Origin of the sequence: Shewanella yunxiaonensis (assembly GCF_018223345.1) — a bacterium.
Lineage (GTDB): Bacteria > Pseudomonadota > Gammaproteobacteria > Enterobacterales > Shewanellaceae > Shewanella > Shewanella yunxiaonensis.
On record NZ_CP073587.1, the window covers coordinates 3,426,712 to 3,484,382 of the forward strand.

General features: G+C 49.3%; 59 protein-coding genes (1 of these 59 running past the window's edge). 35 read left to right on the top strand and 24 right to left on the bottom strand.

Annotated elements, in window-relative coordinates; all coding sequences use genetic code 11:
* Positions 1-213, bottom strand: coding sequence for a 50S ribosomal protein L31 (rpmE, locus tag KDN34_RS15615; protein WP_212594622.1), 213 nt, complete (start codon positions 211-213; stop codon positions 1-3).
* Between the two features lie 119 nt (positions 214-332).
* The gene (locus tag KDN34_RS15620; protein ID WP_212594623.1) at positions 333-1,112 is read right to left on the bottom strand and encodes a hypothetical protein; all 780 of its coding nucleotides are present in this window, start codon (positions 1,110-1,112) and stop codon (positions 333-335) included.
* Between the two features lie 125 nt (positions 1,113-1,237).
* Here KDN34_RS15620 and priA point away from each other — a divergent pair, with 125 nt between their 5' ends.
* From priA to hslU, 5 genes are all read left to right on the top strand, one after another.
* Positions 1,238-3,433 (top strand): primosomal protein N', encoded by a 2,196-nt coding sequence (gene priA, locus KDN34_RS15625; protein ID WP_212594624.1) that lies wholly within the window; start codon positions 1,238-1,240, stop codon positions 3,431-3,433.
* A 141-nt stretch (positions 3,434-3,574) separates the two neighbouring features.
* Positions 3,575-5,320, top strand: a complete 1,746-nt coding sequence (gene argS / locus KDN34_RS15630; RefSeq protein ID WP_212594625.1) for an arginine--tRNA ligase — start codon at positions 3,575-3,577, stop codon at positions 5,318-5,320.
* Positions 5,321-5,324: 4 nt separating this feature from the next.
* The gene (locus tag KDN34_RS15635) at positions 5,325-5,891 is read left to right on the top strand and encodes an SPOR domain-containing protein (RefSeq protein ID WP_212594626.1); all 567 of its coding nucleotides are present in this window, start codon (positions 5,325-5,327) and stop codon (positions 5,889-5,891) included.
* Between the two features lie 172 nt (positions 5,892-6,063).
* On the top strand, positions 6,064-6,588 hold the full coding sequence (gene hslV, locus KDN34_RS15640; RefSeq protein ID WP_212594627.1) for an ATP-dependent protease subunit HslV: 525 nt from the start codon (positions 6,064-6,066) through the stop codon (positions 6,586-6,588).
* Positions 6,589-6,608: 20 nt separating this feature from the next.
* Positions 6,609-7,934, top strand: a complete 1,326-nt coding sequence (hslU, locus tag KDN34_RS15645; protein ID WP_212594628.1) for an ATP-dependent protease ATPase subunit HslU — start codon at positions 6,609-6,611, stop codon at positions 7,932-7,934.
* A gap of 277 nt (positions 7,935-8,211) precedes the next feature.
* On the opposite strand, the gene KDN34_RS15650 is transcribed toward hslU, so the two are convergent.
* Entirely contained in the window at positions 8,212-8,544 is a 333-nt protein-coding gene (locus KDN34_RS15650; protein WP_212594629.1) for a hypothetical protein, read from the bottom strand.
* Positions 8,545-8,749: 205 nt separating this feature from the next.
* On the opposite strand from KDN34_RS15650, the gene KDN34_RS15655 reads away from it, so the two are divergent.
* On the top strand, positions 8,750-9,310 hold the full coding sequence (locus KDN34_RS15655; protein WP_212594630.1) for a YbhB/YbcL family Raf kinase inhibitor-like protein: 561 nt from the start codon (positions 8,750-8,752) through the stop codon (positions 9,308-9,310).
* An 84-nt stretch (positions 9,311-9,394) separates the two neighbouring features.
* Here KDN34_RS15655 and KDN34_RS15660 read toward each other — a convergent pair whose 3' ends face one another.
* The gene (locus tag KDN34_RS15660; protein WP_212594631.1) at positions 9,395-9,949 is read right to left on the bottom strand and encodes an NADPH-dependent FMN reductase; all 555 of its coding nucleotides are present in this window, start codon (positions 9,947-9,949) and stop codon (positions 9,395-9,397) included.
* 312 nt (positions 9,950-10,261) lie between these two features.
* Between KDN34_RS15660 and KDN34_RS15665 the strand changes: the two genes are divergently transcribed.
* A complete protein-coding gene (locus tag KDN34_RS15665; protein WP_212594632.1) occupies positions 10,262-11,545 on the top strand; it encodes an MFS transporter in 1,284 nt (427 codons plus the stop codon).
* Here KDN34_RS15665 and KDN34_RS15670 read toward each other — a convergent pair.
* Entirely contained in the window at positions 11,542-12,009 is a 468-nt protein-coding gene (locus KDN34_RS15670) for a YhbP family protein (RefSeq protein ID WP_212594633.1), read from the bottom strand. The two genes, KDN34_RS15665 and KDN34_RS15670, sit on opposite strands and share 4 nt — an antisense overlap.
* A 51-nt stretch (positions 12,010-12,060) precedes the next feature.
* Positions 12,061-13,194, bottom strand: a complete 1,134-nt coding sequence (locus KDN34_RS15675) for a 5-methyltetrahydropteroyltriglutamate--homocysteine S-methyltransferase (protein WP_212594634.1) — start codon at positions 13,192-13,194, stop codon at positions 12,061-12,063.
* A gap of 251 nt (positions 13,195-13,445) precedes the next feature.
* On the opposite strand from KDN34_RS15675, the gene KDN34_RS15680 reads away from it, so the two are divergent.
* Positions 13,446-14,072, top strand: a complete 627-nt coding sequence (locus tag KDN34_RS15680; protein WP_212594635.1) for a histidine phosphatase family protein — start codon at positions 13,446-13,448, stop codon at positions 14,070-14,072.
* Positions 14,073-14,177: 105 nt separating this feature from the next.
* On the top strand, positions 14,178-14,558 hold the full coding sequence (locus KDN34_RS15685) for a gamma-butyrobetaine hydroxylase-like domain-containing protein (RefSeq protein WP_212594636.1): 381 nt from the start codon (positions 14,178-14,180) through the stop codon (positions 14,556-14,558).
* Between the two features lie 4 nt (positions 14,559-14,562).
* On the opposite strand, the gene KDN34_RS15690 is transcribed toward KDN34_RS15685, so the two are convergent.
* The 3 genes from KDN34_RS15690 to KDN34_RS15700 all read right to left on the bottom strand — a co-directional run bounded on the left by KDN34_RS15690 (position 14,563) and on the right by KDN34_RS15700 (position 16,517).
* A complete protein-coding gene (locus tag KDN34_RS15690; RefSeq protein WP_212594637.1) occupies positions 14,563-15,657 on the bottom strand; it encodes an MJ1255/VC2487 family glycosyltransferase in 1,095 nt (364 codons plus the stop codon).
* A gap of 3 nt (positions 15,658-15,660) precedes the next feature.
* A complete protein-coding gene (locus KDN34_RS15695; protein WP_212594638.1) occupies positions 15,661-16,182 on the bottom strand; it encodes a phosphatase PAP2 family protein in 522 nt (173 codons plus the stop codon).
* Positions 16,183-16,277: 95 nt separating this feature from the next.
* Positions 16,278-16,517: a YgjV family protein gene (locus KDN34_RS15700; RefSeq protein ID WP_212594639.1), complete on the bottom strand. Its 240-nt coding sequence runs from the start codon at positions 16,515-16,517 to the stop codon at positions 16,278-16,280.
* A 306-nt stretch (positions 16,518-16,823) separates the two neighbouring features.
* On the opposite strand from KDN34_RS15700, the gene rraA reads away from it, so the two are divergent.
* From rraA to KDN34_RS15755, 11 genes are all read left to right on the top strand, one after another.
* Positions 16,824-17,309 (top strand): ribonuclease E activity regulator RraA, encoded by a 486-nt coding sequence (gene rraA / locus KDN34_RS15705; RefSeq protein ID WP_212594640.1) that lies wholly within the window; start codon positions 16,824-16,826, stop codon positions 17,307-17,309.
* Between the two features lie 243 nt (positions 17,310-17,552).
* Complete coding sequence (gene ubiE, locus KDN34_RS15710; RefSeq protein WP_212594641.1) at positions 17,553-18,308, top strand: bifunctional demethylmenaquinone methyltransferase/2-methoxy-6-polyprenyl-1,4-benzoquinol methylase UbiE; 756 nt, start codon at positions 17,553-17,555, stop codon at positions 18,306-18,308.
* A gap of 1 nt (position 18,309) precedes the next feature.
* Positions 18,310-18,942, top strand: coding sequence for a ubiquinone biosynthesis accessory factor UbiJ (locus tag KDN34_RS15715; protein WP_212594642.1), 633 nt, complete (start codon positions 18,310-18,312; stop codon positions 18,940-18,942).
* Positions 18,939-20,588, top strand: coding sequence for a ubiquinone biosynthesis regulatory protein kinase UbiB (ubiB, locus tag KDN34_RS15720; protein ID WP_212594643.1), 1,650 nt, complete (start codon positions 18,939-18,941; stop codon positions 20,586-20,588). The genes KDN34_RS15715 and ubiB overlap by 4 nt, the downstream gene beginning before the upstream one ends.
* Positions 20,589-20,649: 61 nt before the next feature.
* A complete protein-coding gene (gene tatA / locus KDN34_RS15725; RefSeq protein WP_212594644.1) occupies positions 20,650-20,883 on the top strand; it encodes a Sec-independent protein translocase subunit TatA in 234 nt (77 codons plus the stop codon).
* A gap of 6 nt (positions 20,884-20,889) precedes the next feature.
* Positions 20,890-21,330, top strand: coding sequence for a Sec-independent protein translocase protein TatB (gene tatB / locus KDN34_RS15730; protein ID WP_212594645.1), 441 nt, complete (start codon positions 20,890-20,892; stop codon positions 21,328-21,330).
* Positions 21,331-21,341: 11 nt separating this feature from the next.
* Positions 21,342-22,094, top strand: coding sequence for a twin-arginine translocase subunit TatC (gene tatC, locus KDN34_RS15735; RefSeq protein WP_212594646.1), 753 nt, complete (start codon positions 21,342-21,344; stop codon positions 22,092-22,094).
* Positions 22,095-22,141: 47 nt separating this feature from the next.
* Entirely contained in the window at positions 22,142-22,705 is a 564-nt protein-coding gene (locus tag KDN34_RS15740) for a hypothetical protein (RefSeq protein ID WP_212594647.1), read from the top strand.
* Positions 22,702-23,502: a TatD family hydrolase gene (locus KDN34_RS15745; RefSeq protein ID WP_212594648.1), complete on the top strand. Its 801-nt coding sequence runs from the start codon at positions 22,702-22,704 to the stop codon at positions 23,500-23,502. The genes KDN34_RS15740 and KDN34_RS15745 overlap by 4 nt, the downstream gene beginning before the upstream one ends.
* A 53-nt stretch (positions 23,503-23,555) precedes the next feature.
* A complete protein-coding gene (locus KDN34_RS15750; RefSeq protein ID WP_212594649.1) occupies positions 23,556-25,397 on the top strand; it encodes a sensor domain-containing diguanylate cyclase in 1,842 nt (613 codons plus the stop codon).
* Between the two features lie 176 nt (positions 25,398-25,573).
* Entirely contained in the window at positions 25,574-26,110 is a 537-nt protein-coding gene (locus KDN34_RS15755) for a TlpA family protein disulfide reductase (protein ID WP_212594650.1), read from the top strand.
* A 65-nt stretch (positions 26,111-26,175) separates the two neighbouring features.
* On the opposite strand, the gene KDN34_RS15760 is transcribed toward KDN34_RS15755, so the two are convergent.
* Complete coding sequence (locus KDN34_RS15760; protein ID WP_212596690.1) at positions 26,176-27,057, bottom strand: Ppx/GppA phosphatase family protein; 882 nt, start codon at positions 27,055-27,057, stop codon at positions 26,176-26,178.
* Between the two features lie 50 nt (positions 27,058-27,107).
* Positions 27,108-28,394, bottom strand: coding sequence for an ATP-dependent RNA helicase RhlB (gene rhlB, locus KDN34_RS15765; RefSeq protein ID WP_212594651.1), 1,287 nt, complete (start codon positions 28,392-28,394; stop codon positions 27,108-27,110).
* Between the two features lie 152 nt (positions 28,395-28,546).
* Between rhlB and trxA the strand changes: the two genes are divergently transcribed.
* Together trxA and rho are read left to right on the top strand one after the other, a co-directional pair.
* Positions 28,547-28,873 (top strand): thioredoxin TrxA, encoded by a 327-nt coding sequence (gene trxA, locus KDN34_RS15770; RefSeq protein ID WP_212594652.1) that lies wholly within the window; start codon positions 28,547-28,549, stop codon positions 28,871-28,873.
* A gap of 207 nt (positions 28,874-29,080) precedes the next feature.
* Entirely contained in the window at positions 29,081-30,343 is a 1,263-nt protein-coding gene (gene rho / locus KDN34_RS15775) for a transcription termination factor Rho (RefSeq protein WP_212594653.1), read from the top strand.
* A 38-nt stretch (positions 30,344-30,381) separates the two neighbouring features.
* Here the strand turns inward: rho and KDN34_RS15780 are convergent.
* The 4 genes from KDN34_RS15780 to KDN34_RS15795 form a co-directional block, all read right to left on the bottom strand.
* A protein-coding gene (locus KDN34_RS15780; RefSeq protein ID WP_212594558.1) for an IS3 family transposase occupies positions 30,382-31,610 on the bottom strand; the annotation gives its coding sequence in 2 pieces (ribosomal slippage) (positions 30,382-31,259 and positions 31,259-31,610; 1,230 coding nt in all).
* A 94-nt stretch (positions 31,611-31,704) separates the two neighbouring features.
* On the bottom strand, positions 31,705-32,643 hold the full coding sequence (locus KDN34_RS15785; protein ID WP_212594654.1) for an SPFH domain-containing protein: 939 nt from the start codon (positions 32,641-32,643) through the stop codon (positions 31,705-31,707).
* Positions 32,640-33,557 carry an SPFH domain-containing protein gene (locus KDN34_RS15790; RefSeq protein WP_212594655.1) on the bottom strand — a complete coding sequence of 306 codons (918 nt, stop codon included), beginning with the start codon at positions 33,555-33,557 and terminating at the stop codon, positions 32,640-32,642. The genes KDN34_RS15785 and KDN34_RS15790 overlap by 4 nt, the downstream gene beginning before the upstream one ends.
* Before the next feature lie 22 nt (positions 33,558-33,579).
* Complete coding sequence (locus KDN34_RS15795; protein WP_212594656.1) at positions 33,580-34,041, bottom strand: NfeD family protein; 462 nt, start codon at positions 34,039-34,041, stop codon at positions 33,580-33,582.
* Positions 34,042-34,481: 440 nt separating this feature from the next.
* On the opposite strand from KDN34_RS15795, the gene KDN34_RS15800 reads away from it, so the two are divergent.
* The 3 genes from KDN34_RS15800 (at position 34,482) to KDN34_RS15810 (ending at position 37,228) form a co-directional block, all read left to right on the top strand.
* Complete coding sequence (locus KDN34_RS15800; RefSeq protein ID WP_212596691.1) at positions 34,482-35,228, top strand: DUF5020 family protein; 747 nt, start codon at positions 34,482-34,484, stop codon at positions 35,226-35,228.
* 138 nt (positions 35,229-35,366) lie between these two features.
* Positions 35,367-36,293, top strand: coding sequence for an acyltransferase (locus tag KDN34_RS15805; RefSeq protein ID WP_212594657.1), 927 nt, complete (start codon positions 35,367-35,369; stop codon positions 36,291-36,293).
* Complete coding sequence (locus tag KDN34_RS15810; protein ID WP_212594658.1) at positions 36,293-37,228, top strand: acyltransferase; 936 nt, start codon at positions 36,293-36,295, stop codon at positions 37,226-37,228. The genes KDN34_RS15805 and KDN34_RS15810 overlap by 1 nt, the downstream gene beginning before the upstream one ends.
* Here the strand turns inward: KDN34_RS15810 and KDN34_RS15815 are convergent.
* A complete protein-coding gene (locus KDN34_RS15815) occupies positions 37,207-37,695 on the bottom strand; it encodes a DUF523 domain-containing protein (RefSeq protein ID WP_212594659.1) in 489 nt (162 codons plus the stop codon). The two genes, KDN34_RS15810 and KDN34_RS15815, sit on opposite strands and share 22 nt — an antisense overlap.
* Positions 37,696-37,969: 274 nt before the next feature.
* Here KDN34_RS15815 and KDN34_RS15820 point away from each other — a divergent pair, with 274 nt between their 5' ends.
* From KDN34_RS15820 to KDN34_RS15845, 6 genes are all read left to right on the top strand, one after another.
* Positions 37,970-38,704 carry a GntR family transcriptional regulator gene (locus KDN34_RS15820; protein ID WP_212594660.1) on the top strand — a complete coding sequence of 245 codons (735 nt, stop codon included), beginning with the start codon at positions 37,970-37,972 and terminating at the stop codon, positions 38,702-38,704.
* 20 nt (positions 38,705-38,724) lie between these two features.
* Entirely contained in the window at positions 38,725-39,597 is an 873-nt protein-coding gene (gene prpB / locus KDN34_RS15825; RefSeq protein WP_212594661.1) for a methylisocitrate lyase, read from the top strand.
* A gap of 116 nt (positions 39,598-39,713) precedes the next feature.
* Positions 39,714-40,838: a bifunctional 2-methylcitrate synthase/citrate synthase gene (prpC, locus tag KDN34_RS15830; protein ID WP_212594662.1), complete on the top strand. Its 1,125-nt coding sequence runs from the start codon at positions 39,714-39,716 to the stop codon at positions 40,836-40,838.
* A gap of 73 nt (positions 40,839-40,911) precedes the next feature.
* Positions 40,912-43,509 (top strand): Fe/S-dependent 2-methylisocitrate dehydratase AcnD, encoded by a 2,598-nt coding sequence (acnD, locus tag KDN34_RS15835; protein ID WP_212594663.1) that lies wholly within the window; start codon positions 40,912-40,914, stop codon positions 43,507-43,509.
* The gene (gene prpF / locus KDN34_RS15840; RefSeq protein ID WP_212594664.1) at positions 43,509-44,699 is read left to right on the top strand and encodes a 2-methylaconitate cis-trans isomerase PrpF; all 1,191 of its coding nucleotides are present in this window, start codon (positions 43,509-43,511) and stop codon (positions 44,697-44,699) included. Before acnD ends, prpF begins: the two co-directional genes overlap by 1 nt.
* Before the next feature lie 176 nt (positions 44,700-44,875).
* Complete coding sequence (locus KDN34_RS15845) at positions 44,876-49,306, top strand: EAL domain-containing protein (RefSeq protein ID WP_228730492.1); 4,431 nt, start codon at positions 44,876-44,878, stop codon at positions 49,304-49,306.
* A gap of 42 nt (positions 49,307-49,348) precedes the next feature.
* Here KDN34_RS15845 and KDN34_RS15850 read toward each other — a convergent pair whose 3' ends face one another.
* The gene (locus tag KDN34_RS15850) at positions 49,349-50,437 is read right to left on the bottom strand and encodes a branched-chain amino acid aminotransferase (protein ID WP_212594666.1); all 1,089 of its coding nucleotides are present in this window, start codon (positions 50,435-50,437) and stop codon (positions 49,349-49,351) included.
* Positions 50,438-50,763: 326 nt separating this feature from the next.
* Here KDN34_RS15850 and KDN34_RS15855 point away from each other — a divergent pair, with 326 nt between their 5' ends.
* Positions 50,764-50,967 (top strand): cell division protein ZapB, encoded by a 204-nt coding sequence (locus KDN34_RS15855; RefSeq protein ID WP_212594667.1) that lies wholly within the window; start codon positions 50,764-50,766, stop codon positions 50,965-50,967.
* On the opposite strand, the gene KDN34_RS15860 is transcribed toward KDN34_RS15855, so the two are convergent.
* From KDN34_RS15860 to KDN34_RS15890, 7 genes are all read right to left on the bottom strand, one after another.
* Positions 50,968-51,180 carry a DUF1107 domain-containing protein gene (locus KDN34_RS15860; protein ID WP_212594668.1) on the bottom strand — a complete coding sequence of 71 codons (213 nt, stop codon included), beginning with the start codon at positions 51,178-51,180 and terminating at the stop codon, positions 50,968-50,970.
* Positions 51,181-51,511: 331 nt separating this feature from the next.
* Positions 51,512-52,123, bottom strand: a complete 612-nt coding sequence (locus tag KDN34_RS15865) for a thiol:disulfide interchange protein DsbA/DsbL (RefSeq protein WP_212594669.1) — start codon at positions 52,121-52,123, stop codon at positions 51,512-51,514.
* Positions 52,124-52,235: 112 nt separating this feature from the next.
* Positions 52,236-53,231 (bottom strand): serine/threonine protein kinase, encoded by a 996-nt coding sequence (locus tag KDN34_RS15870; protein ID WP_212594670.1) that lies wholly within the window; start codon positions 53,229-53,231, stop codon positions 52,236-52,238.
* Positions 53,228-53,539: a DUF3630 family protein gene (locus tag KDN34_RS15875; protein WP_212594671.1), complete on the bottom strand. Its 312-nt coding sequence runs from the start codon at positions 53,537-53,539 to the stop codon at positions 53,228-53,230. The genes KDN34_RS15870 and KDN34_RS15875 overlap by 4 nt, the downstream gene beginning before the upstream one ends.
* A gap of 15 nt (positions 53,540-53,554) precedes the next feature.
* Positions 53,555-55,003: a protein adenylyltransferase SelO gene (locus KDN34_RS15880; protein ID WP_212594672.1), complete on the bottom strand. Its 1,449-nt coding sequence runs from the start codon at positions 55,001-55,003 to the stop codon at positions 53,555-53,557.
* On the bottom strand, positions 55,003-55,296 hold the full coding sequence (locus KDN34_RS15885) for a hypothetical protein (RefSeq protein ID WP_212594673.1): 294 nt from the start codon (positions 55,294-55,296) through the stop codon (positions 55,003-55,005). The genes KDN34_RS15880 and KDN34_RS15885 overlap by 1 nt, the downstream gene beginning before the upstream one ends.
* A 101-nt stretch (positions 55,297-55,397) precedes the next feature.
* Entirely contained in the window at positions 55,398-56,024 is a 627-nt protein-coding gene (locus KDN34_RS15890) for a hypothetical protein (protein WP_228730368.1), read from the bottom strand.
* 231 nt (positions 56,025-56,255) lie between these two features.
* Here KDN34_RS15890 and KDN34_RS15895 point away from each other — a divergent pair, with 231 nt between their 5' ends.
* The 3 genes from KDN34_RS15895 to KDN34_RS15905 all read left to right on the top strand — a co-directional run.
* A complete protein-coding gene (locus KDN34_RS15895; protein WP_212594674.1) occupies positions 56,256-56,615 on the top strand; it encodes a DsrE/DsrF/TusD sulfur relay family protein in 360 nt (119 codons plus the stop codon).
* Between the two features lie 137 nt (positions 56,616-56,752).
* Complete coding sequence (locus tag KDN34_RS15900) at positions 56,753-57,124, top strand: nitrous oxide-stimulated promoter family protein (RefSeq protein WP_212594675.1); 372 nt, start codon at positions 56,753-56,755, stop codon at positions 57,122-57,124.
* Between the two features lie 66 nt (positions 57,125-57,190).
* A protein-coding gene (locus KDN34_RS15905) for a hypothetical protein (protein ID WP_212594676.1) crosses the window boundary here: on the top strand, positions 57,191-57,671 show its 5' portion. The gene runs 365 nt beyond the window's last position; only the first 481 of its 846 coding nucleotides appear in the window; the start codon lies at positions 57,191-57,193; its stop codon lies beyond the right edge, outside the window.

The following is a 57,671-nucleotide window of genomic DNA, read 5'->3' on the forward strand; positions in this document are numbered from 1 at the left end:
TTATTTTTTGCCCAGCACACCGAAACGTTTGTTGAACTTTTCGATACGACCACCGGTGTCAACCACTTTCTGGGTACCGGTGTAGAATGGGTGACAAGCACCACATACGTCCAAGTGCAGATTTTTACCTGCAGTGGAGTGAACTTTGATCACGTTACCGCAAGTGCAGGTAGCAGTGATTTCTGCATAGTCAGGATGGATACCTGGTTTCATTTGGGATTACCTCAATAAAAGGCCATGTCGCTCTTCCAACCCGAAGTCGGACACCACATGCGGTTATACATAGTTTAGGGCGCAGAATGGTACAGTAACTGCGCTTTAATGGCAATAGCCTACATCAACGCCTCAAATTTTTCCTTTGCCAGAGTCTTGTCAGCATAGAGCTCCCATTGGGGGGCCGCTGGACAATGTAACCTTACATCACTTCTGAGGTTGCCCGGCTTCCCTTTAACAAACGCCTTGGGATTTGCCGCCATAATCGCCAAGGCGGCCGCATACACATTGGTATGCCACTGCTTAGCATACTGGGTTGCCAGACGCCATAAGGTTTCAGTCCCATGGTATTCCAGCGTGCATTGCCCGTCTCGGGCAACAGCGGCCGGCACTGCGGGCGCGGCTTTAGTGGCTGGAGTTATTGCCGGCTTGGTTGCGACAACAGCGGATTCTGGCACTTTTTTACCCGTGGGGTTGCGGTACAGTGAAAAGCGCGACGGATCAGGAGGATTCCCTACCGGAACAGACTTGGCAAACACCGGCAACTGACCAATTTCCAACCACTGCTCCCCCTGATATTGTTGTACCAGCAATAAGGCATTAGGATCGTTGACTTCTTCGACACCCATCAACAACAACATGTAGTTATTGATCTGCTGCACCATGAGTTTTTCTTCACCGCTTTTCTGCCGCAGAATAAACTGCAGACGATCCGGATCTTGCGGACCAGCCACAATATTCACCTTAATTAGCGGTGGTTTAGCTAAATCAAACAGTCGTTGATTGATACTGACATGGCTGACCTCGGCCTGCGCCAGCGGCATGAATATCAACCCAAACACTGAGGGCAAAAGCTGCCACAGCCAACGGGGCCAACCGCTTGGTTGCTGTAAATTCATCCTGCTTTCCCCCATAACTATTTAACATTGCTAGTTTATTTTAGATTATTTTGCTCAGGACTGGTTCTGTTATGCCTGCCTGAGTACACTGAGCGTCATGCCTCTTTTGATGAATCCTGATCACCATGCCGCAGTTTGCTGAAGTTGCTTTGCCAGTGCCGATGCGGCAGAACTTCACCTACAAAATCCCGCCCGACCTTGCCTGGCCACTGGAAGTCGGCATGCGGGTGCGCGTCCCGTTCGGACGGCAACAACTGATCGGCCTGGTCGTCAGCACAGCTGATGAATGCTCCTTAGCGCCGCAGCAGCTAAAAGCGATTACCGCGGTATTGGACAGTTCACCATTATTGTCTGACCCACTGTATAAACTCACTTTGTGGGCGGCAAGATATTATTTATGCAGCCAGGGCCAGATGCTGACCCAAGCGCTACCGGTCGCGCTGCGCAAAGGTGCCAGTGCCGCACCAGAATTTATCAGTTACTACGCACTCACGGACAAGGGCACCGCAGCCACACTGGAGAGCCTCAAACGCTCACCGGCGCAGCAAAAAGTATTGCAGCAGCTACAACAAGGCGAACTGACTACCGAAGAAGCACAAGTGCTGGAACTCAGCAAAACCGCCATCAAGGCGCTAAAAGATAAGGACTGGATTGGACTTTACGAACGGCCGCTCATTGCTGACCGCCGCTGGCGTGAACAGTTGGAGCTGGGCGAACAGCCACTCAAATTGAATAAGCAGCAAGCAGTGGCGGTCGCGGCACTGACCGCGCAAGCCGGTTATAAATGTACTCTGCTGGAAGGTGTCACCGGCTCCGGGAAAACCGAAGTCTATCTGTCGTTGCTGGAAACCGTACTGAAGCAAGGCAAACAGGCATTGATCCTGGTGCCGGAAATCGGCCTGACGCCACAGACCATCAATCGCTTCAAACGTCGCTTTAAAGTGACCATCGCGGTGATCCATTCCGGACTGACTGATAAACAGCGACTGGATGCTTGGCGACAAGCGCGCTGTGGTGAAGCGGCGATTATCATTGGCACCCGTTCCGCCTTGTTTACGCCGATGATGTGGCCGGGAGTGATTATTCTCGACGAAGAACATGATGCCAGTTTTAAGCAGCAGGAAGGTGTGGGTTATCATGCCCGCGATCTGGCGGTCATGCGCGGGCATCTGGAAGATATTCCCGTATTACTCGGCAGCGCCACACCGTCACTGGAAACGCTGCACAATGCCCTTAATGGTCGTTATGCCCATCTGCAATTAGGAGAGCGCGCCGGTGGTGCTTTGAAAGTGCGTCAGGGGATTATCGATATCCGCAATTTGCCGCTGCATACCGGAATGTCACAGCCACTACTGAACGAAATGCGCTTGCACCTGCAAGCGGGTAATCAGGTGTTGCTGTTTCTCAATCGTCGCGGCTTTGCACCAGCGCTCATCTGCCACGAATGCGGTTATCTGCATGAATGTGACCGCTGTGATGCCTTTTTCACTGTGCATCAGTCACTTGGGGAGATCCGCTGCCATCACTGTGGCAATCAATACGCAATCCCGCGTCAATGTCATCATTGCGGCAGCACCATGTTACAAGGACAAGGCATTGGCACCGAGCAGCTGGAAACCATGCTTACCAAAGAGTTTCCGGATTATCCGGTAGTGCGAATTGACCGCGATACAACCAGCCGTAAAGGTTCTTTGGAAAAACAGCTGGCAGCCATTCACCGCGGTGAATATAAGATTTTGGTGGGTACACAAATGCTCGCCAAAGGTCACCATTTTCCTGATGTCACCTTAGTCGGATTGTTGGACGTGGACGGTGCGCTATTCAGTGCTGATTTTCGTGCGCCGGAACGTTTCGGCCAGCTATATACACAGGTGGCCGGGCGCGCAGGTCGCGCCAGTAAACCCGGCACCGTGTTGCTGCAAACTCATCAGAGCGACAATCCGCTACTCAAGGATCTACTGCATCACGGCTATGGCGAATTTGCCCGTACACAACTGGCGGAGCGTCAACAAGCCTTGTTGCCTCCCGCATGGCACATGATCCTGATAAAAGCTGAGGCGCATCAAGCCATTGATGCCGACACCTTTCTGGCTGAGTTTGCCGCGTTGCTGCCGCAAGATAATGAATTTGAAGTGATTGGCCCGATGCCGGCACCGCTGGATCGCAAAGCTGGCAAATTCCGGCGGCAACTGCTGGTACAAGCTGACGATCGCAGACGTTTGCAGCAGGTATTTGAACAGTTACTGCCGCAAGCAGAAGCCCTGACTAGCGCCAAACGCTGCCGCTGGAGTCTGGACCGAGATCCGCAGGATCTGCTGTAACTCCGCCAAAGTTCACTACCGCTAACTGAAAACCACGCCACAAAAATGCCCGCAAGCGTAGCAATCTTCCTGCCATAACGGCTAGAATGTGCGGTTATTCGTTATCACCCTATTTTTGTAGTCAGTACCGACAGAACGCCAATGAAATCACATATCCAATCTTTGCTTGAACAGACAGTAGCCAAGTTAAAACAACAGGGAATTATCCCTGAAGATACTGATCCGCGCATTCAGGTAGACCGAACCAAGGATAAAAGCCACGGCGATCTGGCCACTAACCTGGCAATGATGCTGACCAAAGCCGCCGGTAAACCGCCACGGGAACTGGCACAGTTGCTTATCGACAATCTGCCAGCCTCCAGCCACGTGGCTAAAGTGGAAATCGCCGGTCCTGGATTTATTAACTTCTTTATTGATGAAAATGCACTGGCAAAACAGCTGCAAGCAGCCTTGGCCGATGAACACTTGGGAGTCGCACTGCCGAGCGCACAAACGGTAGTGGTTGATTATTCCTCACCAAACCTTGCCAAAGAGATGCACGTGGGACATCTGCGTTCCACCATTATTGGCGATGCGGTGGTACGTGCGCTGGAGTTTCTCGGTCATAAGGTGATCCGGCAGAACCATGTAGGCGACTGGGGCACTCAGTTCGGCATGTTGCTGGCCTATATGGAAGAGCTGCGGGCAGCTAATGGTGCGGAATCTGAAGTGGAATTGTCGGATCTGGAAAGCTTTTACCGCGCCGCCAAAGTGCGATTTGACGAATCAGAAGCATTTGCCACCCGCGCCCGTCATCTGGTAGTCGAACTGCAATCCGGTGACGAGTATTGCAATAAACTGTGGCGCGAATTCAACGAAATCTCGCTGAGTCATTGCCACAAGGTTTATCAGCGCCTCGGTGTCAGTCTGACCCGCAACGATGTCCGTGGTGAAAGCGCTTATAATGACGACCTGCCACAAGTGGTAAAAGATCTCGATGCGCAGGGCTTACTGACCGAAAGTAACGGTGCCAAAGTGGTGTTTCAGGAAGCCTTCCGCACCAAAGAGGGCGAACCATTACCCGTAATCATCCAGAAAGCCGACGGTGGTTATCTGTATGCAACTACCGACTTAGCTGCCATGCGCTACCGTTCGTCAGTGCTGCACGCCGATCGGGTGCTGTATTTTGTGGATCTACGACAGGCGCTGCACTTCCAACAGGTTTTCAGTCTGGCTCGCACTGCCGGGTTTGTGCGTCCAGAAATGTCATTGGAACATATGGGCTTTGGTACCATGAATGGTGAAGATGGCCGACCATTCAAAACCCGTACTGGCGGAGTAGTGAAACTCATCGACCTGCTGGATGAAGCCCATGACCGTGCGCTGGAACTGGTGCGTAGCAAAAACCCTGATATGGATACTGCAACACTGGAACAGATTGCCGCAGTAGTTGGCGTTGCCTCAGTGAAATACGCCGATCTGTCAAAGAATCGCGCCAGTGACTACATCTTCAGCTTCGATCAGATGCTCAGTTTTGAAGGTAATACCGCACCGTATCTGCTGTACGCCTATACCCGTGTGGCCGGTATTTTCAAGAAAGCTGAAGATATTGACCTGTCTGCCGCCACCATCGTACTGGAGCACGACAAAGAGAAAGAACTCGGTAACAAACTGGCGCAGTTCAGTGAAGTGCTGGCACGGATGGTAGATAAAGGTCAGCCACATCTGCTGTGTGCTTACTTGTATGAACTGGCAGGCGCTTTCTCCAGCTTCTATGAAGCATGCCCGGTGTTAGCCGCCGATACAGCCGCTCAGCGTGACAGCCGTTTGTTACTGGCGAAACTGACCGCTAATACCCTGAAACAGGGACTGGCGCTGTTGGGCATTGACACATTGGAACGGATGTAACGCCATGCGCAGCGATTACGCCAACAGCAAACCGCGCCGACAACAGCGCGGTAACCACAAAAAGCCTCTGCCTCCTCAACGCCCGCCGATGCTGCTTTTTCTGGTGGTATTGGTGGTAGTCGCTGGCTTTGGTTATTTTTTATGGACGCTTAAAAACGGCAGTCCGGCACCAATTACACAGGAGCCGGTACAAGTCGAACAGCCGCAAAAGCCGGAACCGCATAAAGATCCTAATGCACTGCCGCCCAAACCCAAGGAAGAGTGGACCTATCAGCAAGAGCTGGAAAATAAGCAGGTAGAAGTGGATTTACCGGAGAAAAGCGATCAGCCCTCCCGGCCTTATCAAATGCAATGTGGTTCGTTCCGAAAAGAGTCTCAAGCACAAGAACTGAAAGCCAGAATCGCCTTTCAGGGCATGGAGGCCCAGGTACATAAAGTCGATGGGAGCAGCGGCGCTTGGTATAAAGTGGTGCTAGGCCCATACCAAGGCAAGCGTAAAGCGGAAACTGACCGCCACGAACTGCAGCGCGCCGGTATTAACGGCTGCATGATCTGGTTCTGGGAAAGCTGATATTGACTTAGAAAATAGCCGCAAACCATTGGTTTGCGGTTTTTTATTACCAAACCTCACGCTGTACCGTTAAAAACAGCCGCGTTACTGCTTGATATTCAATACCTCACCCCCATATTAACCTCTATCGCACCCTGACAGCCGAGCTGTCAGTCAGCCAAGAGGATTTATCGTGACTACAATCGTATCAGTGCGCCGCAACAATCAAGTGGTAATGGCCGGTGATGGCCAGGTTTCTTTGGGAAATACCGTGATGAAAGGTAACGCCCGTAAAGTTCGCCGTCTCTACCACGATAAAGTGATCGCCGGTTTTGCGGGCGGCACTGCCGATGCCTTTACCCTGTTTGAACGGTTTGAGGCCAAACTGGAAATGCACCAGGGCCACCTGATGAAAGCCGCAGTGGAGTTGGCAAAAGACTGGCGTACTGATCGGATGCTGCGCAAACTGGAAGCGCTGCTGGCGGTCGCCGATGCTGAGTCATCACTGATCATCACCGGTAATGGCGACGTGCTGCAGCCAGAAAATGATCTGATTGCGATTGGCTCCGGAGGTAATTTTGCCCAAGCCGCCGCCATTGCCATGCTGGAAAATACCGAACTTACGGCACGCGACATCTGCGAAAAGGCATTGACCATCGCTGGCAATATCTGCGTGTTTACCAACCAGTTCAAAACCATTGAAGAACTGAATTACTGAATTCTGCGTGAGGAAGCACCATGTCTGAAATGACGCCCCGCGAAATCGTCCACGAGCTGGATGCCCATATCATTGGCCAACAGAAGGCTAAACGTTCCGTGGCGGTCGCCCTGCGTAACCGCTGGCGCCGAATGCAGCTTGATGCAGCATTGCGCCCGGAAGTGACCCCCAAAAATATCCTGATGATTGGCCCTACCGGCGTAGGTAAAACCGAAATTGCCCGCCGTTTGGCAAAGCTTGCCAACGCGCCATTTATTAAGGTCGAAGCCACCAAATTTACTGAAGTGGGTTATGTAGGCAAGGAAGTGGATCAGATTATTCGCGATCTGACCGATGCCGCCGTGAAGATGACCCGCGAGCAGCAGATGAAAAAATGTCGTACCCGCGCCGAAGAAGCTGCCGAGGAACGGGTACTGGATGCACTGTTACCTAAACCTAAAAGCGACTGGGAAAGTGAAAAAGAAGACAGCTCTCACACCCGCCAGATCTTCCGCAAAAAGTTACGCGAAGGGCAACTGGATGACAAAGAGATCGAAATCGACGTCGCCGGACCACAGATTGGCGTGGAAATCATGTCGCCTCCTGGCATGGAAGAGATGACTAATCAGTTGCAGAGCCTGTTCCAGAATATGGGACAAGGCCAGACCAAACGCCGCAAGCTGAAGATTAAAGAAGCCATGAAGCAGCTGACCGAAGAGGAAGCCGCCAAGCTGGTGAATCAGGAAGATTTGAAAGATCAAGCCATTGAACTGGTGGAACAGCACGGTATCGTGTTCCTCGATGAGATCGATAAAATCTGTAAGCGTGGTGAAACCTCTGGCCCCGATGTCTCCCGCGAAGGGGTACAACGTGATCTGTTGCCACTGGTAGAAGGTTGCACCGTCAATACTAAGCATGGCATGGTCCGTACCGATCACATTCTGTTTATCGCCTCTGGTGCTTTTCAGATGTCCAAACCCTCAGATCTGATCCCAGAACTGCAGGGACGACTGCCTATTCGCGTGGAACTTGATGCGCTGACTGCCAGCGATTTCAAACGCATTCTGACCGAACCACATGCGTCGTTGACCGAGCAGTACATTGCATTGATGGCAACCGAGGGTGTGGCCGTCGAATTTACCGAATCAGGTATCGACTCCATTGCGGAAGCCGCATTCCAAGTAAATGAAAGCACTGAAAATATCGGTGCACGTCGTCTGCACACCATCATGGAAAAACTGATGGAAGACATTTCATTTGAAGCCGCTGACAAATCAGGTAACCATTACGTGATTGATGCTGACTACGTTAATGCCCATCTGGAAACGCTGGTGCATGATGAAGATCTCAGCCGTTTTATTCTGTAATAGCTGTCATTCACGAAAAAACCGCCTTCTGGCGGTTTTTTTACGCGCGGGTTAAAGCTATCTGAACAGATTTAAAAAAGTGACCAAGACGATTTTGTCCAACGGCGAATTACCCTCGCTTTTTGCCGACCAACAGCTGCTGGTTGCAGCACCGTAGCGGGATCTCAATCGCAGCGGATAATGCCATGACGGTCGAAGGATTGATAAAACATGTCGCCAACACGAGCTATTAGTGTAAAACCACTCGCAAGACACCCGACATTGTTTATGGGCAGGACTAATCCTGTATCTGGCGTATTCGATGGGTGCGCAGCCAGAAATCTTCCTGACAATGATTAGTGATCGCCTTACGTTGTGGCGTGATCGCTGTGCCTGTTGGCATACTGATGACAGTATAAATACTCCAGCTTTCTGCACATAGCTGCTCATCTTCGATAGCGTCTTGTTCGGATTGATGTTTAACCACGACACCATCGGCAAACCGATAAACCGTTTCAATAGCAGTCACCGTTATCCCATCGTCTTTATAGGAACAATCCTGCTGTTGTTGCGATACGATAAAATCAGTTTGTTGGTGAATGGCATCGATATAATGGAACAGAGACATCATGCTTTTACCTCTCAAACGGAACCATAACTGACGCTTTTATCACGGTTATTCTGGCCATCCAATTTACATTAGCGGATGATAATGCATCCGTGATAATGAATATCATTTTGGTTGAACAACAGATGCGTTTGGTGACCAGTGAAACCATGATGCTATCGCACCGAACGACAATGTTTAGCGGATATTATTGCAACTGGAGTGTTATATGAAAATTTCTGTGTTTATTTGTGCCGGCGTATCACTGTTGGCCAGCTCACTGTTAACCGTCCAAGCGAAAGAATTCTCGCTGACCAGCCCGGATATCACACCTAACGGTACGATTCCCACCCGATTTGAAGCTAACACCTTCGGCTGCCATGGTGAGAATCGGTCTCCAGAACTGAACTGGAGCGATGCGCCGGCAGATACGCAAAGTTTCGCGCTGACAGTTTATGATCCTGATGCGCCAACCGGTTCTGGGTGGTGGCATTGGATGGTGCTGAATATTCCCGCCAATGTGCACCATTTGCCCGCTAATGCCGGAGCAGTTGGCGATAATGGGTTACCCAAAGGCGCTACTCAGGTACGGACCGATTACGGGGTCAAAGCCTGGGGCGGTACTTGTCCCCCGGTTGGTGACAAACCCCATCGCTACATCTTTACCCTTTATGCGTTGAAAGCGTCTGCACTGGAATTACCCACCGATGCAACCGCGGCATTAGGCGGATTCATGATCAATGCGAATGCGCTGGCAAAAGCAAGTTTCACGGGTTATTACGGCCGTTAATCCAACGTTACTGACAACATCCGTCTGAATTCTCGGATGTTGTCAGGTCAAAGATGAACAATAGCTGGAGCGGCAACGCTTAATTTAGTGCGTCGCAAACGCTGCAAATGCTTGCAATTGTTTTCCCAGAAATTCACGTGTGGCGGCATCAGTAAGTTTACCCTCACTGATTTTGCCCATCGCCTGTCCGATCATTGCTTCTGGCTTATTCATCACTTTGGCATCAAAAAATACCAGGATCTGCCGCAAGTGATATTGCATCCGCGCACCACCAATTACGCCCGGAGAAGCACTTTCGATCATCACAGGTTTACCCTCTAGCGGCTGCGGTGAGACCCGGGATAGCCAATCGAGCGCATTTTTCAACACACCAGGAACAGAGTAATTGTATTCAGGAGAGACAATAATCAGACCATCCGCCTCGGCAATACGGTATGCCATTTTCAACACTGCATCGGGAAAACCCTGTGCTTGCTGAATATCGGCATTATATAAAGGAAAATCGCCAATAGATCCTAATGGTTGAACTTCTACATTGGCGGGTGCCAGTTGCGGTAATGCCCTGGCAACCGCGGCGTTCAGAGAATCCTTACGCAAACTTCCCACCAATGTGACAAACTTCAGCGGTTTTTGACTCATAAACCTGACTCCTTGTTAATGGCAAATTGCTTTCACCATCATACGCCGGAGTCAGCGGTACTGTCACATGGGGGGAATATGCGCTAAGCCATAAGCGCCCACAGGCTAATTTTTCACACCCGAAAGGCCATACCGTCCGCCAACCACTTATTGACCGGTAATTTCCGTACTGTCACAGCCACATAGATTAATGCCATGGATGGTAAACAGTGCGGCGTATCAGTTCTCAACATCCCTTGGGTAACAACAGCCATATCCGGTATCATGCGCTTTTTGCTTAACGCAGCAGACCATTTACGCATTGGAACAGGCATGTCAGGGCAAGTACAAACCGCACCATTCTCATTACGTGATTATCGAATCGTAGCGCTTTCGGTGCTGGGGGGTGCGTTGGAAGTTTATGACTTCATTATCTTTGTGTTCCTGTCGGTCACCATCGCCGATGTATTTTTTCCACCCTCAGTCCCGGAATGGTTGCGGTTGGTACAGAGTCTGGTGATCTTTTCAGTCGGTTACCTGGCAAGGCCACTAGGTGGCATTGTGATCGCGCATTTTGCGGATAAATTCGGCCGCAAGCATATGTTCAACTTCACGGTATTGTTTATGGCAATGCCGTGTTTGCTGATTGGTGTGTTACCGGGCTATGCAGAAATTGGCATTGGGGCACCACTGCTATTGTTGCTGGCTAGGATCATTCAGGGTGCGGCTTTGGGTGGTGAGGTTCCCAACGCCTGGGTATTTGTCGCGGAACATGCGCCCAAGCAACATCGCGGCTATGCCTTGGGTCTATTACAAGCGGGACTCACTGTGGGATACATGTTGGCAGCGTTAACGGCCACGTTGATAACCCGCAATGTGTCAGATGCAGAGCTGCAACAGTGGGCCTGGCGCATCCCGTTTATTATCGGTGGCATCTTTGGCTTTATTTCGGTGTGGCTGCGGCAATGGCTCAGCGAAACGCCGGTATTTATCGCGTTGCAAAAAAAACAGCAGTTGGTACAGAAGCTGCCGCTGTCTGCGGTATTTCACCAACACAAATACGCGGCCATTCCAGCAGCCTTACTGACATCCATGTTAGTCTCGGCAGTGGTGATGATGGTCGTCGTGACGCCGATAGCACTGCAGAAATTCTACGGCATGGATGCGGCAACCACATTTGAAATCAGCTGTATTGCGATTTTATTTCTCAATGTAGGTTGCGTGATTGCGGGTAAACTGGCGGATTGGCTGGGACGTTGGCCAACTGTAGCGCTGTATAGTGTAATGCTGGCCATTGGCACCTCAGTGTTAACGCTGGTACTGGATGCCTCGCCCAAAACACTGCTGTTAGGATATGCCATTGCGGGGCTGTGCAGTGGCATTATCAGTGCCGTCCCTGCAGTGGTAGTGCAACTCTTTCCACCCGCTGTCAAAGTTACCGGTATTTCACTGGTGTATAACCTGACCTATTCCATCTGTTCCAGCATTATGCCGCTGGCATTACTGGCATTGCTGCATGCGCACCGCTGGGGCATGGCGGTGTTCGCTTGGGGGATGATGCTGCTTGGTCTGGCAACCGTGTATCTGTTCCGACATGTCCGACGTTATAGCCATTAGTCAGGTTGTCGCTGCCACCGATGTTTTTTGCCGAAACCAAGCCGGTTATCAACCATTTTCACTGTCTGTAACGCCAGTCGCCATAGCGGTGCTGACTTTACTTTAGCCACAGGAAAGCGCTGACAATAAAGCTGTCTGATTGCGGCGCTCTCAGATTCAGACACTCTGGATGCGATGGCGGTATACTGGATGCCCTGAATGTGCAGCACCGATTGGGTCTGATCGGCGATAGTACCGGCGATGATAGGGTCGACCACCATCGCCTGTGTGTGACGACTATTGTCAGCAGTCATCAGATAGCAACACATGCTATCTACATCAAACACATAAAAACAGCTCGCACACCAAAGACCCTGTTGGTCTTGGGTGCAGAGTGTTAGGACATGTTGCTGTTGTAAATATTGGCTGATGGCATCTGGCACAGCGACCATTGTCACTCCGGATTTGGCAAGATACCCCATCATAAAGCACAACTTATCTCAAACCCAATATTGACTTGCTGTGGTTTGAGCAGCTTAGGCAGCGCCCCAAACTTCCTCAGCGATTTCTACCACCAGTTCCAACTTCCGCCGCTGTTCATCAAAAGCGATGTTATTGCCATGCACTGTAGACGAGAAACCGCATTGAGGGGATAAACATAACTGTTCTATAGGGGCATATTGTGCCGCTTCATCGATACGGCGCTTAATATCATCTTTAGATTCCATCTGGCCAAATTTACTGGTGATTAGCCCCAATACCACTTGTTTACCTTTTGGCAAATAGCGCAATGGGCGAAAATCGCCAGAACGTTCGTCATCATATTCCAGAAAGAAGGCATCGAGTTGCATTTTAGCTAACAACGCTTCCGCCACCGGCTCGTAATTACCTGCTGCCGCGTAGGTACTGCGGAAATTGCCACGACACAAGTGAATGCCTAGGGTCATACCCTGTGGTTTATAGGCCACAACACGATTAATAAAATCGGCATAACGGTATGGCAGTTCATTAGGATCATCACCTCGGCTACGGGCGGCAGCACGCATCTTCTCGTCGCACAGATACGCAAGATTGGTATCGTCCATCTGCACATAGCGGCAACCCGCATCCGCCAATGACTGCAACTCAGCACCATAAGCCTTTGCCACATCTTCATAAAATTCGGGTTCCAGCTGTGGATACGCTTGCTGACTAATCCCCGCTCTGCCGCCACGAAAATGCAGCATGGTCGGTGAAGGCAAAGTGACTTTCGGCATCAGTGTCGCATCACCTAATGCCAGGGTTTGACGCTGTAAATACTCAAAGTCTGCCAGCTGAATGTTTTTAATGTGGCGTACCTTGTCCATCACCTTAATCACTGGCGGTGCCAATTCCAAACTACCATCCTCTCGCGTGATAGTGCGAGGCTCTTCACTCACCACTCCGCCCAGTTGTCGCAGAAAATCCACGTGAAAATAGGTACGACGAAATTCACCATCAGTAATAGCCTTGAGTCCAACATCGCGCTGCATTTGGACAATTTCCGCAATTGCACGATCCTCTATTTGCCGCAACTCTGCGGCCCCTATGCAATATTTGGCGTGGGCTTCTCGGGCTTTTATCAGGTAATCAGGACGTAAGAAACTACCGATATGATCGGCGCGAAACGGTAACGGGACAACAGAACTCATGGTTCCTCCGACGGCAATGTGAGATAGAAGCAGCGCTCATGCTAGCATCAGTGACGGGCTACCCGCAGTCCCGAGTTGCCTGACCTTGCGCTACTTGAATAGGTTTCAGTATGCGCGAGTTTCATCTTGAAAAATTTTCATCATTCTTTGCATTTGAAGCGCTGAGGGGGAGTGATTCGGCCGATGCCCACTTGACCTGAAATGGCCACGACCGGCACTATGCAATTTTGCGAGAGGAACTATCGAATCACATGCCTGCCGAACTTTATATCTTACGCCACGGTCAGACCCGATTTAACGCTGAGCGCCGCCTGCAGGGGCAGTGCAACTCTCCGTTGACTACACTGGGTGAGCAACAGGCCCGGGCAATGGGTATCACCTTGCAACAGCAGATTAGCGACATCCACCAATGGCGAATTATCAGCAGTCCACTTGGGCGTACCCTACAAACTTCCCAGCTGGTGTGTGAAGGATTAGGCATTAGTCGCGCCGCAATCGCTACCGATGCGCGGGTACAAGAAGTGGGCTTGGGGCAGTGGGAACAATGCCAGATTAGCGAGATTCTCGCCGCTAACCCCGAATTACAACATCGGCAGGACTGGTATTTACACGCCCCCCAAGGTGAAGGCTTTGACGCCACTTGTGTGCGCCTAAAAAGCTGGCTGTCTGAACTCAATGTGACCGATAAACTGATTGTTGTCAGTCACGGGTTGACTGGCATGATCTTGCGGGCACTACTGCTGAACATCCCCTACGATAAGATTTGGCTGCAGGAGCGGCCACAGGATGCGCTATTTCATTATCGGCAGGGAACCCTGCAGCGGATTGCGGTTGAGCCGCAGTTGTTGCGACAACCAAACGCCGCATTAGCCGGTTAGTACCAACGCGATGGTCTGGTTGTTCTGTGACATTTCCGGGTTTCCTTTTCAGCGAAAGCGCGCCACCATATAGACATTAGTAGTTATTGGATCAGCGAGTCTCTCATGAGCATTCATAAAGTCACCGCCCTGAAACTCAAACGTAAATCACGCCTGTTGGAAATTGGGTTTGATGATGGTAATGAGTATCAACTTACCTGTGAATTTTTGCGGGTTAATTCACCGTCTGCCGAGGTACAGGGGCATGGCAACCCCACACTGGTAACCCACAAAAAAAACGTCAACATCAAAGCGATTGAGCCGGTGGGTAACTATGCGGTCAAATTGATTTTCGATGATGGCCACGATACCGGTCTGTTTTCATGGGATATTCTTTATAACTACTGCGTTAACCGTGAAGCGCTGTGGGAACAGTATCTGGCACGGCTCCGGGCAGAAAAAGGCAGCCGCGAGCCGTTAATCGATATGAAAATTCGTTACAGCTAAGCCTTCAGCGGGAAAGCGGCCGGGTCAGCGGTTGCCCCAAAGCTTGCGAATCCTGACGGGAAAACCAGCTATCCGGCAACCGCACCTTTGACCACATATCGCGGCACAGCGCCTGGGTATCCTGCCAGTCACCTTGTTGTAACCAGCGCACCAGCATATCACCTACATCCGGATAGCAAATTGGCTGCGGATTGCTAGCCCGTAGCCACCGCCGCAGTGTTTGACGGCTGAGGCTATGCATACTCTCTGCTGCTGCGAGTAACTCCAATGCGGCAACATTCGATAACTGTTCAAACTGCCCCATTAACGGTTTTACCAACAATTTTTTCCCCAGTGCCATCGCTTCGCTGGCCAGTTCAAAGCCCGCATTACCAATCACGCCGCCACAACGCGCCATTGCCTGCTTAAAGCCGTCACGATTAAAGCCATGCCAATGGATATGTGCAGGAAGTTGCTTGGGTGCTGCGCCGCTGTGGTAAACATGAAACTCGTGGCTATCAAACGGCAGCAATAACGCCCGAATATCCCCTGGGCTTTCGAATGGCAGGTACACCAAAATTTCGTGAGTGGCTTCGCTGGTAACAGGCGCCACCTCGACAAACGGTGGCAAAATCGGAAAGCCGAAATGATGCCAGTGACATCCCAACGCCAGATTAACCGGCGCGAAGTACGCCAATAGTCCCGCATTGAACCAGCTGTTGCCCACTTTTGGTACAGGCCAGCGCAGCGCCGCTTGATGACTGATACCGATACAGGTAACGCCCTGCCGTCGCGCGGCCCAGGCGGATATTGGCTCAAAATCATTAAGTACCAGATCATAACCGGACAGATCCAGATGCCGGATATCGTGCCACAACCCCAGCAGCGAATTGTGTTTGATCGTTGCCGGAATATTGACTTTGCCACGATGAGTGGCAAACGACAGTCCCGGCAACGCCTGAAAATCACCAAAGGGCTGCATATCAAAGTATTTATCCGCAGCTCTGCCGCTAAACAGATAGTCCACTTCCATGCCATGTGCGGCCAACGCTTTTGCCATCACTCGTGCGCGACTCAAATGACCGTTACCCGTCCCCTGCACACCATAAAGAATCCGCATTCATCAACCCTGTACCAATTGTCCGGCCCAATAGCCGGAAGAACAGCCAAGCAGCATGCCAGCCACGATATCCAATGGGTAATGCACCCCAAGCACTATCCGAGAACTGCCTACCAGTGTTGCCCAACAAAATGCAGGGATTTCGAGTTGTGGGTATACCTGCATTACGGCACAGGCAAACACAAAGGCACCCGCTGTATGACCAGAAGGCAGGCTATAGCGATCGGAGGGTTCGAAATTGTTCAATAACCCAACAGGAAGGCAGTGACAGGGACGGATACGGCGAATGGTATTTTTCAGCAGCAAATAGCACGGCAGTTCCATCAGGAAGCTCGCCAATAACAGATTGAAAAAATATTGGCCGTCCCGATGCAGCAACAGCAGTAACACCGACAGATATAGGTACGTCGGGCCATTACCCGTCGCCGACAGTTTTAAAGCGACCGGGGCTAGCCGGTATTTCTTGCCCCAATATAACAGCAGACAAAATCCACGGCGGTCCAGTTCAGCAAGGTGTAACAGCATGGCGCCATCTCCATCCAGTCATCTGCGGTAGAGACTAAGAAGCGGGGATGACGCCGACGTGACAAAAGCCCGAAGCTTTTATGACAAATGCAACATTAAGATAACATTGCGGAATGACGGTAGGATTTAAACAGATAGTAAAGATTCACGCATGCCCCAAATGCATTCATGGAGACGACCGGCCACGAGTCAATCGCTAAACCGTAAGCCACAAATAAACCACATCCGCCCAGGTTAACCCAACGCAGTCGCACAATGTCTTTCATCATCAGCGATAATGCAACCATCAGCGATGCACTGTAGCCAACCAATTCAACAGTGTTGATTGTTGCCATATTCAGATACCTCAAACCAACAAGGCCCGCTGCCATCCGTGAGCTAATTGGGGGGATCCGTGATCCCTAAAGCACATTAAAAAACAGGGGAAAGGAAATTTCAGGGGGCATATACTAACAGGCAGCGTTTCTTAGACGTAACGAAAATTCATGGTTCACTTAATCAACGCCATCAATTCTGGCAGCGGCCAGGTAAGACAATTGCGTGATTAATGGCACTTTTCTTTTAACGAATCCCTTATATACTGACTTTTAATGCGCTAATCAGTGCCTTCTCAGGCCCAGCGGAATAACAGGAGTTTGATTATGGAATACAACACTTCAGAACTTTGTGACATGTACCTGGATGTTGTTGACGTTGTGGAACCCATGTTCAGTAACTATGGTGGCTGCAGTTCTTTTGGTGGCGCTATCAGTACCGTGAAGTGCTATGAGGATAACGGGCTCATCCTGGAGGTACTGCAGGAGGATGGCGAAGGTAAGGTGTTGCTGATCGATGGTGGCGGTTCACTGCGTCGGGCGCTGATTGATGCCGCTGTTGCCGAACTGGCGGTTAATAATAACTGGGAAGGTATTATCGTTTACGGCAGTGTGCGCGAAGTTGATGCACTGGAAGATCTGGATATTGGCATTCAGGCGATTGCCTCAATTCCGGTAGGTGCGGATGCCAATGCTACCGGTGAAATCGATGTGCCGGTAAATTTTGGTGGCGTTACTTTCCTTCCTGGCGATCATATCTACGCCGACAATACCGGTGTTATCCTGTCGCCAGAGCCGCTGGATATCGAATAAACCGCGCGAACAGGCGTAACCATGAAAAAGTCGGCATTGCCGGCTTTTTTTGTTGCCGCATATTGCCGCTAATATCGTCACCGCTGGACTATGTTCTTCTGGCAGATTGTGGTCTAATGCTCAACCTGATTGTGACAGGTTTTTCCTGCAGTGATCACAGCTTGGCAGCGCTAAGATTCAGCCAATCACGCTGAAGGCATACACTGCCAGCCATCATTAGTTAGTCAAAGGAATACTCGATAGATGTCTGAAGATTCTTCCAAAAGCACACATTTTGGTTATAAAACCGTTGATGCTGCCAAAAAGGCCGAGATGGTTGCGGGCGTGTTTCACTCTGTGGCGACGCGCTACGACATAATGAATGACGTCTTGTCCTTCGGTATTCACCGACTCTGGAAACGCTTCACGATTGAATGTGCTGGTGCACGTCCGGGGATGAAAGTGTTGGATCTCGCCGGTGGCACAGGCGATCTTACTGCCAAATTCTCTCATCTGGTGGGCGATACCGGGGAAGTAATACTGGCCGATATCAATGATTCCATGCTGAAAGTGGGTCGCAGTAAACTGCGCGATAAAGGCGTGGTCGGCAACGTCAGTTATGTCCAAGCCAATGCCGAAGCCCTGCCGTTCCCGGATAATACTTTTGATATCATCACCATCGCTTTCGGTCTGCGTAACGTAACCGACAAAGATGCTGCATTACGTTCGATGCAACGGGTGCTGAAACCCGGTGGCAAGTTGTTGGTGCTGGAATTTTCCAAACCACAGCACGCGATTATGAACAAAGCCTATGACCTGTACAGCTTCAAGATGTTGCCGATGATTGGCAAATTGATTGCTCATGATGCGGACAGTTATGAATACCTGGCAGAGTCCATTCGTATGCATCCGGATCAGGAAACCCTGAAAGGTATGATGGAAGCGGCCGGGCTGGAACAGGTTGATTACATCAACATGACCGACGGCATTGTGGCGCTGCATCGGGGTTACAAATTCTAAAATGGCAGAACTGAGCCTGGAAACCCAGTGGCGACTGCTAAATTGCGGCGCACTGGAATTGGCACTGACCAAACTGGTGCAAGCTGCAGGAGTGGAAGCGCTGCGGCTCAAACCGTTACATGGCAAGGTGTTTTGTTTCCAACTGCAGCAGTTATCCTGGCCGTTATATCTGGTCTTTGCCAACGACATCCAGGTGCTGAGCGAATATCAGGGCAGTGTCGATGTCAAAGTGATTGGTGATGCTGCCGACCTGTACCGTCTGCGCGAAGGTGAAAGCCTGACCGAGTTAATTAAACAGGACAAATTACGCATTGAAGGGGATCTGACACTGTTACAGCAGTTCAGTCACTTCCTGCAGAATGTCAGACTGGATATTGCAGAGCCGCTATCCAAAGTCGTGGGTGATGCCCCGGCGTATTGGCTCAGCAACGGTGTCAGTCAGGCCAATACCCATCTTAAACAGATACTCAATAAAACCTGGTCTCATCTTGGTCAGTTAGCAACCGAAGAATATAAGGTGGCACCGCATAAGCTTGAATTTATTCGTCATTGCGACAGAATTGAGGAGCTAACCGCGGCTGTAAATGCACTGGAACAGCGGATTGCCACATTGAAGGATAAAATCAGCCCATGAGTTTCACCAGTATCAAGCGCGCTTATCAGGTTATCAGTATTGCCCTGCATTACGGTCTGGATGAACTGTTACCTCCAAAACTCACGCCTTGGTACTTCCGTTTATGGCGCCTAAGCCTGTTCTGGTTGCGTAACAAACACAAAAAGAAACCCGGTGGTGAACGCCTAAAACTGGCCTTGCAAGAGTTGGGGCCGGTTTACATCAAGTTTGGTCAGATGCTGTCCACTCGTCGCGACTTACTTAGCGATGAATGGGCCTACGAGCTTGCCATGTTGCAGGATCGAGTGCCGCCATTTGATTCAAAGCTCGCCCGCGAAGCCATCGAAACCGAGCTTAAAGCGCCGATAGAGTCCCTGTTTGATGATTTCGATGAAAAGCCGCTGGCATCGGCGTCCATTTCCCAAGTACATACTGCGACACTGAAATCCAATGGCAAACCCGTAGTACTGAAGGTACTGCGACCAAACGTCGAGCAGCAGATCGTAGCCGACTTGCAGCTCATGAGTCAGACTGCAGAGTTGTTAGAGTCGCTACTGGGGCCCAATAATCGCTTGCGTCCAGGTGAGGTAGTGGAAGACTATCGCACCACCATCATGGGCGAGCTCAATCTGAAACTGGAAGCGTTAAACACCGTCAGACTGCGCAACAATTTCCTCGATTCCAACGCCTTGTATGTGCCTTATGTTTATGAAGAGCTGAGTCATCCGCGACTGCTTGTACTGGAACGCATCTACGGCATTCCTGTTTCTGATATTGCGGCACTGCGCGCTCAGGGTACCAACCTCAAACTGTTAGCGGAAAAAGGGGTGCAACTATTCTTCACTCAAGTTTTTCGCGATAACTTTTTCCATGCCGATATGCATCCCGGCAACATTTTTATTTCACGCGAGCATCCGCAGGATCCTTACTATATCGGCTTGGACTGCGGCATCATGGGCACCCTCAGCGATACCGATAAACGCTATCTGGCGGAAAATTTTCTGGCATTTTTCAATCGCGATTATCGTCGCATCGCCCAGCTATATGTGGAATCCGGCTGGGTCTCTCCTGACACCGACCTGTTAGCCTTCGAGCAAGCGGTCAAGGTTGTCTGTGAGCCGATGTTTAATAAACCATTGAATGAAATTTCATTCGGTCATGTGTTACTGGAGTTGTTCAGAACCGCTCGCCGCTTTGATATTGTGGTGCAGCCACAGTTGGTGTTGCTGGAAAAAACACTGTTGTATATCGAAGGATTAGGGCGCCAGCTGTATCCGCAGCTAGATTTGTGGCAAACTGCCAAGCCATTTCTGGAAAACTGGATGGCAGAGCAGGTCGGCCCTAAAGCGATGCTGCGTAAAGCCAAGCTGCAACTGCCGTATTGGTCAGATAAGCTGCCGGAAATTCCAGAATTGATTTACGACAATTTGCGATTGGGCAGGAATCTGCTCGGTTCACAGCAGCAAATGTTAGATAAGTATTTGAGACATCAACAGAAGTCACATAAAAGTAACTACCTATTAATCACTTCTGCTGTTTTGTTGATCTGTGGCACTATATTATTTAGCCGTGACGTTACACTTTGGCTGTCTCACGGATGTCTTGCTGCTGGTGTGGTATGCTGGCTTATCGGATGGCGGTCTCGGCCGAGAATTCGAAAATTTTAATTCGTATTTGCTAATTAAACGTTCATAATAGAACCGATCAATGAGTTAAGAGGAAACCTTCATGGGTGGTATCAGTATTTGGCAACTTCTCATCATCGCATTAATTGTTGTACTGCTGTTCGGTACCAAGAAGCTGCGCTCACTTGGTAGTGATTTGGGCGGTGCTGTGAAAGGATTCAAGAATGCTATGTCCACTGAAGAGCAAACCAAGTCTATCGAAGATAACGCAGCGAAAAGCGAGTCTGCAGAGGCAACTGAGAAGAAGCCTGAGTCCAAGGACAAAGAACAGGCGTAATTTCTCATGTTCGATGGTATCGGTTTTTCCGAGCTGCTGTTGATTGGGATCTTGGGACTGGTCGTACTCGGTCCCGAGCGCCTGCCGGTTGCAGTTCGCACAATATCTAACTTTATCCGGACCATGAAGCGCATGGCCAGTTCAGTTAAGGATGAGCTTGAGCAAGAGCTTAAGCTTGAGCAGCTGCACGCCGATTTAAAAAAGGCGGAAAGCAAAGGTCTGGGTAATCTGTCTCCTGAGTTACAAGAATCCATTAATCAACTCAAAGAAGCAGCAAAAGCGGTCAATCGTCCCTATGAGATTGATGGCGACAAGTCTAAGCCTGAAGAACCTCAAATGACACTCAAGCCACCTTTTGAGGCTGATGAACCGGCAAGTGCTGCCGTCGACACGTCTCGTGGAGTCACTGAAGAAGCTTCATCTACATCAGCTACTGATAAAAAATAGCGGGTAAATAAATGTCGCAACAGCAACCGTTAATCAGTCATTTGCTGGAGCTGCGCAATCGATTGCTCAGAGCCACAGCCAGTGTATTAATTGTGTTTCTGGCAATCGTCTACTGGGCCAAAGATATCTATCATTACATCGCCGTCCCCTTGCTAAAAACGATGCCTACTGGCGGCACGATGATAGCCACCGATGTGGCGGCACCGTTTTTTGCGCCGTTTAAACTGACCTTGGTATTAGCATTTTTTATCGCGATTCCTTACGTACTATACCAAATCTGGGCCTTTGTTGCCCCCGGTTTGTACAAGCATGAAAAGCGCCTGATCGCGCCGTTACTGTTCAGCAGTACCGTGCTGTTTTATCTGGGTATTATCTTTGCCTACTTTGTGGTATTTCCATTGGTGTTCAGCTTTTTCACCAGTGTTGCCCCAGAAGGGGTGCAGGTCGCTACCGATATCAACAGCTATCTCAATTTTGTACTGAAGTTATTCTTTGCGTTCGGTTTGGCCTTCGAAATTCCTATCGCGGTAGTGTTGTTATGTTGGGCTGGCGTTACTACCCCGGCAGATTTGAAAGCACAGCGACCTTACATTATTGTAGGGGCATTTGTTGTGGGGATGTTGCTGACACCACCCGATGTAATTTCACAGACCATGTTGGCGGTTCCGATGTTGTTACTGTTTGAAGGTGGGCTATTTGCTGCCCGTTTTTACAGTAAAAAGCCTGACGCCGAAGAAACCGAAACCAGCGAGGACAGTCAGTAGTCAGTCACTGCAGCATCACCTATCATCTTGATAAAAAGGATAACTAGATGCGTTATTTTCTGATAGCTGCAGTCACTTCACTGTTCACTTTCCATGTACAGGCATCTGTGGAACAACAGTTAGCACATTGTTCCACTATCACAGATCAGTCAGCAAGGCTGGCATGTTATGACCATCTAGCTCAGGCGGTTACCCAAGCGAAAAAGACCATCCCCGCTAATGAACCTGCGATGAATCCCAAGGATTTGCTGGTTCCCTCTGAGCCTATCGCCGAAAACTCAGTATCGGCACCAGAAAAGCCCGCTGCACCTATCCCGACTCCCGCCACGCCAAAGAATAATGAAAAAGCCGTAGCTCAATTTGGTGCACCCGTTGAACGCGCTGATGCCGCCCTGGAACAAATTCAGGACGTTGTTACCAAAGCCCAAAAGGGATTACGTGGCACTTTTACGATCACGTTATCTAACGGCCAAGTTTGGCAACAGATTGACAGCGAATCGTTTCGCATTAAAAACGGGCAGAAGGTCGTCATAGAAAAAGCCGCCCTGGGCTCTTTCCTGCTAAAAGTTGAAGGCAGTAACCGCACCATTAGAGTGAAACGTCTGCAGTGAGCCGCTATATGGACATTGCTGTCAATCTTATTGGCAGCAAACTGGAACAAGATCTGCCTCAGGTAGTTAACGATGCTGCTGAGGTAGGTGTTTCGCCGCTGTTACTTATTGGCAGTGATTTGGACGAAAGCGAGCGTTGTACGCAAGTATGCACACAATATCCCGGACAACTATACGCCACAGCTGGCGTGCATCCCCACCATGCCGATAATTGGAACGCTGGCAGTTCAGCAAGGCTAAAAGGGCTATGCGCACAAGCGCCAGTGGTAGCTATCGGGGAATGCGGGTTGGATTTTGATCGCAACTATTCCAGCAAAGACAAGCAACTGGCTGCGTTTGAGGCTCAACTCGCAATAGCCGCAGAATTACAGTTACCAGTATTGATGCATCAACGCGATGCTCACCTCGATTTTTTAAAAATACTCCGTCAATATCGCTCCGCGCTCCCCGCAGCACTACTCCATTGCTTCACCGGCGATCCGCAACAAGTTCACGATTATAACGAACTGGATCTTTATCTTGGGGTCACAGGCTGGGTGTGTGATGAACGAAGAGGACAATCGTTAGTTGATGCGCTGCCTTATATTCCCGGCAATCGACTGGTATTGGAAACTGATAGTCCTTATTTATTGCCCCGGAGTATGCGTCCGAAACCAAAATCTGGACGAAACGAACCCAAATATCTGCCCTATATTGCTGAGTATGTTGCGGGCATTCTGCAACAATCACCAGAGCGACTCGCACAGCAATGTTACGCAAACAGTCTTAGATTATTTGGCCTGGAGTCATCGGTATGATTCGCTCGCTGAAAATCCTTTTTCTCTTGATGGCAGCCTTCAGCATAAACGTAATGGCTCATGGAATTGTGCCGTTGATGGTCAATCAGCCCAATACTACCCGCATTGACTTAAAGCAATACACTCTACATCTGCATACTGGTCCTGACAGGACATTGTCACAGGTAATGGCAATGCCAGACTCCGCATGGCAACCCGCGACACAACAACGCTTATTATCACTCGGTAGCGACGGTGACTGGTACCATTTTCAGCTGCTGCAAGAAACCACAGAGTATCGTAACTGGTTAGTTGAATTTGATAATCCTGACATTGATGAGTTAACGCTGTACCACTTTATCGATGGCCGATTGCAACAGACGCTGGTTATGGGCGACACCAAACCCTTTCATGAACGCCCAATACTGCAGAACAATTTTGTTTATCCTTTTGCGATGGGTAACAACCAGCGACATGATTTTTGGCTCAAAATTGAAACGCAAGGCACAAGTTATTTACCGATTATTTTATGGGCACCAGACCAGATGCTGCAACATGTCAGTAACGACTACATGGTGCGCGGTATGCAACTAGGGATCCTCGGAGCTATTGGTCTGTTTGCACTTTTTATGGCAACGACTACCGGTTCCTTCAGTTACGGTTATTACGCGGGTTACGTGCTGACAATGACATTGTTAGTCGCCAGCATCAATGGCACTGCCTTTAGCCATCTGTGGCCTCAATACCCCCAACTTCAAAACCACATCATTGCGCCACTTATCCCATTAGTGATGGCCTTTAATGTCTTGTTTACCGAAAAGGCCCTGCAATTAAAATACTACAGCTTAAAATTGTTGAGATTATCGCGATGGTTAACGTTACTTGCCCTGTTATTGGTGCCTGTGGCATTAGTTATTCCATACAGGATTGCACTATACCTCGATTTAACAGCCATTGCGGTTATCTCAGTACTACTGTTACTCATGAGCGTGATACAAGCCTTCACGGGTAACAAACTGGCCCGGCTATATGCATTATCATCGTTTGCAAAAGCTTTCGGCGTGCTAATCAGTACGTTTATGTACATCGGTTGGTTGTCGATACCGATGAATCCGTTAACCCCGGTAATGTTAGGATTAACCACCGAGGTTGTCTTTATGGCTGCAGTATTGGCGATACGCTACAACGATGAGCGCAAGTCAAAGATGCGCATTCAACACGAGGCGTTGCGGCAAGCAGAACGAATTCGAGAGGCGAAAGAAGAAGCGTTACTGCTGGAAGCCAAAAGCAATGAAAGGCTTGAACGCATGGTGCAGGAACGTACATTGGAACTGGAATTTGCCATGCGGGAATTGAACGATGCCAACCACAAATTGATGGAACAATCGCAATTAGACGCGCTCACCGGAGCCCATAACCGTGCGTCATTTGATAAGAAGCTTCAAGCGGAAGGACGTATTAGTCGTCGCCAGCAAACGCCGCTGGCAATGTTGATGCTCGATATTGATAAATTCAAAGCAATTAACGACACCTATGGCCATTTAGCCGGCGACCAAGTGCTAAAAGCCGTCGCAGACACACTGCAAACGCACCTTAAACGTCCGGGAGATTTAGCCTCACGTTTTGGAGGGGAGGAGTTCGCGGTGATTTTGCCCGGTACCGATGAGGAAGGCGCTAAACAATTAGCCGAGCGTTTATGCGCAGCGGTGGCGCAATTGTCGATAGATTGGGGCAATCAGGTTATTGACCTCACCGTCAGCATTGGTGTCAGTGCTGAAGTCATCAATGCCGATAGCGATACCACGCTGCTGCTCAGCCATGCAGATGAGGCATTGTATGTTGCGAAACATCAAGGGCGTAACCAAGTCTCTGTCTATAGCAATCAGGCAAATACATCGATTGCTAACTCCCAGTAAAAGCAAAAATTGTACCCTAAATCAAGTCAATAAATGCTCTCGGTGATTTATAAATAGGCAGCAACAATTCAGCTAATTTAGTGATCCTGCTAACAATCATAACGTTTGTCCCTTTGTCAAAACCGGCAGTAATGATTGAATCATCAACTTGGTTTAGAACGCGTTAAGGAAGTACAATGCAGCATAATGTAAAAGTATTGCTGGCCACCACCGCGCTGTTTTTCAGTTGCCAGACGCTGGCTGACGATGGTTGTAATTTCAAAGAGAATGAAGGCGGCTTTATGGCAACCTGCAAGCAGGAGCAAAAAGAAGTAATCCTGACCGGCGTTATCGACGGGAAAAAATTGGTCACTGAACTACCGCCATTTGAAAGTGGTTACCAGACTTATCAAGTGGACACTGCCGCGATTGCACCGCTGAAAGCGGTCACTAAACCAACGCAGATTGTGGTAATTATTGGTACATGGTGCCCAGACTGTCACCGTGAAACACCGCGCTTTATCAAGATCATGGAAGCGGTTAATAATCCGAATATCTCAGTGAAGTTTATCGGTGTCGATCGCAAGAAAAAAGATCCAGAAGGTCTGGCGGCAAAGTATGAATTCCAACGTATTCCTACCTTTATGGTCATTCAGGACGGTAAAGAGATTGGTCGTATCGTTGAACGCCCAACTGAATCATTGGAAAAAGATTTAGCTAAAATCCTGGGATAATCTGCAGCCCGAGATGATTTAAAGGACCGCTTTGCGGTCCTTTTTGCGTGTAGCCATGGCGAGTATTACTTTATAGCAGGCTGACTAGCCACTCGCCTGGACAAACTCAGCAATACGCCTTCGCGCAATGCCCCACCCGATAATGCCAAATGCTGGATGCTTAAAAGTTCAAACAATGCCAGCAGTATTGCCACGCCGGCGGCAAAAGTGGGCGCACGTTCACGGGATAAACCATTAATATTGGGGAGTTCTAACGATATTTCGGCGAGAATTTCTAGCTTCAGCTGCTGCAGTACTTCGATAGTGATGATTTCTGAGACTTGTCGATGCTGCAATAATTCGACAACGGACTGCACCGCACCTGACGCACCAACAACTGAATGCCAACCGAGCGATAGTAACTGCTGTCGATATTCACCCAGTGCATTGGCAATGCTCTGTTTTACATCATCAAAATCCATTTGTTGTAGTGGTGCAGAGCTAAAAAAAGCACGATTATATGTAACACTGCCAAACGGCAAGCTGGTCTTAAACAGTAATTGCGCACCATCACCAATAATAAACTCAGTACTGGCACCGCCAATATCAATGACCAATCGACGACCATGCCCTTGCGTGGTGGCCACCATCCCCTGATAAATTAACTCCGCCTCTTTCATACCGCAGATAACTTCAATGGGATGACCAAGAATAGGTAACGCTTTGGCATTAAATTCGTCAGCATTGTTGATACTGCGCAGCGTGGCGGTCGCAATCACCGCAACGTTGGTATTTGGCACACCATGTTGCGCCAGCATTTCCGCAAACATCGCCAGACAATCCAGTCCGCGTTGCATCGCCGCTTCCTGCAATCGACCATCGTTACCAATGCCTTCAGCAAGACGCACTTTACGCTTGTATTTAGCAATGACCTTAGGCTGGTTGCCCACCGTATGAGCCACCAGCATATTAAAACTATTAGAACCTAAGGTGATTGCTGCGTAGAGACTCAAATATGTCAGTTCCTACGATTACGATCCGGACGCCGTCCGGTTGAACGCCCACCCTGTGTACGCTCCCGTTTGCTTCGCGGAGCCGTACGACGGTGCAACTTCACCGGCGCAGGAAGATCCTCCAATAGTGCATCACGATCATAGGAGGTTACCGGAATAACATGCTCGATGTAACTTTCAATCGCTGGAAGATTCAGCGCATATTCTTCGCAGGCAAAACTGACTGAGGTGCCCTTCTCACCCGCACGGCCGGTACGTCCGATACGGTGTACGTAATCTTCACAGTCGTCTGGCAGATCAAAGTTATATACGTGGGAAACATGCGGAATGTGTAACCCTCTGGCAGCAACGTCAGTCGCAACCAGAATATCCAGTTCGCCTTTTGTGAATTGCTCAAGAATTTTCAGACGCTTCTTCTGTGGAACATCCCCCGTCAGCAAGCCGACGCGATGACCATCGCCTTCCAGCCAACCCCACAAGTTTTCACACTGATGTTTGGTATTGGCAAACACAATGGCTTTTTCTGGCCAGTCTTCTTCGATCAATGTCAGCAGCAATGGGACTTTATCTTCCATTGATGGATAGAACAGTTCTTCCTTGATGTTCTTCGACGTTTTTTCTTCCGGCGCGATTTCCACTTTAACGGGATCATTCATGTGATCATATGCCAGCTCCTGCACCTTCATCGAAAGCGTGGCAGAAAACAACATGTTTAGTCGTTTATCAGCGGCAGGCATGCGGCGGAACAGGAAACGGATGTCCTTGATAAAGCCCAGATCGAACATACGATCCGCCTCATCGAGAACCACCGCCTGGATGGCACCAAGATTGATCACACCTTGACGTACATAGTCAATAATACGCCCGGTCGTTCCCACCAGAATATCGACCCCAGCATCCAGCATTTTTCGCTGGGCATCATAACCTTCACCACCATAGACTATCCCGAGCTTCAATCCAGTATGCTTAGACAACAGCTTGCCATCTTTAGCAATTTGGATTGCCAGTTCTCTGGTTGGCGCCATAATGATGGCTCGAGGTTGATTCAGCTGACGATTTTCTGGGACGGGATGTGAGAGCAGGTAATCGAACGTGGCAACGAGAAAAGCTAACGTTTTACCTGTACCAGTTTGCGCTTGGCCGGCAATATCTTTACCTTCCAGTAATACCGGTAGCGACAGCGCCTGAATCGGCGTACAGAATTCAAAGCCGTTTTCTGTCAGCGCCTGAATCACTTCAGGGTGCAATGGCAGATCAGCAAATTTTTGTTGAGATAAATGTGTTTCGCTCATAGCGGAAGCATACCAGTTTTGGGTTGCAATAAGATACTCGATAGTTTGAAATAGCAACAAGGAAAAACGATTACTTGATTTACCGTTTCTCGGCCCCAATATACAGGTAATGCCGATTACAGACCAGTAATGGCGAACCAATGGAGATGATCATGAGTGATAAAATTATTTATGTAAGCGATGATAGCTTCGAATCCGAAGTATTGAAGTCTGACAAGCCAGTACTGGTAGATTTTTGGGCCGAATGGTGTGGCCCCTGCAAAATGATTGCGCCAATCCTTGATGACGTAGCCACTGAATATGATGGCAAACTCACTGTCGCCAAAGTTAACGTGGACCAGAACAACGCTACTCCAGCGAAATATGGCATTCGCGGCATCCCAACACTGCTGTTGTTCAAAAACGGCGAGCTAGCCGCCACTAAGGTTGGCGCACTGTCCAAGACTCAGCTGAAAGAGTTTATCGAGGCGCAAATCTAACGCGGATTAAGTGATACCCGGCACGCATTGACAATAATTTGCTTGCCGGGTATGCAAACCGCTGGACGCTCCCGCTTTATAGTGCTAACTTATTAGCCAGATTCTATCTAAAACCCACTTCTCGCAGTTCAATCAATTTTCTTCAAATCCATTTTGAGTGATTGAGCACGCGCGTAAGCTTTGTCGCTATAAACAAGACCCACCAAAATGAATTTAACTGAATTAAAAAACAAGTCTATTGCTGACTTAGTCGCTCTGGCCGAGGAAATGAACCTCGAGAATATGGCCCGTGCCCGCAAGCAGGACATCATTTTCTCTATTCTTAAAGCTCATGCCAAAAGCGGTGAAGACATTTTCGGCGGTGGTGTGCTGGAAATTCTGCAGGACGGCTTTGGCTTTCTGCGTAGTGCCGATGGTTCTTACCTTGCAGGTCCTGATGATATCTATGTATCGCCAAGCCAGATACGCCGCTTTAACATGCGAACGGGCGATACTATATTTGGGAAAATCCGCCCGCCCAAAGAAGGTGAACGTTACTTTGCATTGTTAAAAGTTAACGAAGTCAACTTTGATAAGCCTGAAAACTCCCGCAATAAGATCCTGTTTGAAAACCTTACCCCGCTGCATGCAGAAGAACGTTTGCGTATGGAACGTGGTAATGGTTCTACTGAAGACATCACTGCCCGTATTCTCGACCTTTGTTCTCCTATCGGTAAAGGTCAGCGCGGTTTGATTGTGGCACCGCCAAAAGCCGGTAAAACATTACTGTTGCAGAACATCGCTCAGTCCATCACTTACAACAACCCTGAAGTGGTGTTGATGGTGTTGCTGATTGACGAACGTCCTGAAGAAGTTACCGAAATGCAACGTCTGGTGCAGGGCGAAGTGATTGCGTCTACCTTCGATGAACCCGCCAGCCGTCACGTGCAGGTTGCTGAAATGGTGATCGAAAAAGCTAAGCGTCTGGTAGAACACAAAAAAGACGTCGTGATCCTGCTGGACTCTATCACTCGTCTGGCACGCGCTTACAACACCGTCGTTCCTTCATCAGGTAAAGTACTGACTGGTGGTGTGGATGCCAACGCTCTGCATCGTCCTAAGCGCTTCTTCGGTGCCGCCCGTAATATCGAGAATGGTGGCAGTCTGACCATTATTGCCACTGCGTTGATCGATACCGGTTCAAAAATGGATGAAGTCATTTACGAAGAGTTTAAAGGTACTGGTAACCAGGAACTGCATCTGTCTCGTAAAGCTGCAGAAAAGCGTGTGTTCCCAGCTATCGACTTCAACCGTTCAGGCACTCGTCGCGAAGAGAAACTGACTACGCCAGATGAACTGCAGAAAATGTGGATACTGCGTAAGATCCTGAATCCAATGGACGAAGTCAGTGCTATGGAATTTTTGATCGACAAACTGGCGATGACTAAAACTAACGAAGAATTCTTTACCGCAATGAAACGCGCTAAGTAAAGATAAAACTGTCCCGTCCTAAGATAGGTTGACAGTTTTTAGGCCAGCTCCCGTAGCTGGCCTTTTCTATTGTGCACCTGATTGGGTGTTGCCATATCTAAACTCAGGTGCGGTCTCATTTCGTTATATATCGCTATCGATTCTCGAACAAGTATCTTCAGCTCTTCCAGCGTTTTACATCGATACAGGAAAAACTCTTGCTTCAGTATGCCATTGACTCTTTCCGCTAGTGCATTTTGATAGCAATCATAACCGTCTGTCATTGACGGCTGAATATGGTTCGCTATCAGTTCATCCTGATAAACGGCTGCGCAATATTGCGCTCCCCGGTCTGAGTGATGCACTGCATTAGCGATATAGCGCTTATCCCTAACCGCCATTTTCAGCGCTTTCACCACGCTGTCTGCTTTCATGTCTGTACTCAAGTGATGACCGACTATCTTGCGTGATACGGCATCGGTAACCAGTGACAAATAGTGCACGCCTTGGTCTGACTCAAGATAGGTGATATCGCTGACCAGTACATGCTCTGCATCATGCAGCCCGTCTGCTTTCAGCAGGTTAGGATGCTTCTTCATCCAGTGCTTGCTAAACGTCGTTTTGGTGTAACTTCTCTTGGGTTTAACCAGCAAGCCCTCATTTCTCAAATAGGTAAAGAATCCATCCCGTCCGAGTTTGATATCCTGTTCAATCAGCATAGGTTTTATCAATGTGTAGAGCTTGCGTGTGCCCAATCGCGGCATATATTTACGCCAGTATTGTACGGAGTCTTTGATGACCGATAATTCCGTTCTCCGACTATTCATCCGGGCAACTGCCTGGTAAACACCTTGCCTTGAAATACCGACAGCACGACATGCGGCTGCCAGGTTTATTTCGCTTTTGGCTTTGGCTTGCCAGACATACCGGATAAGTACTTTTTTCTTAAACCAGCTCCGTATTCATTATCCATGATATCGACCATACCATTGAGGATTTGGTTACGCAGTTTCTCTTCGGCTAACTCACGCTCAAGGCGTTTGATAGTTTGTGCTGGGGTTTCTTTTGAATGTGGCATAAGGGGATGCTGAAAAGGTTTCGACCAATCGAGTCTACCATGCTTTCTGAGCCAAACGAGTACGGTTGTCTTGCCCTGAATGCCAAAGCGCTTCTGGGCTTGTTTGTACGTCATCTCGCCTTTTTCGACACGCTCTACGATACCTAATTTAAAGGCTAAGGTGTAATCACGTTGCGTGCGCTTACGGCTTGAGTTAGTTGATGTCGCCATAAAGAAGTCCTCTTTATGTCAACGTATTTCAGGACGGGACAAACCGTTAAGTCAAAAAGGCCGCAATTAGCGGCCTTTTTGTTGTGTAATGGAGCTATGACTGCTCCTCTTCCAAACCAATGGCACCCATCCATTGTTGGAAGTCTATCAGATTTGCAGGCAGGACCACTCGGCTGCCGGATTTACCTAATTTATTGAGTTTACCCAGATACTGTTCGCCCAACTGCATTCGCAGCGCGTTACGACCACCGGGCGCACTGATCACTGCCGCCAGTTTTTCAATGGATTCCGCCGTTGCTTGTGCCAAAGCTAGGATTTCCTGTGCTTTACCTTCAGCCTCGTTAATACGGCGCTGCATCTCCCCTTCTGACAGGTTAATCATCTCCTGTTTCACCCCTTCAGAACGGTTAATTTTACTCTGCTTATCGCCCTCACTTTTGGCGAGCAGCGCCCGCCGTTCACGTTCTGCATTAACCTGCATCTCCATGGCGTTTTTAACTGTTTCTGGCGGGGTAATATTTTTGATTTCGTAACGATGCACGCGAATACCCCATGATGCGCCGGCCTGATCCAACACTTCAACCACTTTGGCGCTGATAAGGTCTCGCTCTTCAAAGGTTCGGTCTAGTTCCAACGTTCCTATCACCGAGCGAGTAGTCGTTTGTGCCAGTTGGATTGCGGCAAAGCGGTAGTCGGTAACACCATAGCTGGCTTTGATTGGGTCCACCACCGACAGGTAAATCACCCCATCCACTTCCACATTCACTTCGTCACTGGAAAAGCATTCCTGCGGCGGAACATCAATGGTTTCCTCTTTCAGATCATGGATATAAGCCACATTATCCACAAAAGGGATCAGCGCGTGGAATCCTGCATCCAGTGTTGCGTGGTACTTGCCCAGCCGTTCGACAATATAGGCAGACTTGGTTGGCACCAATCGAATAGAACGGAACAGATTTACAATGAAAATCAGGAAAATAATGCCCCATATCACCAGCACCAGTATATCGGTATCAAATTCTGTCGGGATCATGCTTTTGCTCCTTTCACGCTATCGGCCACCTGTTCCATGCCCGCAAAGAATCCTTCCATCTTCGCCAACTCTGCCGGCACGATGGCTATATCCGCCTGCGCAATCACTTCACCGATCTGCTCGATAAATTGCTCCTTCAGCTGCATATTCACCGCATCCTTGCCGCCCTCAGTTGCTAGGGCTTGTGCCACCAAAGCCATCGCCTGCGCTTGGGCATTGGTAACAATCGCAATTTCCTGCGCGGTACCCATAGCTTCGTTGATACGTTTCTGCTTTTGCCCCTCGGAGATGTTGATCGCCTCCTGACGCTCACCCTGCGACATATTAATCATCGCTTCCTTTTCGGCATTGGCGAGAGTGATTTCTGCGCGCTTACGCCGCTCAGCCTCCATCTGTTTTTCCAGCGTATGGATCACATGGCGGGACGGGCTGATGTTTTTAATTTCATAGCGCAGCATCTTGATCCCCCAGGGATCAGAAGCTTTGTCAATCTCACGGACAATGGCCTCGTTCAGTCGTTCGCGTTCAGAAAAGGTCTCGCTGAGACTGAGTTTGCCGATCTCAGAACGCATGGTGGTCTGAGCCAGATTTACTGCGGCCATTCGATAGTCTTCGATACCATAGCTAGCGAGCTTGCCGTCCATTACCTTCAGGTAAACCAACCCATCGACCTCCAGCTGAATGTTGTCTTTGGAGATACAACTCTGTGGTGGCACGTCCAGTACCTGCTCACGGGTATCGTGGCGGTAAGCAACGCGGTCAAAAAACGGAATCAAGAAATGAAAGCCTGGTTGCAGCACAGTACGAAACTTTCCAAGTCTTTCAATAACGTGCACTTCGCGCATCGGTACGATGAGCATCAGTTTGTATAAGATGAATCCTACAAATAGGATCAGAATGGTAAACGCAAACATAAGGTCCTTCCTGTTTGTTGTTTCACTCACCGTCCGGTAACGGTTCCACCACTAAGGCAATATTCTCGCGGCAAATAATTCTGACCCGAGCGCCTATTGGTATCACGCTACCATCCCCTAACGCAGGCCAATCGGCCCCTTGAAAAGTAATACGTCCGGTCTTTTCGCCTGGGCCAATCGTTTCCTTCACTTGCCCCTGTTGGTTGTAGATGTCTAGCTCCTCATCGGTATTATCTACGTGAGAATCGCCGCCCATCATGCGTTGGGTAATTTGGCGGAAACTCAGCAATAAAATAATGGAAGTGATAAACCACAGTGTCAGACTCTGTACCCATCCATGCACTATGCCGGTCCAGATTGCCCCAGCGACCACCACGCACGCTGCACCAAGAAACACCACGATGCCGCCAGGGATCACCAGCTCAGCCAACATCAGCACGGCACCGGCTATCAGCCAGTACCACACAGCATCAGAAGACATCATATTCTTTCCCCTCGAAATTTGGTCTTCACCGTTTCACTATATCAACAGTCTTTTACAATTGCGACATAATATGTCAAAGAATGAAATAAAACTGAATAGGCTTGCCACACATATGTTGATTGAATTAGCAGCAGAAAGGACAACAAGATCACAATTTCAGCATCTTTTAGTTCTCGGAAGGCACAATGCAGCTGGCTAATTTCTGAATTTTACAAAAATAATGCTATTTATCATTGTGTTAATAGGTTTCCACCAAAAACTGGTCAAAATGCAAAAATCCTTTGAGTCCGACGACGTTTTTCCCTATATTTCCCAAGTTTTTTAAACCGGGTGCAGCGCATTGGATTTAGTTGATAGACAGCGTGATGCTGCACCGATGGAAATCTATTCCGGTAGTAACAACTGTATTGCTTTTTACTCTACAACTAGGGAAAACGATGATGAAAAAAACCTGCCTGCTTCTGGCACTGTTGCTGTCACCACAAGCCTTCTGTGATGATCTGCTGCAGTGGACAGATACCAGCGTCACTGTACTTTACGGTGATGACTACAAACTGGCGCCTTCCGATGAACAAACCACCGCGACTATTGAATCTGCCGGTGCATGGAAATATGGCGACTGGTTCCTGTTCCACGATTTCATTCACATGGATGATTCTTACGGCGATTCCAATACTAACTATGGTGAAATTTCACCCCGCTTCAGCGCCAGCAAAATTCTGGGACAGCAAGTTGGTTATGGTGCAATTACTGATGTTTCATTGGCACTGACTTATGAGCACGGTGAAGGTGATGTCGAGAGCATGCTTTATGGTATTGGCCTTGACTTCAAAGCGCCTTATTTCTCATACCTGCAGTTAAATACTTATCGTCGTGATGCCAACAATAACAATAGCAGTGGTTGGCAGTTCACCCCAGTTTGGCGTATGGACTTTCCGGTTGGCGACAGCAACATAGTGTTTGATGGCTTCATGGACTGGGTTTTCGCTTCCGATGGCGATCAGGGCTACAAAACTAACCTCCATTTTAATCCACAGATTAAATACGATTTGGGTGCCATTATTTTCGGCGCAGCTCAGAAAAACCGTCTGATGGTAGGTATCGAATACGATTACTGGAAGAACAAGTACGGCGTAGATGGCGTTGACCAGAATACCTACTCCGTCATCGTGAAGTATCACTTCTAATATCGGCGTTCATGCATTGAGAAACCTGGCGTTATCACAACGCCGGGTTTTTTATTGTCCTAAATGGCCAATCATTGTTGGAATGACCACATTCCTAGGTCTGTGGATTGAGCATGAAGCTATCTGCGGGTAACATAAGTGGCCAAATTTCCATCCTGTGACGGAGTCTATACGTTGTATTTCATCCGCGGCTGTCTAGCCTTTTGCTGTTACGTCATCAACACCTTACTGTGGTGTATTCCTATATTGTTAGGCAGTCTGGTGAAACTGTTATTCCCCATTAAACAACTCCAGCAGGGCTGTCGTCGTTTTCTGGATCGTTGCGCCACAGGCTGGATCAGTACCAATGGCATTATTGAAAAGCTGTTTCATCCGCTCAAAATTCACGTTGATGCCATGCCAGCGTTATCCGTTAACGAGTGGTATATGGTCATTGCCAACCATCAGAGCTGGGTGGATATTCTGGTGCTACAACGGCTACTAAACCGTAAAATCCCGTTTCTAAAATTTTTTCTGAAACAACAGCTTATTTATGTTCCAGTATTGGGACTCGCCTGGTGGGCACTGGACTTCCCATTTATGCGACGTTATACCACCGCACAACTGAAAAAGAATCCCAAGCTGCGTGGTAAGGATATAGAAATCACCCGTAAAGCCTGCACCAAGTTCAAACACCGCCCGGTTAGTGTCATGAACTTTGTAGAAGGCACCCGTTTTCGCCCGGCAAAACATCAGCGGCAAAATTCCCCCTATCGTCACCTGTTGCGCCCCCGTGCTGGCGGCCTAGCGTTTGCACTCTCCGCAATGGGTGAGCAAATCCATAAATTGCTGGATGTCACCATTTATTATCCGCAGAAGCGACCAACCTTCTGGGAATACATCAGCGGCCATCTTCCGGAAGTATACGTGCATGTCGAACTGCAGGAGATCTCGCAGGATATGCGCGGCGATTACATGAATGATCGCGAGTTCAAACAACACTTTCAGGAGCAGCTAAATCAGATTTGGCACCACAAAGACGACGTGCTTGAGCGCTTACAAGCACAAGCCAAAGGAGATGCCTGATGCTGAATTTTTTGCCCAGTTCTGTGTTATTTGTTTTAAGTTCTACTTTACTGATATTCAACACTATTCTCTGGAGTTCTTTGGTTTGTATTGGCGGACTATTTAAGCTGATATTGCCATGGCGTCCGTGGCAGGTCTCTGTCACCCGACTGATGAATACTTTTATGTGGGGTTGGGCGACTTGGAACGGCGGAATTTTGCATCTGATCGCCAAAGTAGAGTGGGATGTCAAAGGCTTAGAACATCTGCGCAAAGATGGTTGGTATTTGCTGGTTAGTAACCACCTGAGTGGTTTCGATATAGCGGCGCAAACTTACATTTTTCGCAATCACATTCCAATGTTGAAGTTCTTTTTGAAAAAGGAACTGTTATATATCCCATTGATGGGTCTCGGTTGCTGGGCGTTGGACATGCCGTTTATGAACCGCACCAGTCCGGAGAAACTGAAAAAAAATCCTAAGTTGAAAGGTAAAGATCTGGCCACCACCAGACGCTCTTGTGAAAAATTTAAATACCTGCCGACCTCTATCATCAATTACGTGGAAGGCAGTCGTTTTACGGAAGCCAAGCGTAAACGTCAGAACTCCCCCTACCAGCATCTGCTTAAACCAAAAGCTGGCGGTATTGCCTTTACCCTGTCCGCCATGGGCGAACAGTTTGATGCACTGCTAAACGTGACCGTGGTTTACCCAGATGCCCCCAAAGATATTCTCAATGCGGTGATGCACGGCAAGGTACACAAAATAGTCATTCGCGTTGAAGCACTGCCAGTGCCACAAGTCGACGCGGAACAGTACTTTAATGAGCCAGAGTATCGCGTGGCGTTTCAGCGCTGGCTCAATCAGATCTGGGAAGCCAAGGACACGCAGATCACAGAACTTCTGGCACAACATCAAGCGACAGCCGAAAGTTATCAGGACAAAGTCATATCCTGAGATTCCCCGTACCGCCGTTGCCACCAGGTAGCGGCGGCATCTAACTCAAGTTCAGAAAACACTGCAATACCGGCGCTTTTCAATGCTGCGGCAGTAACACCGTCGCCAACCTTGAGATGACGACTAAAACTACCATCGTACACTTGTCCAACACCACAGGAAGGACTGCGCGCTTTCAAAATGGCCATGACCACCTGTTGTTGCCTTGCCAAATTTATCGTCTGCATCGCGCCTCGTTGAAATGCCTCAGTAACGTCCTCGCCATCGACGGTTAACACGCGAACGCCAAGCTGTTCAGCAGGCGCTCTCGGCGTTGCTAAGCCACCAGCAATTTCTGGACACATCACGACCAAGCGCTGCTGTTGCCGCCACAGCGCCATACGCGGGTCGTTTAATAAATTATCTTGGCCGTCATAGCGTACCTTTTCGCCCATCAAGCAAGCACTTACCAGAATTTTGTCGTTCATTAACCGGCTATCCAATGTTACCAACCGCCTTGATTGTAACAGGCATCAAGTACAGGTGCATTTAACGCAATCTCAAATATTGTCTACAAATTATATCAGCACCCGCTTAATATATTGAATATTTTTTAGCCTTTAAATTATTCTAATTATATGTTTTATTAATATTTTTATATTTATTAGATAATTTTGTTAGACTTACGTCTAAACCTCATATTGTTGACAATTTAAACTGCTAAATTTAAGGTCAACGCACATTTAATCGACAGGACAGCTCATGGGACAGCCGCTATCACCTCAGGAATTGCTGGACATTGTACCTCAGGAAAAAGGTCTCACTTTGGTGGAACAAGTACTGGTGCAGATCCAAACCAGCATTATCAAAGGTGAGCTGCCTGCAGGTAGCAAAATCAATGAACAGGCTTTGGCTGAAAAATATGGCATCAGCCGTGGACCCACACGAGAAGCGTTGCAATTGCTGGAGCGTCAGCGTTTGGTGGTGCGAGTACCGCATATCGGCGCACGCGTTGCGGCACTGACCGTTGAAGAACTTAATGACCTGTATGAACTGCGCAGCACACTGGAAGTAATGGCCTGTGAACTGGCCGCTAAACGCATCACCGAAGCACAACTCAATAACCTGTGGCAGCTGTTAGAACGTCAGGAAGCTGCGTTGGAAAACGGTGACAGCTACTTTCAGCAGGAAGGCGATGTGGATTTTCACTATCAAATCATCCAGGCCAGTGGTAACCGTCATTTACAGGAAACGCTGATGGGCGGTCTCTATCATCTGTTACGGATGTACCGTTATCAATGTACCAACAATAGCCGCCGTCCAGTCAGAGCCATCGCCGAACATCGCCGCATCGTTGAAGCCATTGCCCAACACGATGCTGAACTTGCCGGATTGCTGATGCGCCGTCATATCGAGCAAGGACGACAGAATACCGAACAAAGATTGAAACAGCTTCAGGCGCAGACCCCAGCGGGTAAGCCGTTGGCACTATCCTGAAGCGACAAAAGGAGAGACACATGAAATCTAGCGCCGGATTGAAATTCCGCCAGGCCGTGGCCAATAACAAACCTCTACAGATCGTTGGGACCACCAATGCCTACTTTGCCTTAATGGCAGAACAATGTGGCATTCAGGCTCTCTACCTTTCTGGTGCTGGGGTAGCAAATGCTTCCTATGGCCTGCCAGATCTGGGGATGACATCCATGAACGATGTGTTGATTGATGCCAGCCGTATCACTTCTGCTACCGGACTGCCACTGTTGGTCGATATCGACACCGGTTGGGGCGGCGCCTTCAATATTGCCCGCACCATCAAAGAGTTTGAGAAAGCCCAAGTAGCCGCAGTGCATATGGAAGATCAGGTGTCGCAAAAACGCTGTGGTCACCGTCCCAATAAAGCGGTGGTCAGCACTGAGGAGATGGTCGATCGCATCAAAGCTGCCGTGGATGCCCGCCAAGATGAAAATTTCGTCATCATGGCGCGTACTGATGCCGTAGCCGTGGAAGGACTGGAATCCGGTATTGAGCGCGCCGCGGCTTATATTGAAGCCGGTGCCGACATGATTTTCGCTGAAGCACTCACTGAACTACAGCAATATGTCCGCTTTAAGGAGCTGGTCAAGGCACCGATTCTCGCCAACATGACCGAATTTGGCAAAACCGAATTATTCAATAAAGAGCAACTGGCCGAAGTGGGAGTGGATATGGTGCTGTACCCACTGAGTCCGTTCCGTGCTGCCAACAAAGCTGCACTGAAGGTCATGCAAGCATTGGTGGCCGACGGGCACCAACGCAATGTGGTCGATACCATGCAGACCCGTGAAGAGTTGTACCACTATCTGGGGTATCACCAATACGAAGATAAGCTGGATCAGCTGTTTAACAAATAATCGGCGTTAACCCACAGCGGGCTGCCATTGCGGGGGCGAACGGCAGCACGCGGCGCCGAACACAGGCAAGCAATTGCCAAGGTATAAAAGCATTCAACGGAATAGAGGAAGCAGTGATGACTGATAAGAAACTGAGTGGTGCCGGCCTGCGCGGACAAAGCGCTGGTGAAACGGCTCTGAGTACTGTGGGCAAGTCCGGCTCCGGACTCACCTATCGCGGCTACGATGTAAAAGATCTGGCTGAAAACGTCAGTTTTGAAGAGGTCGCTTACCTAATCCTCTACGGCGAACTACCCAACGTTGAACAATTGGCGGCTTATCGACAAAAACTCAAAGGATTGCGCGGCTTACCACAGGCACTGAAAGAGGTGTTAGAACGGATCCCGGCGAATGCGCATCCGATGGACGTGATGCGTACCGGTTGCTCCATGCTGGGTAACCTGGAACCTGAAAAGGACTTCAGTGAACAGTATGATGTTGCCGACCGAATGTTAGGCGCATTCACCTCTATCATCTGTTACTGGTATCGCTTTAGCCACGATGGCGTGCGTATCGACACCGAGACCGATGACGAGCAGATTGGTAGCCATTTCCTGCACCTGCTGCACGGCAAAAAGCCCTCACCTTTGTTTGCTCGGGTGGTAGATGTATCACTGATCCTCTATGCAGAACATGAATTTAACGCGTCGACATTCACTGCCCGTGTTTGTGCCTCCACCTTATCGGATATGTTTTCCTGCATCACCGGTGCGATAGGTTCGCTGCGTGGGCCACTGCACGGCGGTGCCAATGAAGCCGCCATGGAACTGATCCAGAATATGCGCGACGAAGATGATGCCCGAGCCACACTGCTGGGCAAACTGGAGCGTAAAGAAAAAATCATGGGCTTTGGTCATGCCATCTATCGCGAGTCAGACCCACGAAACGCCATCATCAAAGGCTGGTCTGAAAAGCTGTCAAAAGAAGTTGGCGATGAACGACTCTATAAAGTCTCAGTGGCTTGCGAAGAGTTAATGTGGAAAGAGAAAAAGCTGTTCTGTAATGCCGATTTCTTCCATGCCAGCGCTTATCACTACATGGGCATTCCGACCAAGCTGTTTACGCCGATTTTTGTGTGTTCCCGACTGACAGGCTGGGCAGCTCACGTAATGGAGCAACGCGCCAACAACCGTATCATTCGACCCAGTGCCGATTACGTGGGTGTCGCACCGCGTGAAGTTCCACCAATTGAACAGCGTTAATCCGGCCACAATAGTGCTTGTGATCGCGGACTAATGGTCCGCGACAGCTAACAGAATTACGGGTGGTATCACCATGAATACAGCTTTCCGTGTGCCGCTAAGCGGCACCTCCCTACACTACTACGATGCGGCGGCGGCCGTCGATGCTATCAAGCCAGGCGCTTGGGCCACCTTGCCCTATACCTCACGGGTACATGCAGAAAATCTGGTGCGGCGTGCAGAGCCAGCGAAACTTAACGACTATCTGTCACAATTGATTGAACGCAAACGCGAACTGGATTTCCCTTGGTTTCCAGCGCGCGTGGTCTGTCATGACATTCTTGGTCAAACAGCACTGGTTGATCTCGCCGGTCTGCGTGACGCCATTGCCGCAAAAGGTGGCGACCCGTCCAAAGTCAATCCGGTAGTGCCGACACAGCTGATTGTCGATCACTCGCTGGCGGTAGAGCATGCCGGCTTTGAACAGGATGCCTTCGAAAAAAACCGCGCCATTGAAGATCGCCGCAACGAAGACCGTTTTCATTTTATCAACTGGTGTAAGACGGCGTTTCGCAACGTTGATGTGATCCCACCGGGCAACGGCATCATGCACCAGATTAACCTGGAACGGATGTCACCGGTGATCCATGCCAAGGACGGGATGGCGTTTCCGGATACATTAGTCGGCACTGATAGTCACACGCCGCATGTAGATGCACTAGGGGTGATAGCAGTAGGCGTTGGCGGTCTGGAAGCTGAAAGTGTCATGCTTGGCCGCGCTTCCTGGATGCGACTACCGGACATTGTAGGCGTAGAATTGAGCGGCAAACCGCAACCAGGCATTACCGCCACCGATATTGTACTAGCGTTGACGGAGTTTCTGCGCAACGAAAAAGTGGTCTCGGCATATCTGGAATTCTTCGGTGAGGGGGCAGCGCACCTGACGCTGGGCGATCGCGCCACGATTGCCAATATGACCCCCGAATACGGCGCAACTGCTGCCCTGTTCGCAATTGATCAGCAGACGCTCGATTACCTGCGCCTGACCGGTCGTGATGAGCAGCAAGTACAGTTGGTCGAAACCTACGCCAAACAGGCCGGGCTGTGGGCCGATACACTGCAAGATGCACAGTATGAAAGAGTGCTCAAGTTCAATCTTTCCAGTGTTGGCCGCAATATTGCTGGCCCCTCTAACCCACATAAACGGGTTGCCACCGCCGATCTTGCCGCCAAAGGCATTAGTGGCAAAGTGGAACATCTGGACAATTTAATGCCGGATGGCGCGGTGATTATTGCGGCGATTACCAGCTGCACCAATACCAGCAATCCGCGCAACGTTATTGCCGCGGGTCTGCTGGCGAGAAATGCTGTTAACAAAGGTTTGGTACGTCAACCTTGGGTGAAAACGTCATTGGCACCTGGCTCCAAAGCGGTAGCCTTGTATCTGGAAGAATCCGGACTGTTACCTTATCTGGAACAACTTGGCTTTGGCATTGTTGCCTTTGCCTGCACCACCTGTAACGGCATGAGCGGTGCACTGGATCCCAAAATACAGCAAGAGATTATCGACCGTGACCTGTATGCCACCGCAGTACTTTCTGGCAACCGCAACTTTGATGGCCGTATTCATCCCTATGCAAAACAAGCTTTTTTGGCCTCACCACCGCTAGTAGTGGCCTATGCGCTCGCTGGAACCATCCGTTTTGACATCGAAAAGGATGTACTCGGTACGGATGCACAGGGACAGCCTGTCACCCTGAAAGATATCTGGCCGGATGATGCAGAAATCGATGCCATTATCCGACAATCGGTGAAACCCGAGCAGTTCCGCAAAGTTTATGAACCGATGTTCGACCTGAAAGTGGAATACGGTGACCATATCAATCCGTTGTACGACTGGCGGCCGATGAGTACCTATATCCGTCGTCCCCCTTATTGGGAAGGTGCACTTGCCGGTGAACGGACCTTGAAAGGCATGCGACCACTGGCAGTATTAGGTGACAACATCACCACAGACCACTTATCACCGTCCAACGCGATTCTGCCTAGCAGTGCCGCCGGGGAATACTTGACAAAAATGGGGTTACCCGAAGAGGATTTTAACTCTTACGCCACCCACCGCGGGGATCACCTGACAGCGCAGCGCGCAACTTTTGCCAACCCTAAACTGTTCAATGAAATGGTCAAGGACAGCAGTGGTAAAGTCATCCAAGGCTCACTGGCACGTATTGAACCAGAAGGGAAACAAGTGCGGATGTGGGAAGCCATTGAAGCCTATATGCAGCGCCAACAGCCGTTGTGCATCATTGCCGGTAAAGATTATGGTCAGGGCTCCAGCCGTGACTGGGCCGCCAAAGGCGTGCGACTTGCCGGGGTTGAAGCCATTGTGGCAGAAGGCTTTGAACGCATCCATCGTACCAACCTGGTCGGTATGGGAGTGTTACCACTGCAATTCCTGCCCGGCACTAACCGCGACACGTTGGGCATTGATGGTACTGAAACCTTCGACGTATTGGGCGAGCGTACCCCAGGCACCCAACTAACATTACTGGTACATAAACAGGATGGCAGTACTTTGGAAGTGCCAGTGCACTGCCGCTTGGACACCGCTGAAGAGGTTGCTATCTATGACGCTGGCGGCGTACTCCAACGCTTTGCTCAGGACTTTTTACAGGAGCAGGGGCAGGCATAATGGCTAAAGTACAGATAAAAATCCCGGCCACTTATATGCGAGGTGGCACCAGCAAAGGGGTGTTCTTTCGCTTGCAGGACTTGCCACCAGCAGCGCAGCAACCGGGAGCAGCCCGTGATGCACTGCTGCTAAGAGTGATTGGCAGTCCGGATCCCTATGGCAAACACACTGATGGCATGGGCGGAGCGACATCCAGCACCAGCAAAACCGTGATCCTCAGTCGCAGTCAACACGCAGATCATGATGTGGATTACCTGTTTGGTCAGGTAGCGATTGATAAGCCCTTTATTGACTGGAGCGGCAATTGCGGCAATCTCACCGCAGCGGTCGGGGCCTTTGCTATCAGTAATGGTCTGGTGGATCTGGAACGCATACCTGATAACGGCATCTGTACCGTACGTATCTGGCAGGCCAACATCAGCAAAACCATCATTGCTCATATTCCGGTCGCCAACGGACAAGTCGTCGAGTGTGGTGATTTTGAACTTGATGGTGTGACCTTTCCCGCGGCAGAAGTGCAGATCGAGTTTCTTGACCCCGCAGAAGAGGGGGATGATGGTGCCATGTTTCCTACCGGCAACCTCGTGGATGAACTGGAATTGCCGGACGAATTAGTTGCGGGTGGCAAACTTAAAGCGACGCTGATCAACGCCGGGATCCCCACGATTTTTGTCAATGCCAGCGACATCGGTTACACCGGCACTGAACTGCAGGAAGCGATCAATGGTGATGCCAAAGCATTAGCGCGTTTTGAGTTATTACGCGCGTATGGTGCTATCAAAATGGGGCTGATTGACTCACTGGCGCAAGCCGAGACCCGCCAGCACACGCCTAAGATTGCCTTTGTCGCACCACCGGCCAGCTATGTCGCGTCCAGCGGTAAAAAAGTGAGTGCCAGCGATATCGACTTGCTGGTCAGGGCCTTGTCGATGGGCAAACTGCATCACGCCATGATGGGCACGGCCGCCGTCGCCATTGCTACGGCGGCCTGTATTCCCGGCACATTGGTGAATCTTGCAGCTGGAGGAGGTGAACGCGGCCAGGTACGTTTTGGTCATCCGTCCGGGACCCTTAAAGTGGGCGCGGAAGCCGAGTGTCATAATGACCAATGGCAAGTTAATAAAGTGATGATGAGCCGTAGCGCTCGAGTGCTGATGGATGGCACCGTAAGAGTACCAGAAGACTATTAGTCTTACTGAAACGAGTTCTAACCAAAAAGGCCTTGCTTCCTCCCCTTCCGGTAAGGCCTTTTTTATCCCCTGCAACGGTAGGCAGTTTCCTGTGCTTTGTTATAGGATATGTAATTCATAATTAATAATAATGTTACAGGCTCCTTTTGCGTCGACTCCTGAGTTTGCTCGTGCTGGTGTGCTGCCTTGGAACGCTATCGACTTCACTAATAGCCGTTCCCTTATCGAAGCTGCGATTCCAACACATTAACAGCCTTAATGGTCTGCACCAGAACAGTGTCTATGCTTTGTTTGAAGACAAAGGCGGCATACTGTGGATTGGTACGCAAGATGGTTTACAGAGCTATAACGGCACTGACTTCAATCTATTCCTGCACGATCCTTTTCACGAGGATAGCCTCAGCGACAGTTTCATTACGAAGATTGTACAAGGCAGCGATGGCCGTATCTGGGTTGGGACCTACAGTGGTGGCGTTAATCTGTTTCAGCCAGACACAGGTAACTTCCGCCGCTACGGGGCCGCCCAAGGCCTTAAGAGTCTGCAAATTGTTGATATGGCGACTATCGGCAAACAACTCTGGGTCGGCACCACAAAAGGATTATATCGCCTGAGTGATGATGGCAAGCAGATGCTTCCAGTGGCAGTGGGGGATGGAGACCTGCCCATTATCAATAGTTTGTATTCGATGGGCAGTAATAGCTTATTCATTTCAACCGTTAATGACGGTGCATATATTTTCCGCGCCGGGCAATGGTTACCTGTGCCCTTGCCTGCTGGTTCAGCGTCAAACCTCAAGGCGATCAAAGCGCCAGACAACAGCCTTTGGCTAGCCGGGGGCAACAGCCTGTGGCACTACAACAACTTAGCCTTAGCACCACAAAAAATTTACCAACTCCCCCACAGCAATCAAATTATCCACGATATCGCTTTTGTCTCTGCGGATAATCTATGGCTGGGCGGGGATAGCACCGGCATTATCAATTTGCAGTATCAGAACGGGCAATGGCAGGAACACGTTTATCGCTACAGTCCCTTTAATGCCACCGGCCTTAGCGATGATGACATCTATAATCTGCTGTTAGATAAGCAAGGTAACCTGTGGATTGGCACTCATTATTCCGGGCTGAATCGCATCAATATTACCCGCCAGTACTTTGCGCACATCTTTAACCAACAGGATCCTTATAACCAGCGGCACTTCAATAATTACCGGGCGATTTTCCGCAGTAGCGACGGCAATCTCTATCTGGGAACCAATAATGCTGGCTTATTCAAACTTGATGCAAAGGGAAATTATCACGCGTTCAACGCAGCATTCGCCAAGGCACTGAATATTGCCCCAGATATGCTGCATATGCGGGTGATGGACATTGCTGAAGATGATCAACAGCAGCTCTGGGTGGCCACCAGCAGTGGCTTGGCTAAATTGACGTTAGCAGGTGAGTTACAGTTATTTCCACAGACCGCTAAGTTGGGATTTGTTAGAGCACTGACCATTGATACGCAACATCGAATTTGGTTCGCGGCGGGGCGGCAGCTTTACCAATTTGATCCTCAAACCGACGAGGCCAAGCCATACACCCCAGCTACCGCCATTCTCCCAACCAGCAATGAACCACATCAGACGATTCTTAATATGAAGTCGGATGCCAGTGGCTTATGGGTCAGTACCATGATGGGAGCATACCGGCTTAACCCAGATACCGGCGAAACCTTAATTTTTCCCGGTGAAGAACTGCCGCACCCATTTGTCCGAGACATCTTGCCCGCAAAAGACGGGAGCATCTGGCTGGCAACCCACGGAGGTCTGACCCATTATGTTCACGGAAAAATGACCACGATAAGTCAGCAAAATGGCCTACCAACGAACACTATTTATGCATTAGCTGAAGCGGCTAACGGTGATATCTGGTTCAGCAGCAATGCCGGGATCAGCCGGTTGCATCCAGCCAATAACAGTATCGAAACCTTTAATGAGAACGAAGGCCTGCAAGCGCTGGAGTTTAACGGTGGGGTAAAATGGCAGGACCCAGATGGCAGCATTTGGTTTGGTGGCGTCAATGGCCTGAATCATTTCAACCCGGCAGGGATTCCTCCCGCCAGACCGGCGATTAGCATCGCACTTGCAGCATGGCAACTTGGAGAACAGCGGCACGCTTATTACCAACTCGGGACTCCGCAACAAATTACATTGCCGTTCAGTCGCAAGGTGCTGAATTTCGAGGTGACGGCCAACGACTTTAGCTACCCTGGGCATGATAACTTCAGTTTTTTGCTGGAGGGGCAGGATAACAACTGGACGCCGCTGCGTAACCAGCATTTGGTAAGCTACACCAATCTTGCCCCTGGCGATTATCGTTTATGGGGGCGTTATCAACTTGAGGGTAACCAGCACGAAGCACCGCAATTGCTGGCACATATCCATATTCAGCCGCCCTACTATCGTACCGTATGGGCTTACGCGGTGTATTTACTGCTGCTCAGCACCATATTAGGTTTGATGTTCCGTCACTATCTCAAACAACGCCTCCATGATCAGCGGATTCAACGGGAAATTAATGCCTCAGAGAAACGTTTACGACTGGCACTCCTGGGGACAGGTGGGCGCATGTGGGACTGGCAACTGAAGAGTGATCGCCTGTATATCACCAGTCAACTGCATGGCGATGAATATAGTGAAGAGATCGACCGACAAAAATTTAACAGCCAGATACACCCTGAAGATCTGCCCAGAACAACCGAACTATTGCAACGGTACATTCGCGGTGAATCACCGTTTTACGAGGCAGAATATCGATTAAAAAGTGCAGATGGGCAATGGTTATGGGGGCTGGATCGCGGTAAAGCGGTGGATTGGGATAAAAATGGTCATCCATTGCGCATGGCCGGAACGCTGACCGATATCTCCAGCCGCAAGCAACAGGAAGACCAGCTGCGCTTATCTTATCAGGTGCTGGAAAGTATGAACGAGGCAGTCGTCATTACGGATCTCGATTACCGGGTAATTGATGTCAATCCGGCGTTTACTCAGCTTACCGGCTTTAGCGACCATAATATCAAGGGCAAGCCGATCCTCTTTCTTACTCGCGGACTCTACCCACGCAGCTTCTATCAGCAAGCTGAAATTACCATGTTGCATCATCATAGTTGGGCCAAGGAGATGCAAATCCGTACTCGCCGTGGAAAATTGCTGCCGGTATGGATGGAAGCCAATCAAGTGCAGGACCATCTGGGGCAAACTAGCCACTTGGTCATGGTATTTAATGACATCACCGAACGTAAAAAAGCTGAGGAAGATTTGCGGCTAATGGCCAATTACGATCAGTTAACGGATTTGCCTAACCGCACACTGTTTCAGGATCGCTTGGAGCACGCGCTGCTACAGGCTTCACGCACCGACACCAAAGTCGCCTTACTGTTTTTGGATTTGGACCGCTTTAAAAATATCAATGATACCCGTGGTCATCAGGTCGGCGATCGGTTGTTAGCCGCAGTTGCTGAACGCTTGCGGCGGGTGATCCGCGAAGGCGACACCGTAGCACGTATCGGCGGGGATGAGTTCACCATCATTCTGGAAGGCGTACGAAAAACCAAAGCCGCGACCGTGATTGCAGAGAAGATTATCAATACGTTAAAGCAACCGTTCGCCTTCGGTCAGACCGTACTGGATATTACGACCTCCATTGGTATCAGCATGTATCCTGACGACGCCGACAACACCGAAGAACTGCTTAAATTTGCCGATACCGCGATGTACCACGCTAAAGCGATGGGACGTAATAACTTCCAGTTCTACACCTCATATATGAACCAGTCTGCCGTGCGGCATATGGAGCTGGAAAGCGGCCTGAAACAAGCCCTGACTCATCAGGAATTCTCGCTGTTGTACCAGCCCAAATTTGCCGTTAAAAACAGTAAACTCACCGGAATGGAAGCATTGTTACGTTGGCATAGCCAGGAGCTAGGGCAGGTATCGCCTGCAGAGTTTATTCCGCTGGCAGAAGAAACCGGCATGATCAGCAGTATTGGTAACTGGGTACTGCAACAGGTGTGTCAGCAATTAACCGAATGGCGCCAGCAAGGATTGCAGCCGGTACCAGTCGCTATCAATCTTTCGGCCAGACAACTCAATAGTGAGATTGTGGACGAAGTCCGCCGGACGTTAGACACCTTTGCATTGCCAGCAAATTTACTTGAGCTAGAACTCACGGAATCAGCAGTAATGCAACATCCGATAGAATCTATCGCCATCCTGACGCAACTGGAGACACTGGGACTAACGCTGGCGGTGGACGATTTTGGGACTGGCTATTCCAGTCTTGCCTATCTCAAACGCTTCCCTATACATACGCTCAAAATTGATAAAGAGTTTGTACGGGATATTTCAGAAGATCCGGAAGATGCCGCCATTACCAGTGCCATTATCGCCTTGGCTCACAGCCTGGATTTACAAGTCGTGGCTGAAGGGGTCGAGACACAGGAACAACTCAACTTCCTGGCAGATCAAGGTTGTGATCAGATCCAGGGATATCTGCTTGGCAAGCCACTTTCGAACGTCGAATCAGGCAGGTTGTTACACCCCATAACCATCGATAGCCACAAATAAAAAACGCGGCAAATGCCGCGCTCTTTCATTGATATAGCCAACTTAATGACCGAGATGGGGCACTTTGTGCAGCCAACCAGCAGGTGCCGGACGCAGGCCTTTTTGGATTTCGGTGTACACTTGATAAATGTGTTTCACATGTTCACCCACCTGACCGTTACCTACGGTAATCCGGCGACCATCTTCAAAGATATAGGAGCCAACAGGAGATACCACCGCCGCTGTACCAAAACCACCGGCTTCAATAATTTCACCAGATTCCACACCCTTCACAAAATCATCCAAGCGCACCATTTCCTGACGCACCGGATAACCGAGTTCAGTTGCCAGCTCGATAATTGACTGTGAGGTAATAGAACGCAGGATGGTATCGGTGAATTCTGGGATGACCACGGTGCCATCTTTCAGAATATGGAAGTGGTTCATCGCACCCGCTTCCTCGATATACACATTGTTGTTGTCCAGATACAGTACCTGAGCAGCCCCCACTTCTTTTGCAGCTCGGCCAGCACGCAAAGAGGCAGCATAGTTACCGGATGCCTTGCTGGCCCCCGTACCACCAGGAGCTGCACGGTGATAGTGAGTACTAATCAACAGACTGATAGGACTCAGGTTAGCCCCATAATAAGCACCGCTTGGGCTTAACACTACACAGAAGGTGTATGAAGTTGATGGACTGACTGATAGGCGATCTTCGGTGGCAAAAATAAATGGCCGAATGTACAAACAAGCGCCTTCTTGCATCGGGAACCATAAGCGGTCCGCATCAATCAGCGCATTGATTGCCTGCAGCTGCATCTCTTCTGGCAAATAAGGAATGCACAGAATGTCAGCAGAGCGATTAAGACGTTCGGCGTTTTTATTCGTACGGAAGGTATAAATCTCACCATCCTGGTGCATAAACGCTTTAGCACCTTCAAAAATGGATTGCCCATAATGTAGTGCAACTGCACCCGGTGCGACTGAAAAAGGACCATATGGAACAATACGTGGATCCCGCCATTCACCATCGTAATAATCCATTAAAAACATATGGTCGGTACGCAACCGGCCAAACCCGACATTACCCTCCGGACGGAACTGCTCCTGGCGGCGTTCTGCGGCAGGTTTTAACTGATACTTGATTTCCATTTTGAACTACCTTGACTATTGTTCAAGCAGACTAGGAAGCACAGCAATGAAAGTCAATAGGCATACAGGGGTGCAAGGCGATAACCGTTAGATTTTTTTTGAACAACTACCTAACATCAACGCAAGAATTCATTTAACACCTAGTGAACACTGTAACGGGATGTCAGAGATATGTTGACGATTTCGGCAAACATGCAACAAGTCGCCCTGCAATAGTAATTCGTCGGTATGTATTTTCAGCAGTTACCTAATTGTGACTGTTCGGTAGTCAGGCTGCACTGGTAGAATTACGCAGACTTATTTAACAACCGGAAGGACTTTCCCCGATGAGCCTTGATTTACTGTCCAAACTGGAAGCCAGTATCCAGAATGCATTAGAGCAGATTGAACTCCTAAAACTGGAATTGGATGAAGAAAAGCAGAAAAACCTTGCTCTCAGTGAGCAGAATCAGCGACTACAACAGGATCTGAATACCTGGAACGACAAAGTGTCAGGGCTGGTAGGTCTGCTCACCGAAAAGGTAGATTAATCAAACCGACGACGTTTCCTGAGTCTGCAGATCTAACAGATGATTGAGTTCGATAACCGCCTGCTTCACCTTGGGCAGGCCTTTACCAGGCAACAAGAAACGTCCTTTTTCAAACTCCAGACGACCTAGGTCTTTCACCCAGACCGCCCCTTTAAGAAAAATCCTCGCATGTTTGGCTATGAGCTTTGGAGCATAGACGGGGAATACGCGCACGGGACCTCCCTAATTATTTTTCTCATCCTGACCTTGGACAACCAGAGTCATTTAGGAGTTTCCGCAAAATGCTCATTTATTGAGCAAATGGTTTTTCTGTGGAATAAAAATAAATAAAATCAACGGTTGCCAATTTTTTGACGCTTGGTTATATTATTGACGTTACTCAGGGTAAAAACTGAGCCTCTGGCTCTAAATCCGTACTTCTCTTCAGGGGATGTACGGTTTTTTTTGTCTGCGATTTGCCTAATGAACGCGATGAGAACCCGTTAATGGGTTGGGGAAATAAAAAACCGGGCACACTGGCCCGGCTTTAGGTCAACCAAAAGGATCACTGCAGTTTGCTGAGATAATTAACAATTTCTAACAGCTGATCAAAAGACTTCAATGACGGGGTATCAATCAGATACTTATCATTAACCACCAGCCCTGGCACACCATCAATTTTAGCGTTTTCAGTACTACGCTTCATGCTGGCAACCATACTATTCACCATAAAGGAGTTGGCCGCTGCTTCAAATTCCTTGGGATCAACCCCTTGTGAGGCAAAAAACTGTTTCACATCTTCCATGCTAGTAAAGCGTTGGTGCTTTTCATGAATAGCCGCAAAGAGTGTCGGTTCGATTTTATCACTTACGTTTAATAACTCTGCGATCGCCCAGGCTCGAGACATCACCTCACCCATCTGACGCCCAATAAACTCTACGTGTACTTGTTTAAACGTCATCCCCTTTGGCATATTCGCCTTCAGTTGTGGCAAATAGGTCTTGGCGAAGTGATAGCAATGTGGACAGTAGAAAGAAAAATATTCTGTTAATACCGGTTTTACCGATGCTGGCTTATCGGAGATAACTTTGTAGTTAACCCCTTCTTTGAATTCGGTCGCGTTTGCCGCAAGAGGCAGCAACAAAAAAGCCGCAGCCATGATCAACAATTTTTTCATTGGGTGTTCCTTGTTTTTGGTTCTGGACCGGCATCCCCGGTCGCCGACTAAAATAATCTGCTTTTCCAGTGAAACTCAAGTCCTGAGTGCCATATTCTGGATTAACATATGTTTAATATGGGATCAGACTTAGCGGTGGCTGATGCAGACGCTGCAATTGGTCATTAAACAGTTGCCACTGTTGCTGCCAATAATCCTCAGTTGCAAACCACGGAAAATGCAGCGGAAATGCCGGGTCTAACCAACGCTTGGCCAGCCAGCCGTTATAATGCATCAGGCGCAATGCGCGCAAACATTCAATCAGTTTTAATTCTGCCGGATGGAAATCACTGAACTCCGAATAAGCCTCTAACAATACTTCCAGTTGTAGCTGTTGCTGATTACGATCACCACTGAGCATCATCCACAGATCCTGCACTGCCGGACCATTGCAAGCATCGTCTAAGTCAACAAACCCTGGACCGTCTGGCGTCCACAAAATATTCCCTGGATGCAAATCGCCGTGCAAGCGCATTTTCGATGGCGTCAGCTGTTGCCATTGTAGTCGGACTTGTTCGAGCAATGTATGCGTCGTTTCAAGCAACGGGGCTCTGAGTTTGGCGGGTATCAGTTGACACTCAGCCATCTCCGCGATTCCGGTATCACCAAAGGTCTGAGGGCTGATAGCAATTCGCGTCTGAAAACGACTGCCTTTGGCGTACTGGTGCATGCGCCCGATAAACTGTCCAACAGCTTCTAACTGTTCCAGATTATCCACTTCAAAACTGCGTCCGCCGATGGAAGGAAACAATGCAAAACGATACCCTTCAAAAAGATGCAGACTCACCCCATCCACGTTAACCGGTGCGGCTAAGGGGATTTCAGCCGCTTGTAACTCAAAAGCAAACGCATGCTCCTCAAGGATCTGCTCATCGCTCCAACGTTCTGGTCGATAAAACTTCACCACATAGCGTTTTCCGCGATCGCAACGGAACTGATAAACGCGGTTTTCATAACTATTGAGTGGCAACAACCCGCTTTCTGGGTAGATCCCGATACTTTCAATGGCGTTTAAAATCAGCTCAGGGGTTAACCCGCTGAAGTGAAATGCTGCACTGGTATCACTCATTGCTGTGACTCCCATAAAGATTGCAGATATTGCAGCACCTCAAAATCCTCCGGTTGCTGGCAACTTAACCAACAGCTACCGCTGTAAAATTCAAAATTAAGCCATAACAAGCTACTTTCAAACTCGACCAGCCACTGATGCCTGTCAGCGCCCCAACTGCGTTCACGCACGCGCAAATCTAACCGCTGGCACAGCTGTTCAGCTTGAGTCGGAAACTGTTCAAAATCCGCTACCGCCAATTCAAAAATCAGTGTGTGTTCGTTCACATCCAACCTGACAGCGGGATTGGCTGCTTTGGGATCATTCATACTATATGCTTCCTGTTAACTACTGCAGGACATAATCAAGCCTTCGCCCCAATCAGGTGGTCGCCGCGCGAAGTCCTCACAACCAGGTTGGGCATCATAAGGGCGTCTTAGCAACTGATACAGTTGCTGCAACGGTGCGGTATCGCCCGCCTCAGTTGCCGCAATTGCCTTCTGCGCCAGATAGTTTCGCAAAATATACTGCGGATTATTAAGACGCCGCGCTTCCTGCCACTGTTCAATATTGTCGACTTTGCCTAGGCGTTTGCAATAGCCGGTAAACCAATGATCAAACGCTGAGGTATCGACAAACATATCGCGTAAATCTGAATGATTCGCCACGGGATCCAGCGTCGCAAATTGCCGCAGAGTCAAGCTATAGTCCAGTTGCTGTTGCTCCAACATCGCAGTAAATGCACCAAACAACGCCAAATCTTCCGGCCCAGACGCTTCACCTGCAGGCGCTGGCAAGCCCAGCTTTTGCCGCATCAATTGTAAATAATGCTGCACTAACATTGGCTGGTAATGTGTTAACGCGGCCAACAGGTCATCAGAGGATATGAGTGGTGTTAGTGCCTGGGCCAGACATTGCAAATTCCATAAGCCAATCCCCGGTTGCCGCCCGAATGCATAACGCCCCTCGGGATCGGAGTGATTACAGATAAAATCTTCTTTAAACGTATCAAGAAAGGCGAACGGTCCGAAATCGAAACTATCCCCCAAAATTGACATGTTATCGGTATTCATCACCCCATGAGCAAAGCCGATAGCCTGCCAGGTTGCAATCAGTCGGGCGGTGGCTTCTACGACTTCCACAAACCACTGCCGATAACCGGCGGCGTCGCAACTGAGATGCGGGAAATGCTGTCTGATAGTGAAATCGGCAAGTTGCTGAACTTGTTCACGCTTGCCACCAGTACTGTAATAACAGTATTCAAAATGGCCAAACCGAATGTGGCTGCGAGCCAAGCGTACGGTAATTGCGCCTTTTTCCAACGTTTCGCGCCATACCGGCAATGCTGAACCAATCACGGCTAACGCTCTGGTGGTTGGCACATTAAGGTGAAACAGTGCCTCCGATACTAAGAACTCCCGAATGGCAGAACGCGTTACCGCACGGCCATCACCATGACGGGAAAATGGTGTAGCGCCTGCGCCTTTAAGCGCCACATCCCAACATCCGTTTGGGCCAATCGCCTCGCCAAGAATAATTGATCGACCATCCCCTAATTGGGGACTATATCCCCCGAATTGATGCCCGCTATACACCTGTGCGTAGTAGTTTGCACCTGGCATACGTTGATTACCGGCCAACTGCTGTAGCAGTTGTTCATCAGGTTGCGGGTTACCCACCAGCACTGCGGCATCATCGCTCCACGCTAACCAACTGGGAGCAGGTAAACCCGCAGGAGCCACCGTTTCATAAAAGCCGGGCAGTTGTTCAAAAAAATCCTGTTTGAAATCCATCAGTGCTCAGGAGTAAAAGTGTGCCATAGATCACAGGTTACCACATTCGCCTCATCTAAGCGGCAGCGATGGGCACACTGAAATACCGCCGGAGTTTCTGCTAATTGCTGCAACCCCTGACCTTTGGCCTGACATTGCGCAAGCGTTTCATAATAGCCACTAATCGCTTCGTAATGGTGTGCAGGCTGAGGAACTTGCTGATGTCCTGAATAATAAAATAAGGTCCACTCGGGAACCTGAGTACAGCCTGTCATCCCAGTAAGCAGGACTAATGCAAATAGGAAATACTTCATCGAGGACCTCTGCCTGTTATCAAGACAAAATAAAAAGAAACCCGGCCGCCGCTGGCAGACCGGGTATGGCAGTTCTATATTAGCGAGTTACCAAGGCATTATCAGCCCCCGGCTTTCAGACGCGCCTTTTCTATCCGTTTTATGCGACCATCAAACCCGGTGACCGTACCGTCTTCCAGACCATAATCCAGTGCTTGCTGACACAGATCTATGGCCTGTTCATAATGACCCGCTTCAGTACAGATAGTGGACAGCTGCAGGAAACCATTGGCTTTAAAGACCGCTTTAGGATCGGCGGCCAAGGTTACCTCACGACACTCACTGAATAATGGTGAGTACATCTTTGCAAGGCGCTGACCGAACTGCAGATATTGGCTATTTTTGCGCTGTTTATAACATTCGCCGATGACGGCCAGCAACGCTTCGTGGCGTGCTATCACTTCAGTCGTGGCATTGTAATGTGCCAGTGCACGCTTCAAGGTGACATTGGCCCAACTGACGTCTGGCTCTGGCTCTGGCTCTGGCTCTGGCTCTGGCTCTGGCTCTGGCTCTGGCAGTTCAGTATCAACGGCGGCCGTTGGTGCTGCAAAATCGGCATCCTGGCGTTCGTTAGCTGGCGGAGTTGGGCGTGGTTGCCGATGACGCTCTTGGGCTGCCAACGATTGTGCTCGCCGGTACAAAAATACCCCTACGCCGATCAGCGCAATGATGGCTATCAATTTCAACATGTTGTTTCACCATTTGCATTGAGGGAATTAAGACCCGCAAAACATCGCGCAAGCTTTGCCGATCAAACTGTGTTACCAACCATAGATTTAATGTATTCTCTCCGTAAAAATCAAGTATTTAACTTTGCGTATTTGCCCTGTCGGTCCCCTATCCTGTGACCTGTTTAACAATTTGTGGGTAATTCGGTTATCACTGTGCCAACTTAACTGAGGCAATTAAGGATATTGGTTATGCAAAAAATATTGATAGTGGCTCATGCGAGCCCGTATGGCTCTGAAAAAATGTTCAACACTTTACGCATTGCGATTGCCCTGAAAGAGTTTGCGGCAACCGAAGCTGAGCTAAAGCTCTTCCTGATGTCAGATGCGGTATTCAGTGCAGTCAAAGGCCAAAGCACTCCGGATCTCAGCTATAACCTGCAACAGATGTTAGAGATCCTCACCGCGCAAAATGTGCCCTTGTTGCTGTGTAAAACTTGTGCTGAAGCTCGCGGCGTCACGCAAGAAATGCTGGTCGATGGTGCCGCCATTGGCACCCTGGGCGATCTTACGCGCTGGACCCTTGAAGCCGATAAGGTCATGCATATCTGATTAGCAAGCAACAGACAGACCGGCAGATGCGCATAAGTAGTATTTTGTGCGCATCTTCAAAATCTCCCATACTGTTGCTACCCGTTTATATGACGGCTCGCTAAACTGATTGCATCAGCTGCAATGCCGGAGAAGTTATGTCACTGCTGCAGGGCAAGTTACAAACGGAATTTCGTACCATCAGCGCCATGATGGTAATTTATTGTCGTGATCATCATGGTGGTAAAAATACGCTATGTCCGGAATGCCAGGCATTGCTAGATTATGCAGAAACCCGTTTAGATCGCTGCCCGTACGGTGAAGACAAAGCCGCCTGTAAACATTGTCCAGTACATTGCTATAAAGCCGAGCAAAAACAACAAATACGGCAGGTGATGCGCTATGGTGGCCCCCGTATGTTATGGCGACACCCATTGTTAGCGATACGGCATTTACTCAACGAACGTAAGCAGTTTCCGCCCAAACCTCCCCAAAACGCTTCTAATCGCGCGAAACGCCAGCAGAAGTAACGCTTTTTATTGCAGTTGCCGCTATCTGCGACAAAAATTAATTAAGCAGAGCACGCGGAGAGCGCCATGGCAGCGCTTGATCATTTTTTTACAGAAGCCTATTGGTGGTTGTCACTACTGGGTGGCCTGCACTGTCTGATGCTCGCAGGCTACGCGATGTTTGTTTATCTTGACCGTAGCGATCAGAAATGGCTGTTAGCCAGTATTTTTGGATTGTTGGCACTCTACTTTTTTACGGGGATGTTGAATCAGAATAACATGCCCACGCACCTGTTGTTTCTGTTACTGCTGCCGACCTATTTTTTAGTGCTACCGCTGGTGTACTTGTATTGTCGGCGCTTGTGTTATCCCCATCTATACCTGCAACTCCCATTCTGGCACGTGAATCCCATGCTGGTCGCAATGACACTGGTCGTTGTTACCCTATTTATTCACCACGCCAGCATTGAAAACGTTTTGGCGATAGCAGGACACAATTCTTTTAACGGTTTGACCCTATGGTTAACGCTGGCACTGAGCCTGCAAACGCTGTTATATGTCTGGTTAA

Bases quoted from the DNA above. Each gene is read 5' to 3' on its own strand.
- KDN34_RS15880 (WP_212594672.1), bottom strand. From the start codon at position 55,003: ATGGATTTCAAACAGGATTTTTTTGAACAACTGCCCGGCTTTTATGAA.
- rraA (WP_212594640.1), top strand. From the start codon at position 16,824: ATGGAATACAACACTTCAGAACTTTGTGACATGTACCTGGATGTTGTT.
- KDN34_RS15865 (WP_212594669.1), bottom strand. From the start codon at position 52,123: ATGAAAAAATTGTTGATCATGGCTGCGGCTTTTTTGTTGCTGCCTCTT.
- ubiB (WP_212594643.1), top strand. From the start codon at position 18,939: ATGAGTTTCACCAGTATCAAGCGCGCTTATCAGGTTATCAGTATTGCC.
- KDN34_RS15885 (WP_212594673.1), bottom strand. From the start codon at position 55,296: ATGAAGTATTTCCTATTTGCATTAGTCCTGCTTACTGGGATGACAGGC.
- tatC (WP_212594646.1), top strand. From the start codon at position 21,342: ATGTCGCAACAGCAACCGTTAATCAGTCATTTGCTGGAGCTGCGCAAT.
- KDN34_RS15875 (WP_212594671.1), bottom strand. From the start codon at position 53,539: ATGAATGATCCCAAAGCAGCCAATCCCGCTGTCAGGTTGGATGTGAAC.
- KDN34_RS15795 (WP_212594656.1), bottom strand. From the start codon at position 34,041: ATGATGTCTTCTGATGCTGTGTGGTACTGGCTGATAGCCGGTGCCGTG.
- KDN34_RS15690 (WP_212594637.1), bottom strand. From the start codon at position 15,657: ATGCGGATTCTTTATGGTGTGCAGGGGACGGGTAACGGTCATTTGAGT.
- KDN34_RS15760 (WP_212596690.1), bottom strand. From the start codon at position 27,057: ATGCTGGTGGCTCATACGGTGGGCAACCAGCCTAAGGTCATTGCTAAA.
- KDN34_RS15700 (WP_212594639.1), bottom strand. From the start codon at position 16,517: ATGGCAACAATCAACACTGTTGAATTGGTTGGCTACAGTGCATCGCTG.
- KDN34_RS15815 (WP_212594659.1), bottom strand. From the start codon at position 37,695: ATGAACGACAAAATTCTGGTAAGTGCTTGCTTGATGGGCGAAAAGGTA.
- rhlB (WP_212594651.1), bottom strand. From the start codon at position 28,394: ATGAGCGAAACACATTTATCTCAACAAAAATTTGCTGATCTGCCATTG.
- KDN34_RS15740 (WP_212594647.1), top strand. From the start codon at position 22,142: ATGCGTTATTTTCTGATAGCTGCAGTCACTTCACTGTTCACTTTCCAT.
- priA (WP_212594624.1), top strand. From the start codon at position 1,238: ATGCCGCAGTTTGCTGAAGTTGCTTTGCCAGTGCCGATGCGGCAGAAC.
- KDN34_RS15655 (WP_212594630.1), top strand. From the start codon at position 8,750: ATGAAAATTTCTGTGTTTATTTGTGCCGGCGTATCACTGTTGGCCAGC.
- KDN34_RS15785 (WP_212594654.1), bottom strand. From the start codon at position 32,643: ATGATCCCGACAGAATTTGATACCGATATACTGGTGCTGGTGATATGG.
- tatB (WP_212594645.1), top strand. From the start codon at position 20,890: ATGTTCGATGGTATCGGTTTTTCCGAGCTGCTGTTGATTGGGATCTTG.
- KDN34_RS15635 (WP_212594626.1), top strand. From the start codon at position 5,325: ATGCGCAGCGATTACGCCAACAGCAAACCGCGCCGACAACAGCGCGGT.
- argS (WP_212594625.1), top strand. From the start codon at position 3,575: ATGAAATCACATATCCAATCTTTGCTTGAACAGACAGTAGCCAAGTTA.
- KDN34_RS15820 (WP_212594660.1), top strand. From the start codon at position 37,970: ATGGGACAGCCGCTATCACCTCAGGAATTGCTGGACATTGTACCTCAG.
- KDN34_RS15660 (WP_212594631.1), bottom strand. From the start codon at position 9,949: ATGAGTCAAAAACCGCTGAAGTTTGTCACATTGGTGGGAAGTTTGCGT.
- KDN34_RS15750 (WP_212594649.1), top strand. From the start codon at position 23,556: ATGGCTCATGGAATTGTGCCGTTGATGGTCAATCAGCCCAATACTACC.
- KDN34_RS15620 (WP_212594623.1), bottom strand. From the start codon at position 1,112: ATGAATTTACAGCAACCAAGCGGTTGGCCCCGTTGGCTGTGGCAGCTT.
- prpC (WP_212594662.1), top strand. From the start codon at position 39,714: ATGACTGATAAGAAACTGAGTGGTGCCGGCCTGCGCGGACAAAGCGCT.
- acnD (WP_212594663.1), top strand. From the start codon at position 40,912: ATGAATACAGCTTTCCGTGTGCCGCTAAGCGGCACCTCCCTACACTAC.
- KDN34_RS15870 (WP_212594670.1), bottom strand. From the start codon at position 53,231: ATGAGTGATACCAGTGCAGCATTTCACTTCAGCGGGTTAACCCCTGAG.
- KDN34_RS15900 (WP_212594675.1), top strand. From the start codon at position 56,753: ATGTCACTGCTGCAGGGCAAGTTACAAACGGAATTTCGTACCATCAGC.
- rho (WP_212594653.1), top strand. From the start codon at position 29,081: ATGAATTTAACTGAATTAAAAAACAAGTCTATTGCTGACTTAGTCGCT.
- trxA (WP_212594652.1), top strand. From the start codon at position 28,547: ATGAGTGATAAAATTATTTATGTAAGCGATGATAGCTTCGAATCCGAA.
- KDN34_RS15680 (WP_212594635.1), top strand. From the start codon at position 13,446: ATGCCTGCCGAACTTTATATCTTACGCCACGGTCAGACCCGATTTAAC.
- KDN34_RS15850 (WP_212594666.1), bottom strand. From the start codon at position 50,437: ATGGAAATCAAGTATCAGTTAAAACCTGCCGCAGAACGCCGCCAGGAG.
- KDN34_RS15675 (WP_212594634.1), bottom strand. From the start codon at position 13,194: ATGAGTTCTGTTGTCCCGTTACCGTTTCGCGCCGATCATATCGGTAGT.
- KDN34_RS15650 (WP_212594629.1), bottom strand. From the start codon at position 8,544: ATGATGTCTCTGTTCCATTATATCGATGCCATTCACCAACAAACTGAT.
- KDN34_RS15715 (WP_212594642.1), top strand. From the start codon at position 18,310: ATGGCAGAACTGAGCCTGGAAACCCAGTGGCGACTGCTAAATTGCGGC.
- prpF (WP_212594664.1), top strand. From the start codon at position 43,509: ATGGCTAAAGTACAGATAAAAATCCCGGCCACTTATATGCGAGGTGGC.
- KDN34_RS15665 (WP_212594632.1), top strand. From the start codon at position 10,262: ATGTCAGGGCAAGTACAAACCGCACCATTCTCATTACGTGATTATCGA.
- KDN34_RS15810 (WP_212594658.1), top strand. From the start codon at position 36,293: ATGCTGAATTTTTTGCCCAGTTCTGTGTTATTTGTTTTAAGTTCTACT.
- KDN34_RS15685 (WP_212594636.1), top strand. From the start codon at position 14,178: ATGAGCATTCATAAAGTCACCGCCCTGAAACTCAAACGTAAATCACGC.
- tatA (WP_212594644.1), top strand. From the start codon at position 20,650: ATGGGTGGTATCAGTATTTGGCAACTTCTCATCATCGCATTAATTGTT.
- prpB (WP_212594661.1), top strand. From the start codon at position 38,725: ATGAAATCTAGCGCCGGATTGAAATTCCGCCAGGCCGTGGCCAATAAC.
- ubiE (WP_212594641.1), top strand. From the start codon at position 17,553: ATGTCTGAAGATTCTTCCAAAAGCACACATTTTGGTTATAAAACCGTT.
- KDN34_RS15695 (WP_212594638.1), bottom strand. From the start codon at position 16,182: ATGCTGTTACACCTTGCTGAACTGGACCGCCGTGGATTTTGTCTGCTG.
- KDN34_RS15855 (WP_212594667.1), top strand. From the start codon at position 50,764: ATGAGCCTTGATTTACTGTCCAAACTGGAAGCCAGTATCCAGAATGCA.
- hslU (WP_212594628.1), top strand. From the start codon at position 6,609: ATGTCTGAAATGACGCCCCGCGAAATCGTCCACGAGCTGGATGCCCAT.
- KDN34_RS15800 (WP_212596691.1), top strand. From the start codon at position 34,482: ATGAAAAAAACCTGCCTGCTTCTGGCACTGTTGCTGTCACCACAAGCC.
- KDN34_RS15895 (WP_212594674.1), top strand. From the start codon at position 56,256: ATGCAAAAAATATTGATAGTGGCTCATGCGAGCCCGTATGGCTCTGAA.
- KDN34_RS15790 (WP_212594655.1), bottom strand. From the start codon at position 33,557: ATGTTTGCGTTTACCATTCTGATCCTATTTGTAGGATTCATCTTATAC.
- KDN34_RS15890 (WP_228730368.1), bottom strand. From the start codon at position 56,024: ATGTTGAAATTGATAGCCATCATTGCGCTGATCGGCGTAGGGGTATTT.
- KDN34_RS15670 (WP_212594633.1), bottom strand. From the start codon at position 12,009: ATGATGGGGTATCTTGCCAAATCCGGAGTGACAATGGTCGCTGTGCCA.
- rpmE (WP_212594622.1), bottom strand. From the start codon at position 213: ATGAAACCAGGTATCCATCCTGACTATGCAGAAATCACTGCTACCTGC.
- KDN34_RS15755 (WP_212594650.1), top strand. From the start codon at position 25,574: ATGCAGCATAATGTAAAAGTATTGCTGGCCACCACCGCGCTGTTTTTC.